The 56,774-nt window shown below is 73.6% G+C and carries 50 protein-coding genes (1 of these 50 running past the window's edge); 20 read left to right on the top strand and 30 right to left on the bottom strand.

All coding sequences use genetic code 11. From position 1 onward, the window contains the following. Positions 1 to 689: the 3' portion of a helix-turn-helix domain-containing protein gene (locus QC029_RS17515; RefSeq protein WP_279556616.1), read on the top strand. Its footprint begins 100 nt before the window's first position; 689 of the gene's 789 nt are visible here — the last part of the coding sequence; its start codon lies off the left edge, out of view; it ends in the stop codon at positions 687 to 689. A gap of 168 nt (positions 690 to 857) precedes the next feature. Here QC029_RS17515 and pyk read toward each other — a convergent pair whose 3' ends face one another. Beyond that, positions 858 to 2,291: a pyruvate kinase gene (pyk, locus tag QC029_RS17510; RefSeq protein ID WP_279556615.1), complete on the bottom strand. Its 1,434-nt coding sequence runs from the start codon at positions 2,289 to 2,291 to the stop codon at positions 858 to 860. 351 nt (positions 2,292 to 2,642) lie between these two features. Between pyk and QC029_RS17505 the strand changes: the two genes are divergently transcribed. Further along, positions 2,643 to 4,448 (top strand): 5'-nucleotidase C-terminal domain-containing protein, encoded by a 1,806-nt coding sequence (locus tag QC029_RS17505; RefSeq protein WP_279556614.1) that lies wholly within the window; start codon positions 2,643 to 2,645, stop codon positions 4,446 to 4,448. A gap of 334 nt (positions 4,449 to 4,782) precedes the next feature. Here QC029_RS17505 and pepN read toward each other — a convergent pair whose 3' ends face one another. Both pepN and QC029_RS17495 read right to left on the bottom strand, forming a co-directional pair. Then, positions 4,783 to 7,326 (bottom strand): aminopeptidase N, encoded by a 2,544-nt coding sequence (gene pepN / locus QC029_RS17500; RefSeq protein ID WP_279556613.1) that lies wholly within the window; start codon positions 7,324 to 7,326, stop codon positions 4,783 to 4,785. Between the two features lie 80 nt (positions 7,327 to 7,406). Then, complete coding sequence (locus QC029_RS17495; RefSeq protein ID WP_279556612.1) at positions 7,407 to 7,712, bottom strand: chorismate mutase; 306 nt, start codon at positions 7,710 to 7,712, stop codon at positions 7,407 to 7,409. 119 nt (positions 7,713 to 7,831) lie between these two features. On the opposite strand from QC029_RS17495, the gene QC029_RS17490 reads away from it, so the two are divergent. Both QC029_RS17490 and QC029_RS17485 read left to right on the top strand, forming a co-directional pair. Continuing rightward, complete coding sequence (locus tag QC029_RS17490) at positions 7,832 to 8,788, top strand: hypothetical protein (protein WP_279556611.1); 957 nt, start codon at positions 7,832 to 7,834, stop codon at positions 8,786 to 8,788. Positions 8,789 to 8,812: 24 nt separating this feature from the next. Beyond that, complete coding sequence (locus QC029_RS17485) at positions 8,813 to 9,283, top strand: PPOX class F420-dependent oxidoreductase (protein WP_279556610.1); 471 nt, start codon at positions 8,813 to 8,815, stop codon at positions 9,281 to 9,283. A gap of 117 nt (positions 9,284 to 9,400) precedes the next feature. On the opposite strand, the gene QC029_RS17480 is transcribed toward QC029_RS17485, so the two are convergent. The 5 genes from QC029_RS17480 to QC029_RS17460 form a co-directional block, all read right to left on the bottom strand. Further along, positions 9,401 to 10,864 (bottom strand): glutamate synthase subunit beta, encoded by a 1,464-nt coding sequence (locus tag QC029_RS17480; RefSeq protein WP_279556609.1) that lies wholly within the window; start codon positions 10,862 to 10,864, stop codon positions 9,401 to 9,403. Further along, positions 10,857 to 15,425 carry a glutamate synthase large subunit gene (gltB, locus tag QC029_RS17475; RefSeq protein ID WP_279556608.1) on the bottom strand — a complete coding sequence of 1,523 codons (4,569 nt, stop codon included), beginning with the start codon at positions 15,423 to 15,425 and terminating at the stop codon, positions 10,857 to 10,859. Before gltB ends, QC029_RS17480 begins: the two co-directional genes overlap by 8 nt. A gap of 336 nt (positions 15,426 to 15,761) precedes the next feature. Next, a complete protein-coding gene (locus QC029_RS17470; RefSeq protein ID WP_279556607.1) occupies positions 15,762 to 16,517 on the bottom strand; it encodes a VIT1/CCC1 transporter family protein in 756 nt (251 codons plus the stop codon). Positions 16,518 to 16,704: 187 nt separating this feature from the next. Then, the gene (gene lgt, locus QC029_RS17465; protein WP_279556606.1) at positions 16,705 to 17,691 is read right to left on the bottom strand and encodes a prolipoprotein diacylglyceryl transferase; all 987 of its coding nucleotides are present in this window, start codon (positions 17,689 to 17,691) and stop codon (positions 16,705 to 16,707) included. 124 nt (positions 17,692 to 17,815) lie between these two features. Then, a complete protein-coding gene (locus tag QC029_RS17460; RefSeq protein WP_279556605.1) occupies positions 17,816 to 18,601 on the bottom strand; it encodes a thioredoxin domain-containing protein in 786 nt (261 codons plus the stop codon). Between the two features lie 254 nt (positions 18,602 to 18,855). Here QC029_RS17460 and QC029_RS17455 point away from each other — a divergent pair, with 254 nt between their 5' ends. The 6 genes from QC029_RS17455 to QC029_RS17430 all read left to right on the top strand — a co-directional run bounded on the left by QC029_RS17455 (position 18,856) and on the right by QC029_RS17430 (position 25,014). Further along, positions 18,856 to 19,239: a DUF485 domain-containing protein gene (locus tag QC029_RS17455; RefSeq protein WP_279556604.1), complete on the top strand. Its 384-nt coding sequence runs from the start codon at positions 18,856 to 18,858 to the stop codon at positions 19,237 to 19,239. Beyond that, positions 19,239 to 20,933 carry a cation acetate symporter gene (locus QC029_RS17450; protein ID WP_279556625.1) on the top strand — a complete coding sequence of 565 codons (1,695 nt, stop codon included), beginning with the start codon at positions 19,239 to 19,241 and terminating at the stop codon, positions 20,931 to 20,933. The genes QC029_RS17455 and QC029_RS17450 overlap by 1 nt, the downstream gene beginning before the upstream one ends. Positions 20,934 to 21,117: 184 nt before the next feature. Then, a complete protein-coding gene (locus QC029_RS17445) occupies positions 21,118 to 22,224 on the top strand; it encodes a histidine kinase (protein ID WP_279556603.1) in 1,107 nt (368 codons plus the stop codon). Further along, positions 22,221 to 23,009 carry a LytTR family DNA-binding domain-containing protein gene (locus QC029_RS17440; RefSeq protein ID WP_279556602.1) on the top strand — a complete coding sequence of 263 codons (789 nt, stop codon included), beginning with the start codon at positions 22,221 to 22,223 and terminating at the stop codon, positions 23,007 to 23,009. The genes QC029_RS17445 and QC029_RS17440 overlap by 4 nt, the downstream gene beginning before the upstream one ends. Before the next feature lie 41 nt (positions 23,010 to 23,050). Further along, positions 23,051 to 23,545, top strand: a complete 495-nt coding sequence (locus QC029_RS17435) for a hypothetical protein (protein ID WP_279556601.1) — start codon at positions 23,051 to 23,053, stop codon at positions 23,543 to 23,545. Next, positions 23,542 to 25,014 (top strand): cation acetate symporter, encoded by a 1,473-nt coding sequence (locus QC029_RS17430; RefSeq protein WP_279556600.1) that lies wholly within the window; start codon positions 23,542 to 23,544, stop codon positions 25,012 to 25,014. The genes QC029_RS17435 and QC029_RS17430 overlap by 4 nt, the downstream gene beginning before the upstream one ends. 112 nt (positions 25,015 to 25,126) lie before the next feature. On the opposite strand, the gene trpA is transcribed toward QC029_RS17430, so the two are convergent. The 8 genes from trpA to hisI all read right to left on the bottom strand — a co-directional run bounded on the left by trpA (position 25,127) and on the right by hisI (position 31,569). Beyond that, positions 25,127 to 25,945, bottom strand: a complete 819-nt coding sequence (gene trpA / locus QC029_RS17425) for a tryptophan synthase subunit alpha (RefSeq protein ID WP_279556599.1) — start codon at positions 25,943 to 25,945, stop codon at positions 25,127 to 25,129. Beyond that, entirely contained in the window at positions 25,945 to 27,204 is a 1,260-nt protein-coding gene (gene trpB / locus QC029_RS17420) for a tryptophan synthase subunit beta (protein ID WP_279556598.1), read from the bottom strand. The genes trpA and trpB overlap by 1 nt, the downstream gene beginning before the upstream one ends. Positions 27,205 to 27,431: 227 nt before the next feature. Beyond that, complete coding sequence (gene trpM, locus QC029_RS17415) at positions 27,432 to 27,584, bottom strand: tryptophan biosynthesis modulator TrpM (RefSeq protein ID WP_279556597.1); 153 nt, start codon at positions 27,582 to 27,584, stop codon at positions 27,432 to 27,434. A gap of 15 nt (positions 27,585 to 27,599) precedes the next feature. Next, positions 27,600 to 28,406 carry an indole-3-glycerol phosphate synthase TrpC gene (gene trpC, locus QC029_RS17410; protein ID WP_279556596.1) on the bottom strand — a complete coding sequence of 269 codons (807 nt, stop codon included), beginning with the start codon at positions 28,404 to 28,406 and terminating at the stop codon, positions 27,600 to 27,602. A 264-nt stretch (positions 28,407 to 28,670) separates the two neighbouring features. After that, positions 28,671 to 28,913 carry an HGxxPAAW family protein gene (locus QC029_RS17405; RefSeq protein WP_279556595.1) on the bottom strand — a complete coding sequence of 81 codons (243 nt, stop codon included), beginning with the start codon at positions 28,911 to 28,913 and terminating at the stop codon, positions 28,671 to 28,673. Between the two features lie 48 nt (positions 28,914 to 28,961). After that, complete coding sequence (locus QC029_RS17400) at positions 28,962 to 29,657, bottom strand: TIGR02234 family membrane protein (protein ID WP_279556594.1); 696 nt, start codon at positions 29,655 to 29,657, stop codon at positions 28,962 to 28,964. After that, a complete protein-coding gene (locus QC029_RS17395; RefSeq protein ID WP_279556593.1) occupies positions 29,654 to 31,189 on the bottom strand; it encodes an anthranilate synthase component I in 1,536 nt (511 codons plus the stop codon). Before QC029_RS17395 ends, QC029_RS17400 begins: the two co-directional genes overlap by 4 nt. After that, positions 31,186 to 31,569 carry a phosphoribosyl-AMP cyclohydrolase gene (hisI, locus tag QC029_RS17390; RefSeq protein WP_279556592.1) on the bottom strand — a complete coding sequence of 128 codons (384 nt, stop codon included), beginning with the start codon at positions 31,567 to 31,569 and terminating at the stop codon, positions 31,186 to 31,188. Before hisI ends, QC029_RS17395 begins: the two co-directional genes overlap by 4 nt. 216 nt (positions 31,570 to 31,785) lie before the next feature. Between hisI and QC029_RS17385 the strand changes: the two genes are divergently transcribed. Then, complete coding sequence (locus QC029_RS17385) at positions 31,786 to 32,643, top strand: hypothetical protein (RefSeq protein WP_279556591.1); 858 nt, start codon at positions 31,786 to 31,788, stop codon at positions 32,641 to 32,643. A 49-nt stretch (positions 32,644 to 32,692) separates the two neighbouring features. Next, positions 32,693 to 33,325, top strand: coding sequence for a TIGR03085 family metal-binding protein (locus tag QC029_RS17380; protein ID WP_279556590.1), 633 nt, complete (start codon positions 32,693 to 32,695; stop codon positions 33,323 to 33,325). Positions 33,326 to 33,394: 69 nt separating this feature from the next. Here the strand turns inward: QC029_RS17380 and QC029_RS17375 are convergent, their stop codons facing one another. Next, on the bottom strand, positions 33,395 to 34,066 hold the full coding sequence (locus QC029_RS17375; protein WP_279556589.1) for a response regulator transcription factor: 672 nt from the start codon (positions 34,064 to 34,066) through the stop codon (positions 33,395 to 33,397). Between the two features lie 1,162 nt (positions 34,067 to 35,228). Here QC029_RS17375 and QC029_RS17370 point away from each other — a divergent pair. After that, entirely contained in the window at positions 35,229 to 36,428 is a 1,200-nt protein-coding gene (locus QC029_RS17370) for an inositol-3-phosphate synthase (RefSeq protein WP_279556588.1), read from the top strand. 115 nt (positions 36,429 to 36,543) lie between these two features. Then, complete coding sequence (locus QC029_RS17365; RefSeq protein ID WP_279556587.1) at positions 36,544 to 37,386, top strand: MBL fold metallo-hydrolase; 843 nt, start codon at positions 36,544 to 36,546, stop codon at positions 37,384 to 37,386. On the opposite strand, the gene hisF is transcribed toward QC029_RS17365, so the two are convergent. The 8 genes from hisF to hisD all read right to left on the bottom strand — a co-directional run bounded on the left by hisF (position 37,346) and on the right by hisD (position 43,267). Next, on the bottom strand, positions 37,346 to 38,116 hold the full coding sequence (gene hisF, locus QC029_RS17360; RefSeq protein ID WP_279556586.1) for an imidazole glycerol phosphate synthase subunit HisF: 771 nt from the start codon (positions 38,114 to 38,116) through the stop codon (positions 37,346 to 37,348). The genes QC029_RS17365 and hisF overlap by 41 nt on opposite strands. After that, the gene (locus QC029_RS17355; RefSeq protein ID WP_279556585.1) at positions 38,117 to 38,560 is read right to left on the bottom strand and encodes a RidA family protein; all 444 of its coding nucleotides are present in this window, start codon (positions 38,558 to 38,560) and stop codon (positions 38,117 to 38,119) included. Continuing rightward, complete coding sequence (gene priA / locus QC029_RS17350) at positions 38,557 to 39,288, bottom strand: bifunctional 1-(5-phosphoribosyl)-5-((5-phosphoribosylamino)methylideneamino)imidazole-4-carboxamide isomerase/phosphoribosylanthranilate isomerase PriA (protein ID WP_279556584.1); 732 nt, start codon at positions 39,286 to 39,288, stop codon at positions 38,557 to 38,559. The genes QC029_RS17355 and priA overlap by 4 nt, the downstream gene beginning before the upstream one ends. 42 nt (positions 39,289 to 39,330) lie before the next feature. Next, on the bottom strand, positions 39,331 to 39,978 hold the full coding sequence (gene hisH, locus QC029_RS17345; protein WP_279556583.1) for an imidazole glycerol phosphate synthase subunit HisH: 648 nt from the start codon (positions 39,976 to 39,978) through the stop codon (positions 39,331 to 39,333). Further along, positions 39,969 to 40,133, bottom strand: a complete 165-nt coding sequence (locus QC029_RS17340; RefSeq protein ID WP_279556582.1) for a hypothetical protein — start codon at positions 40,131 to 40,133, stop codon at positions 39,969 to 39,971. Before QC029_RS17340 ends, hisH begins: the two co-directional genes overlap by 10 nt. Positions 40,134 to 40,221: 88 nt before the next feature. Continuing rightward, positions 40,222 to 40,812 (bottom strand): imidazoleglycerol-phosphate dehydratase HisB, encoded by a 591-nt coding sequence (hisB, locus tag QC029_RS17335; RefSeq protein ID WP_279556581.1) that lies wholly within the window; start codon positions 40,810 to 40,812, stop codon positions 40,222 to 40,224. Continuing rightward, positions 40,809 to 41,924, bottom strand: a complete 1,116-nt coding sequence (locus QC029_RS17330) for a histidinol-phosphate transaminase (protein ID WP_279556624.1) — start codon at positions 41,922 to 41,924, stop codon at positions 40,809 to 40,811. Before QC029_RS17330 ends, hisB begins: the two co-directional genes overlap by 4 nt. A gap of 8 nt (positions 41,925 to 41,932) precedes the next feature. Next, the gene (hisD, locus tag QC029_RS17325; RefSeq protein ID WP_279556580.1) at positions 41,933 to 43,267 is read right to left on the bottom strand and encodes a histidinol dehydrogenase; all 1,335 of its coding nucleotides are present in this window, start codon (positions 43,265 to 43,267) and stop codon (positions 41,933 to 41,935) included. Between the two features lie 174 nt (positions 43,268 to 43,441). Here hisD and QC029_RS17320 point away from each other — a divergent pair, with 174 nt between their 5' ends. From QC029_RS17320 to ybaK, 3 genes are all read left to right on the top strand, one after another. Continuing rightward, a complete protein-coding gene (locus QC029_RS17320; protein WP_279556579.1) occupies positions 43,442 to 45,061 on the top strand; it encodes an oxidoreductase in 1,620 nt (539 codons plus the stop codon). Between the two features lie 85 nt (positions 45,062 to 45,146). Further along, positions 45,147 to 45,932 (top strand): LON peptidase substrate-binding domain-containing protein, encoded by a 786-nt coding sequence (locus tag QC029_RS17315; RefSeq protein WP_279556578.1) that lies wholly within the window; start codon positions 45,147 to 45,149, stop codon positions 45,930 to 45,932. A gap of 86 nt (positions 45,933 to 46,018) precedes the next feature. After that, positions 46,019 to 46,528, top strand: a complete 510-nt coding sequence (gene ybaK, locus QC029_RS17310; protein ID WP_279556577.1) for a Cys-tRNA(Pro) deacylase — start codon at positions 46,019 to 46,021, stop codon at positions 46,526 to 46,528. 16 nt (positions 46,529 to 46,544) lie between these two features. Here the strand turns inward: ybaK and QC029_RS17305 are convergent, their stop codons facing one another. The 4 genes from QC029_RS17305 to QC029_RS17290 form a co-directional block, all read right to left on the bottom strand. Beyond that, the gene (locus tag QC029_RS17305; RefSeq protein ID WP_279556576.1) at positions 46,545 to 47,240 is read right to left on the bottom strand and encodes a hypothetical protein; all 696 of its coding nucleotides are present in this window, start codon (positions 47,238 to 47,240) and stop codon (positions 46,545 to 46,547) included. A 134-nt stretch (positions 47,241 to 47,374) separates the two neighbouring features. Further along, positions 47,375 to 48,199, bottom strand: coding sequence for an ABC transporter permease (locus QC029_RS17300; RefSeq protein ID WP_279556623.1), 825 nt, complete (start codon positions 48,197 to 48,199; stop codon positions 47,375 to 47,377). An 8-nt stretch (positions 48,200 to 48,207) separates the two neighbouring features. Continuing rightward, positions 48,208 to 49,209, bottom strand: coding sequence for an ABC transporter ATP-binding protein (locus QC029_RS17295; protein ID WP_279556622.1), 1,002 nt, complete (start codon positions 49,207 to 49,209; stop codon positions 48,208 to 48,210). Positions 49,210 to 49,275: 66 nt separating this feature from the next. Next, complete coding sequence (locus QC029_RS17290) at positions 49,276 to 50,658, bottom strand: NYN domain-containing protein (protein ID WP_279556575.1); 1,383 nt, start codon at positions 50,656 to 50,658, stop codon at positions 49,276 to 49,278. A gap of 312 nt (positions 50,659 to 50,970) precedes the next feature. On the opposite strand from QC029_RS17290, the gene QC029_RS17285 reads away from it, so the two are divergent. Next, on the top strand, positions 50,971 to 51,144 hold the full coding sequence (locus QC029_RS17285; protein WP_279556574.1) for a hypothetical protein: 174 nt from the start codon (positions 50,971 to 50,973) through the stop codon (positions 51,142 to 51,144). Between the two features lie 119 nt (positions 51,145 to 51,263). On the opposite strand, the gene dnaE is transcribed toward QC029_RS17285, so the two are convergent. Beyond that, positions 51,264 to 54,806 carry a DNA polymerase III subunit alpha gene (gene dnaE, locus QC029_RS17280; protein ID WP_279556573.1) on the bottom strand — a complete coding sequence of 1,181 codons (3,543 nt, stop codon included), beginning with the start codon at positions 54,804 to 54,806 and terminating at the stop codon, positions 51,264 to 51,266. A 365-nt stretch (positions 54,807 to 55,171) separates the two neighbouring features. Here dnaE and QC029_RS17275 point away from each other — a divergent pair, with 365 nt between their 5' ends. Further along, on the top strand, positions 55,172 to 55,864 hold the full coding sequence (locus tag QC029_RS17275; protein WP_279556572.1) for a hypothetical protein: 693 nt from the start codon (positions 55,172 to 55,174) through the stop codon (positions 55,862 to 55,864). A 50-nt stretch (positions 55,865 to 55,914) separates the two neighbouring features. Then, a complete protein-coding gene (locus QC029_RS17270) occupies positions 55,915 to 56,706 on the top strand; it encodes a thioredoxin domain-containing protein (protein WP_279556571.1) in 792 nt (263 codons plus the stop codon). Positions 56,707 to 56,774: the final 68 nt, after the last annotated feature.

The raw sequence follows: 56,774 nt of genomic DNA, 5'->3' as shown, positions 1-56,774 counted from the left end.
GGACCGTCGGCTACTGGCTCCACACGGAGCGAGCCAAGCGAGGAAAGCTACCGGGAAGATCCTTCCCTCTCTGCCCCCGCTGCGACGGCCGGGGCCTCGACGAAAGTGCTTACGCCTATCTCCTCGGCCTCTATCTGGGAGACGGCCACATCATCCAACACTCCGCGCACCGCGTACCGAACCTCATGATCGCCTGCTCGAACGACTGGCCCGGACTGATGGACGCCTGTGAAGCCGCTATGCGGGCGGTGTTCCCCGACAACTCCGTGTGCCGTGTCCGCAGAGCCGGCTGTCACAACGTGAAGATCTACTCGCGGCATCTGTGGTGCCTGTTCCCCCAACACGGCCGGGGCAAGAAGTACGAACGGCCGATCGCGCTCGAGCCCTGGCAGCAGAGGATCGTCAACGAACACCCCTGGGAGCTGATCCGGGGCCTTCTCCATGCCGACGGATGCAGGATCACCAACTGGACGGCCAAGGTCGTGAGGGGAGAACGCAAACGCTACGAATATCCGCGGTACTTCTTCGCCAACAAGTCTCAGGACATCGTGCGCATCTACGTCGAGGCCCTGGAGAGGGTCGGGGTCGAGTGGAAGGCGACGCACCGCCGTACGGGCGTGTGCAACGTCTCCGTCGCCCGCCGGGCCTCCGTGGCGCTGATGGACGCGCACATCGGCCCCAAGTACTGAGCCGACGGATCGCCGGCGGGTTGCGGGCGGGCGACGGACGGACGACGGACGGGGAAGCCCCGGCCGCCGCTGGCGCGAGGCGGCGGCCGGGACTTCCGGCTCGCGAGCGGCCGGGTCGGCCGGGAAGGCGCCGGGGAAACGGGTGGACGGGCAGACGGGTGGACGGGATCAGCGGGCGGGGCGGCCCTCGCCGATGCGGTGGACGCGGACCATGTTGGTGGTGCCGGGGACGCCGGGCGGCGAGCCCGCGGTGATGATCACCTTGTCGCCCTCCTCGCAGCGGCCGATCCTCAGGAGCTGCTCGTCCACCTGCTCCACCATCTCGTCGGTGCTCTGCACGGTGGGCCCGAGGAAGGTCTCCACGCCCCAGGTGAGGTTGAGCTGGGCGCGGGTGGCGGGGTCGGGGGTGAAGGCGAGGACGGGGATCGGCGAGCGGTAGCGGGACAGGCGGCGCACGGTGTCGCCGGACTGGGTGAAGGCGACGAGGAACTTGGCGCCGAGGAAGTCGCCCATCTCGGCCGCGGCACGGGCCACGGCGCCGCCCTGGGTGCGGGGCTTGCCGTCCTCGCTGAGCGGGCGCAGGCCCTGGGAGAGCATGTCCTCCTCGGCCGCGGCGACGATGCGGCCCATGGTCTTGACCGTCTCGACCGGGTACTTGCCGACGCTGGTCTCGCCGGAGAGCATCACGGCGTCGGTGCCGTCCATGACGGCGTTGGCCACGTCGGAGGCCTCGGCGCGGGTGGGCCGGGAGGACTCGATCATCGAGTCGAGCATCTGGGTGGCGACGATGACCGGCTTGGCGTTGCGCCGGGCGAGGGTGACGGCGCGCTTCTGCACCATCGGGACGGACTCCAGGGGCATTTCGACGCCGAGGTCGCCGCGGGCGACCATGAGGCCGTCGAAGGCGGCGACGATCTCGTGGAGGTTCTCCACCGCCTGGGGCTTCTCGATCTTGGCGATGACGGGGAGGTGGCGGCCCTCCTCCTTCATGACGCGGTGGACGTCGGCGATGTCGCGTGCGCTGCGGACGAAGGAGAGGGCTATGACGTCCACGCCGGTGCGCAGCGCCCACCGCAGGTCGTCGACGTCCTTGTCGGAGAGGGCAGGCACGGAGACGGCGACGCCGGGGAGGTTGAGGCCCTTGTGGTCGGAGACCATGCCGCCCTCGGTGACCTCGGTGCGGATGCGGGGGCCGTCGACGGCGGTGACCCTGAGGGCGACGCGGCCGTCGTCGACGAGGACGAGTTCTCCGGGCGTGACGTCGTCGGCGAGCCCCTCGTAGGTGGTGCCGCACTGCTCGCGGTCGCCCTCGACGTCCTCGGTGGTGATGGTGAACTCGTCGCCGCGTTCAAGGAGTACGGGGCCCTCCCGGAACCGTCCGAGCCGGATCTTCGGGCCTTGAAGATCGGCGAGGACGCCGACGCTGCGGCCGGTCGCTTCGGACGCCTGGCGCACGCGGCGGTAGCGCTCCTCGTGTTCGGCGTGGCCGCCGTGGCTGAGGTTGAGGCGGGCGACGTCCATTCCGGCTTCCACGAGCGTTTTGATCTGCTCGTACGAGTCGGTGGCGGGTCCCAGTGTGCAGACGATTTTCGCGCGGCGCATGGCGTCGAGCCTATGACTTACCCGCAGGTAGAGAAGTGCGGGAGGAGCACTGTTCAACGGCCGTTATACAAGGGGTTGTCGACAACTTCCGTCATGGGCGGGCGGTTGCTCGGATGAGCGTTTCCGGCTGTTCCCGCGGTGTGCGCGAAAGGCTTTTCCGAGGGGGTTCCGGGCCGTCCGCGCAGGGGCCGGGCCGGCGGCCTCCCCGGTGGGGGCGGCCGTGTGGGACGTGGGTGGCGCGTGTTGACAGGAGCGGCCGGCGGGGCGGATTCTACGCGCGTCGCTGCCGCGGGGCGGCCGTGCGCACGCGCCGCCGCACGCGGGGCCCCCGATCCGAGGAGAACGATCACCATGCCGCTCGACCGCAGACGCTTCCTGGGCCGTACCGCCGCGACGGGGGCGGGCGCCGCCCTGGCGGGGGCGGTCGCGGCGCCCGCCGGTGCGCGGGAGGACGGCCGCGGCCGGGGGAGGGCGCCGAAGCGGTACTCCTTCTCCGTGCTGGGGACGACGGACCTGCACGGCAACGTCTTCAACTGGGACTACTTCACCGACGCGGAGTACGACGACAAGGGCCGCAACGACATCGGGCTCGCCAAGATCTCGACGCTGGTGAACCGCGTGCGGGAGGAGAAGGGCCGCGGCAACACCCTGCTGATCGACGCGGGCGACACCATCCAGGGCACGCAGCTGTCGTACTACTACGCCAAGGTCGATCCGATCACCGGTGAGAACGGCCCGGTGCATCCGATGGCGCAGGCGATGAACGCCATCGGCTACGACGCGGCGGCGCTGGGCAACCACGAGTTCAACTACGGGATTCCGCTGCTGCGGAAGTTCGAGGAGCAGTGCGACTTCCCGCTGCTGGGCGCGAACGCGCTGGACGCGGTCACCGGCCGGCCGGCCTTCCCGCCGTACTGGATGGGGAGGCTGCGCACGCCGTACGGCCGGGACGTGAGGGTGGCGGTGCTGGGTCTGACCAACCCGGGGATCGCCGTCTGGGACAAGGCGCACGTGCAGGGGAGGATGACGTTCCCCGGTCTGGAGGAGCAGGCGGCCCACTGGGTGCCGCGGCTGCGGTCGATGGGCGCGGACGTGGTGGTCGTCTCGGCGCACTCGGGCACCAGTGGCACGTCCTCCTACGGCGACCAGCTCCCGCACGTGGAGAACGCGGCGGCGCTGGTGGCCGAGCGGGTGCCGGGGATCGACGCGATCCTGGTGGGCCACGCGCACGCCGAGATCGCCGAGCACCGGGTGGTGAACGCGTCGACGGGCCGCGCGGTGGTGCTGTCGGAGCCGCTGAAGTGGGGCCAGCGGCTGACGGTCTTCGACTTCGAGCTGGTGTGGGGCCGGGGCCGCTGGCAGGTGGAGTCGGTCTCGGCGAAGGTCCTGAACTCCAACGCGGTGGAGGAGGATCCGGCGATCACGGGGCTGCTGGGGGACGAGCACGCGAGGGTGGTGTCCTACGTCAACCAGGTGATCGGTACGTCGGCGCGGGCGATGTCGGCGGCCGAGGCGCCGTACCGGGACACCCCGATCATCGACTTCGTCAATTTCGTGCAGGCCGAGACGGTGCGCGAGGCCCTGGCGGGCACGGAGCACGCGGGGCTGCCGGTGCTGTCGCAGGCGGCGTGCTTTTCCCGGTCGGCGGCGATCCCGGCGGGCGAGGTGACGATCCGGGACGTGGCGGGGCTGTACGTCTTCGAGAACACGCTGGAGGCCCGCCTGGTGACGGGTGCGCAGCTGAGGGACTACCTGGAGTTCTCGGCGCGCTACTACGCGCGGGTCCCGGTGGGGGCCGGGGTCGATCCGGCGAAGCTGACGAACGCGGGCGGCATCCCGGACTACAACTACGACGTGGTCGGCGGCGTGTCGTACGACGTGGACGTCTCCAGGGCGCCGGGGTCGCGGATCGTGGATCTGGCCTTCGAGGGGCGCGCGGTGGCGGACGGGGACCGGTTCGTGCTGGCGGTCAACAACTACCGGGCGAACGGGGGCGGGAACTTCCCGCACATCGCGTCGGCGCGCCAGGTGTGGGCCGACTCGGAGGAGATCCGGAACACGATCGTCTCGTGGGTGCGGGCGAACGGGGAGATCGACCCGGCGCGGTTCGCGTCGGCCGGCTGGCGGCTGGTGCGTGAGGGGGTTCCGGTCTTCTGAGGGCCCCGGAACGGCCCGCCGCGGCCCGGCGCGTTCTGACGCGGCCCGCCGCGCTCTGACGCGGGGTGTCTTCCCCGTGAAGTGCCCCTCGGTACGGGCCTCCTGGTACGGGCCTCCTGGTGTGAGGGGGTGCGTGCCCGTCCCCGGGACCGGTGTGTGCGCACCCCTGCCGGGTTGTTGACGCCCGGCTGCGGGCAGCGGTTGCCGGCCGTGCGGGAGGGTGTGTGTCGTCGGCCGCGGGGTGGGCCGCTCCGGTGGCCGGGGCCCCGGGCCGGGGCCCGTCCTTCCCGAGGACGGGCCCCGGCGCCCGCCCGGGTCGGCTGCCGGCCGCCTGTCAGTGCGCCCGGCGCACGCGCAGGGCGCGGGCGAGGTCGTCGAGTTCGTCGGCGAGCGGGCGGCGCAGGGCGGGGGTGAGGGAGGCGTCGGCCAGGCACCGCTCCCCCAGGGCCAGGGTGGCGGGGTCGGTGAAGGGGCGGGGGAAGCCGTTCTGCCCCAGGGTGTGGGCGATGGCGGAGCCGCGCCGGGCGGCGAGGGCGGGGGCCTGCTCGAAGTAGCGGGGGACGTAGCCGCTCAGCAGGTCGTGCTGCTCGCCGTGCCAGAAGCCCTGGAAGGTGGCCTTGAACAGGTAGTTGGAGAGGGTGTCGGCCTCGTCGAACAGGGCCTGCCAGGCGGCGTCCTTGGCGGCGGCGTCGGGCAGGGCGGCGCGGCAGCGTGCGGCTCCCTCGGCGCCGGTGGCGCTGGGGTCGGCGTCGAGGGCGGCTCCGATGTCGGAGGAGCCCACGGCGCCGAGGACGGCGAGGCGGTGCAGCAGCCGCCAGCGCAGTTCGTGGTCGAGGGGGCGTCCGCCGGGGAGGGTACCGGTGGTCCACCAGTGGTGGAGTTCGCCGGGGGTGGTGGCGCTGTCGATGGCGGCGCGTACGGCGGTCAGGTGCACTCCCCCGTCGCGTCCGCCGCCGGCCGGCTCGCGTTCCAGCAGGGCGCGGGCGAGGCCGGTGAGCGTCTCCAGGGCGGCGGTGCGCTGCCCGGGCGGCAGGTAGCGGTCGGCGATCTCGTGGCGGGCGAAGTCCAGGACGCCGGCGACGACGGCGTTGTCGGTCTCGTGCGGCAGGTGGGCGCGCGCGGTGTCCAGGTAGTCGGCGGGCGGCAGTTCGCCGTCGCGGACCATGTCGCGGGCGGCGTTCCAGACGGTGGCGCGGGTGAGCGGGTCGGGCAGGTGGGCCAGGGCGCGCCGCACCGTGCGCCAGGAGTCGCCGTCGAGGCGGACCTTGGCGTAGGTCAGGTCGCGGTCGTTGAGGAGGACCAGGTCGGGGCGGGGGCCGTCGGCGGTGAGGGTGTGGCCGCCGTCGGCGGGGATGTCGGCCTGGAGGGGTTCGCGCGGCGTCAGGCGGACGCCGCCGTCCGGGCCGTCCGGCTCGTCCAGGTCGTACAGCCCGACGGCGATGCGGTGGGGGCGGCTGCCCGTGTGGGTGATCTCCAGCCGCCAGCGGCCGCCGTCCCCGCCGCTCGCGGCACCGGACGTGACGCGGGGGGCGAGGGTGTCGACGCCGCTGGTGCTCAGCCAGCGTCCGGCCCAGGCGTGGACGTCGCGGCCGGAGGCGCGGGCGAGGGAGTCGAGGAAGTCGGCGAGGGTGGCGTTGCCGAAGCGGTGGCGGGCGAAGTGGTCGTTGATGCCGGCGAGGAAGGCCCTCTCGCCGAGCCAGGTGACCAGCTGGCGCAGCGCCGAGGCGCCCTTGGCGTAGGAGATGCCGTCGAAGTTGAGCAGGGCGGTCTCGGTGTCGGGCACCGCCTCGGGTGCGGGGGCGACGGGGTGGGTGGAGGGGCGCTGGTCGGCGTCGTAGCCCCAGGACTTGCGGTCGACGGCGAAGTCGGTCCAGGTGCCGGTGAAGCGGGTGGCCTCGGCCAGGACCTGGTAGCCCATGTACTCGGCGAAGGACTCGTTGAGCCAGATGTCGTCCCACCAGCGCAGGGTGACCAGGTCGCCGAACCACATGTGGGCCATCTCGTGGGCGATGGTCACGGCCCGGGTCAGGAGCTGGGTGTCGGTGACGGCGGAGCGGTGGATGTACTCGTCCCGGAGCGTGACCAGGCCGGGGTTCTCCATGGCCCCGGCGTTGAACTCGGGGACGAATGCCTGGTCGTAGGAGTCGAAGGGGTAGGGCTCGTCGAAGATCTCGTGGTAGCGGTCGAAGCAGGCGCGGGTGGTGTCCAGCAGTTCCTGCGCGTCGTCGTCGAGGTGGGAGCCGAGGGACTGGCGTACGTGCAGGCCGAAGGGGATGCCGGCGTGCTCGGTGCGCACCGAGTGCCAGGGGCCGGCGGCCAGCGCCACGAAGTAGGTGCTCAGCGGCGGGGTGGGGGCGCACTCCCAGCGGCCGGGCTCTCCCTCGACGCGGCGGGCGGTGCCGTTGCCGAGGACGGTCCACTCCTCGGGGGCGGTGGCGGTGACGGTGAAGACGGCCTTGAGGTCGGGCTGGTCGAAGGCGGCGAAGACGCGGGGCGCCTCGGTCTGGAAGCACATGGTGTAGAGGTAGGTGCGGCCGTCGGCGGGGTCGGTGAAGCGGTGCATGCCCTCACCGGTGCGCGAGTAGGGCATGTCGGCCTCGACGCGCAGTTCGTGCTCGCCCGCGGCCAGCCCGGTCAGGGGCAGACGCCCGTCGGTGAGGGCGGCGGGGTCGAGGTCGTGTCCGTCGAGGACGGCCCGGTGGAGGGTGCGGGGCCGTACCTCGGCGAAGGTGTCGCCGGCTTCGCGGGTGGTGAAGCGGACGGTGGTGGTGGAGCCGAACACCTCCTCGCCCCGGGTCAGGTCGAGGTCGATGGCGTAGTGCTGGACGTCGATGAGCCGGGCTCGGCTCCGCGCCTCTTCGCGGGTCAGTGCGGGCATGGCGCTCATGCTGCCGCATCGGCCGGCCGGCACGCACCGGGCATTCCCGCTCCCGGCCCCGCCGGGGCGGCGCGGCGGTGTCAGGAGCGGGCGATGGTCTCGTGGTGGCGGATGACCTCGGCGATGATGAAGTTCAGCAGCTTCTCGGCGAAGGCCGGGTCGAGTCTGGCGCTCTCGGCGAGCCTGCGCAGCCGGGCGATCTGCTGGGCCTCGCGGGCGGGGTCGGCGGGGGGCAGGCGGTGCTCGGCCTTGAGGCGGCCGACCTGCTGGGTGCACTTGAAGCGCTCGGCGAGCATGTGGACGACGGCCGCGTCGATGTTGTCGATGCTCTCGCGCAGCCGGGCCAGCTCGGCCCGCACCGAGGGGTCGATCTCACTGTTCGTCATGCTCACCGACTCTATGCGGTCGCGCGGGGGCCCTCGTCGCCCGGCCCCCCGGCGGCGGACCCGGCCGTACAGTGGCGGGAGGGTGTTCTCGCGACCCACGGGAGGCGGTGGGCGGGCGCATGGCGGTACGCGGCGGGGCGGGCGGCGGGTCCGGTGGCGCGCGGAGTCCGGTCGAGCGCGGTTTCCCCCACCTGGCGACGGTGCGGTCGGCGATCACCGCGCTGTACCGGCGGCTGTCGTACGAGACGGTGCGCACCTTCGACACCAGTGTCGCGGCCGGTGACGTGGCCTTCGCCGACGCCGACGAGCTGTACGCGGGCGTGCAGCGGGTGGCGCGGGTGCTGGTGCGGCACCTGCGGCTGCCGGACGCGCGGCTGGTGGTGGGCTTCCGGGACATGGAGCACGCGGCGAACGTGGAGCTGGCGGCGGGGCCGGAGTACTTCGTGGAGCTGAACTCGCGGTTCCGGAGCCACCGCCGGGACATCGGCGCGGCGCTGGCGCACGAGGTGACGCACGTCTACCTGCACCGGCTGGGGCTGTCCTTCCCCGGGGTGCGGGACAACGAGATCCTCACCGACACGGTGACGGCGTACCTGGGGGCGGGCTGGCTGCTGCTGGACGCCTTCCGGGAGGACGCGCTGACCTCGCAGAAGCTGGGTTACCTGACGCCGGAGGAGTTCGGCTACGTGCTGGCGAAGCGGGCGGAGCTGTTCGGCGAGGACCCGGCGCCGTGGTTCACCAGCCCGCAGGCGTACGACGCGTACGTGCGGGGCCGGGAGGCGGCCCGCCGGGACGCGGTGCGGCCGCCGCTGGTGGCCGGGGGGTGGGCGGGGCGGCGGCGGTACGCCCGGGACCGGCGGTACGCGCAGGCGCATCCGGAGCGGACGCCGTATCCGCCCGGGGACGGGGCGGGCGGCGGGTCGGGCGGCGGGGCGGACTACCGCTTCGACTCCTCCTCGCCGCTGCGGGTGTCGTTCCCCTGCCCGACGTGCCACCAGCGCGTCCGGCTGGAGGTGCGCGGGCGGGTGCGGGCGCGGTGCGGGCTGTGCCGCAGCGTGCTGGAGTGCGACACCTGAGCGGGGCGGCATAGGCTCGGGGCCATGAGCCCTTCCATCGCCACCAGCACTCCCGTCGGCCTCGGCGAACTGCTGGACTTCGTGCGCCCCCGCCACCGGGCCGTGCTGCTCACCCGCCGCTCCGACGGCTCCCCGCAGGGGTCGCCGGTCTCGTGCGGGGTGGACGGCCGGGGGCGCGTGATGGTCTCGACGTACCCCGAGCGCGCCAAGACGCGCAACGCCCGCCGCGACCCGTCGGTCAGCGTGATCGTGCTGTCGGACGACTGGAACGGTCCGTGGGTGCAGATCGACGGGACCGCCGAGGTGCTGGACGTTCCCGAGGCGGTGGAGCCGCTGGTGGAGTACTACCGGGCGATCTCGGGCGAGCACCCGGACTGGGACGAGTACCGCGAGGCGATGGTGCGGCAGGGCAAGTCGCTGCTGCGGATCACGCCGGTGCGCTGGGGCCCGGTCGCGACGGGCGGTTTTCCGGCGCGGCCGGCGCAGGGTTCCTGAGGCCGGGCGTGCCGCGGCGCCGGCCCCCGGTCGGGGAGGGGGCCGGCGCCGCGGTCCTTCGGCCGTACGGTGCGGTGGGCGCGGTGGCCGCCCGCACCGTACGGACGGCGGGGTGCCTCAGACCGCCAGCGCGCGGTCGGTCGGCTTGACCGGGGCCGGCAGGGAGCTGGCTCCGGTCAGGTAGCGGTCCACGGCGCGGGCCGCGGAGCGGCCCTCGGCGATGGCCCACACGATCAGGGACTGGCCGCGGCCGGCGTCGCCGGCGACGAAGACGCCGTCGACGTTGGTGGCGAAGTCCGCGTCGCGGGCGACGTTGCCGCGCGCGTCCAGCTCCAGGCCGAACTGCTCGACCAGGCCGTTGGTCCGGTCGATGCCGGTGAAGCCCATGGCCAGGGTGACGAGCTGGGCCGGGATCCTCTTCTCGGTGCCCGGCCTGGGTTCCGGCTTCCCGTCCCTGAAGTCGACCTCGACCAGGTGCAGGTACTGCACGTTGCCGTCCTCGTCGCCCTCGAAGTGGGTGGTGGAGACGGAGTAGACCCTCTCGCCGCCCTCCTCGTGCGCGGAGGTGACCTTGTAGAGCATGGGGAAGGTGGGCCAGGGCTGGCTCACCGGGTCGCGCTCGTCGTTCGGCCGGGGCATGATCTCCAGCTGGGTGACGGAGGCCGCGCCCTGGCGGTGGGCGGTGCCGACGCAGTCGGCGCCGGTGTCGCCGCCGCCGATGACGACGACGTGCTTGCCCTCGGCCGTGATCGGCGGGGCGACGTAGTCGCCCTCCTGGACCTTGTTGGCCAGGGGCAGGTACTCCATCGCCTGGTGGATGCCGTTCAGCTCGCGGCCGGGCACGGGCAGGTCGCGGGCGGTGGTGGAGCCGGCGGCGACGACGACCGCGTCGTAGCGCTTGCGCAGGTCGGTGGCGGTCAGGTCGCGGCCGATCTCGACGCCGGTGCGGAACTTGGTGCCCTCCGCGCGCATCTGCTCGATGCGGCGGTTGATGTGCCGCTTCTCCATCTTGAACTCGGGGATGCCGTAGCGCAGCAGCCCGCCGATGCGGTCGGCGCGCTCGTAGACGGCGACCGTGTGCCCGGCGCGGGTGAGCTGCTGGGCGGCGGCCAGGCCCGCGGGGCCGGAGCCGATGACGGCGACGGTCTTGCCCGACAGCCGCTCGGGCGGCTGCGGGGTGACGTCACCGGTCTCCCACGCCTTGTCGATGATGGTGACCTCGACGTTCTTGATGGTCACCGGCGGCTGGTTGATGCCCAGCACGCAGGCGGCCTCGCAGGGGGCCGGGCACAGCCGTCCGGTGAACTCCGGGAAGTTGTTGGTCGCGTGCAGCCGCTCGCTGGCGGCCTGCCAGTCCCCGCGCCAGGCGTAGTCGTTCCACTCGGGGATGAGGTTGCCCAGGGGGCAGCCGTTGTGGCAGAACGGGATGCCGCAGTCCATGCACCGGCCGGCCTGCTTGCCGATGATCGGCAGCAGGGAGCCGGGGACGTAGACCTCGTTCCAGTCCTTGACGCGCTCGGGTACGGGGCGGGTCTCGGCGACCTCGCGGTCGGTGGTCAGGAAGCCCTTGGGATCAGCCATTGGTCGCCGCCTCCATCATCTTCTCGTGGGTCTCGGACTCCGACAGTCCGGCTCGCTCGGCGGCGTCCTTGGCGGCGAGCACTGCCTTGTAGGTACGGGGCATGATCTTGCTGAAGCGGCCGGCGGCGGCTTCCCAGCCGTCCAGCAGCGCCCGGGCGACGGTGGATCCGGTCTCCTCGTGGTGGCGGCGCACCACGTCGTGCAGCCACTGCCGGTCGGCGTCGTCCAGGGGCTCGACGGCTCCGGCGACGTCGGGGTTGACGTTGTCGGGGTCGAGGTCGATCACGTACGCGGTGCCGCCGGACATGCCGGCGCCGAAGTTGCGTCCGGTCGGGCCCAGGACGACGGCCGCGCCGCCGGTCATGTACTCGCAGCCGTGGTCGCCCACGCCCTCGGAGACCACCAGCGCGCCGGAGTTGCGGACGCAGAAGCGCTCGCCGACGCTGCCGCGCAGGAACATCTCGCCGCCGGTGGCGCCGTAGGCGAGGGTGTTGCCGGCGATGGTGGAGTACTCGGCCAGGTGGGAGGCGCCGCGGTCCGGGCGGACGACGACGCGTCCGCCGGAGAGGCCCTTGCCGACGTAGTCGTTGGCGTCGCCCTCCAGGCGCAGGGTGACGCCGCGCGGCAGGAAGGCGCCGAAGGACTGGCCGGCGGAGCCGGTGAAGGTGATGTCGATGGTGTCGTCGGGCAGGCCCGCGCCGCCGAACTTCTTGGTCACCTCGTGGCCGAGCATCGTGCCGACCGTCCGGTTGATGTTGCGGATGGCCACCTGGGCGCGCACCGGCTGGGCGTCCTCGGCGGTGTCGGCCGACAGGGCGTCGGCGGCCAGCCTGATCAGCTGGTTGTCCAGGGCCTTCTCCAGGCCGTGGTCCTGGGCGACCACCCGGTGGCGGGCGGCGCCCTCGGGCAGCTCGGGGACGTACAGCAGCGGGGCCAGGTCCAGGCCCTGGGCCTTCCAGTGGTCCACCGCGCGGCTGACGTCGAGGACCTCGGCGTGGCCGATGGCCTCGTCCAGGGTGCGGAAGCCCAGTTCGGCGAGGAGTTCGCGGACCTCCTCGGCGATGAACTCGAAGAAGTTCACCACGAACTCGGCCTTGCCGTTGAAGCGCTCGCGCAGCACCGGGTTCTGGGTGGCGATGCCGACCGGGCAGGTGTCCAGGTGGCACACGCGCATCATCACGCAGCCGGAGACGACCAGCGGTGCGGTGGCGAAGCCGTATTCCTCGGCGCCCAGCAGCGCGGCGATGACCACGTCGCGGCCGGTCTTGAGCTGGCCGTCGGTCTGCACGACGATGCGGTCGCGCAGGCCGTTGAGCAGCAGGGTCTGCTGCGTCTCGGCCAGGCCCAGCTCCCAGGGGCCGCCCGCGTGCTTGAGCGAGGTGAGCGGGGAGGCGCCGGTGCCGCCGTCGTGGCCGGAGATGAGCACGACGTCGGCGTGGGCCTTGGAGACGCCCGCCGCGACCGTGCCGACGCCGACCTCGGAGACCAGCTTCACGTGGATGCGGGCGCGGGGGTTGGCGTTCTTCAGGTCGTGGATGAGCTGGGCGAGGTCCTCGATGGAGTAGATGTCGTGGTGCGGGGGCGGGGAGATGAGCCCCACGCCCGGCGTGGAGTGCCGGGTCCTGGCCACCCACGGGTAGACCTTGTGGCCGGGCAGCTGGCCGCCCTCGCCGGGCTTGGCGCCCTGGGCCATCTTGATCTGGATGTCGTCGGAGTTGACCAGGTACTCGCTGGTGACGCCGAAGCGGCCGGAGGCGACCTGCTTGATGGAGGAGCGCCGGGCCGGGTCGTACAGCCGCTCGGGGTCCTCGCCGCCCTCGCCGGTGTTGGACTTCGCCCCCAGCCGGTTCATGGCGATGGCGAGGGTCTCGTGCGCCTCCTGGGAGATGGAGCCGTAGGACATGGCGCCGGTGGAGAACCGCTTGACGATCTCCGAGACGGGCTCGACCTCGTCGAGGGGGACCGGGGGCCGGTCGGACTTGAGGCCGAACAGGCCGCGCAGGGTCATCAGGCGCTCGGACTGCTCGTCCACGCGCCGGGTGTACTGCTTGAAGACGTCGTAGCGGCGGGTGCGGGTGGAGTGCTGGAGGCGGAAGACCGTCTCCGGGTCGAACAGGTGCGGCTCGCCCTCGCGGCGCCACTGGTACTCGCCGCCGATCTCCAGGTCGCGGTGGGCCGGGGCGATGCCGGAGACCGGGTACGCCTTGGCGTGGCGGGCGGCGACCTCCTTGGCGATGACGTCTAGGCCCGCGCCGCCGATCTTGGTGGCGGTGCCGTGGAAGTAGGTGTCGACGAACTCCTCGTCCAGGCCGACGGCCTCGAAGACCTGGGCGCCGCGGTAGGAGGCGACGGTGGAGATGCCCATCTTGGACATGACCTTCAGCACGCCCTTGCCGAGGGCCTTGATCAGGTTCCTGATGGCGGTCTCGGGGTCCGTGTCGGCGGGCAGGAAGGTGCCGGCGCGGACCAGGTCCTCGACCGTCTCCATGGCCAGGTAGGGGTTGACCGCGGCGGCGCCGTAGCCGATGAGCAGGGCGACGTGGTGGACCTCGCGGACGTCGCCGGCCTCGACCAGCAGGCCCACCTGGGTGCGCTGCTTGGTGCGGATGAGGTGGTGGTGGACGGCGGAGGTGAGCAGCAGCGACGGGATCGGCGCGTGCTCGGCGTCGGAGTGGCGGTCGGAGAGGACGATCAGGCGGGCGCCGCCGGCGATGGCGGTGTCGGCCTCGGCGCAGATCTCGTCGATCCGGTCGGCCAGGGCCGCGCCCCCGCCGCCGACGCGGTAGAGGCCGGAGAGGGTGACGGCCTTCATGCCGGGCATGTCGCCGTCGGCGTTGATGTGGACGAGCTTGGCCAGCTCGTCGTTGTCGATCACCGGGAAGGGCAGGGTGACGCTGCGGCAGGAGGCCGCGGTGGGCTCCAGCAGGTTGCCCTGGGGGCCGAGGGTGGAGATCAGCGAGGTGACGAGTTCCTCGCGGATGGCGTCCAGCGGCGGGTTGGTGACCTGCGCGAAGAGCTGGGTGAAGTAGTCGAAGATCAGCCGGGGGCGCTCGGAGAGCGCGGCGATGGGCGAGTCGGTGCCCATCGAGCCGATCGGCTCGGCGCCGGTGCGGGCCATCGGGGCGAGCAGGACGCGCAGCTCCTCCTCGGTGTAGCCGAAGGTCTGCTGGCGGCGGGTGACCGAGGCGTGGGTGTGGACGATGTGCTCGCGCTCGGGCAGGTCCTCCAGCTCGATGGTCCCGGCCTCGAGCCACTCCTGGTAGGGGTGCTCGGCGGCGAGGGCGGCCTTGATCTCGTCGTCCTCGATGATGCGGTGCTCGGCGGTGTCCACCAGGAACATGCGGCCGGGCTGGAGGCGGCCCTTGCGGACGACCCGGTCCTGGTCGATGTCGAGGACGCCGACCTCGGAGGAGAGGACGACCAGGCCGTCGTCGGTGACCCAGTAGCGTCCCGGGCGCAGGCCGTTGCGGTCGAGGACGGCGCCGACCTGGATGCCGTCGGTGAAGGTGACGCAGGCCGGTCCGTCCCAGGGCTCCATCATCGTGGAGTGGTACTGGTAGAAGGCGCGGCGGGCCGGGTCCATGGAGGGGTGGTTCTCCCACGCCTCGGGGACCATCATCAGCACCGCGTGCGGCAGCGAGCGGCCGCCGAGGTGGAGCAGCTCCAGGACCTCGTCGAAGGAGGCGGAGTCGGAGGCGTCCGGGGTGCAGACGGGGAAGATCCGCGCGAGGTCCTTGGTGTTCCGGTCGCCGAAGAGGTCGGAGACCAGCTGGGACTCGCGGGCGCGCATCCAGTTGCGGTTGCCGCGGACGGTGTTGATCTCGCCGTTGTGGGCGACGAAGCGGTAGGGGTGGGCCAGCGGCCAGGAGGGGAAGGTGTTGGTGGAGAACCGCGAGTGGACCAGGGCGATGGCGCTGGCGAAGCGGCGGTCGGACAGGTCGGGGAAGAAGGGTTCGAGCTGCCCGGTGGTCAGCATGCCCTTGTAGACGATCGTCCGCGCGGACAGCGACGGGAAGTAGGTCCCGGCCTCGCGCTCGGCGCGCTTGCGCAGCACGAACGCCTTGCGGTCCAGGGCGAGGCCGCTGTTGACGCCGTCGGCGACGAACAGCTGGCGGAAGGCGGGCATGGTGGCGCGCGCGCCGTTGCCCAGCAGCTGCGGGGCGACGGGGACCTCGCGCCAGCCCAGGACGTTCAGGCCCTCCTCGGCGGCGATCGCCTCGATGCGCGAGACGGCCTCGGCGCCCTCGGCCTCGGCGACGGGGAGGAAGGCGGTGCCCACGGCGTAGGAGCCCGCCTCGGGCAGGGCGAAGTCGGCCTCCTCCCGCAGGAAGGCGTCCGGGACCTGGACCAGGATGCCCGCGCCGTCGCCGGAGTCCGCCTCGGCGCCGGTGGCGCCGCGGTGCTCCAGGTTTCGCAGGACGGTCAGCGCCTGCTCGACCAGCGTGTGGCTCGCCTCACCGGTGAGGGTGGCCACGAAGCCGACGCCGCAGGCGTCGTGCTCATCGCGCGGGTCGTACATTCCCTGCTTGGCAGGGTAGGCCGTCAGGGGCGCAGCACGCATCGGCTCTCCCGTCGTCGTCGTGGCGATCAACCATGCCGAGGGACGACGTTGGCCCTCTGCGGAACAAATTTTCGTGCAGGTTACATGATGAGGTTTTTTCCGAGAGGCGGACACCTCGGTCCATCATGCGGACTCTGCGACGGGGTTCGAATCGGGCGGACGGGGTGAACCGCCGTAGGATCCGGGCGGCGCCGGCGACACTGCCAGAAGCGCTCGTTGTTCATTCCCAACGGTGACACGGCTGAAACCGCCGGGTAACACCGAAGCGGCCCGTTCCCGGGTTGAACGGCTCACACCCGGGCTTCGGCCGGCCCGCTCCGGGCCCGCGCGGCGGGCTCAGCCCACGGCCACCCCGAACAGGGTACCGAGCCCGTACGTCACCGCGGCCGCCGCGCCGCCCAGGAGGAGCTGTCGCAGTCCGCTGAACCACCACGGACGCACGGTGATGGTGGAGACCAGCACACCGCACAGGAACAGCCCCAGCAGCGCCACCAGCACGGTGGGCCACAGCGCGGCGGCCCCCAGCAGGTAGGGCAGCACGGGGATCAGCGCGCCCACCGCGAAGGCGGCGAAGGAGGAGACCGCGGCGACGGCGGGCGACGGCAGCTCGGCCGGGTCCACGCCCAGCTCCTCGCGGGCGTGGATCTCCAGGGCCTGCTCGGGGTCCCTGGACATCTGCTCGGCGACCTGTGCCGCCAGTCCGGGTTCCACGCCCCGGCCCGCGTACAGCGCGGCCAGCTCCCGCTGCTCGCCCTCGGGGTCGCGGCGCAGTTCGCGGCGCTCGACGTCCAGCTCGGCCAGGACCAGCTCGCGCTGGGAGGCCACCGAGGTGTACTCGCCGGCCGCCATGGAGAACGCGCCGGCCGCCAGCCCGGCCAGGCCGCTGATGACGATCACGCTGCGGTCCACGTCGCCGCCCGCGACGCCCGTCATCAGGGCGAGGTTGGACACCAGTCCGTCCATCGCTCCGAAGACGGCCGGGCGCAGCCAGCCGCCGGTCACGTCGCGGTGGGTGTGGTTGTCGCGGTGCGCGGAGTTCGGGGCCCCGGGCTTCAGTGTGATCTCGCTCCCGTCTCCGGCCGTGGACGACATCCGCCTGCGCCTCCTGTTCCCCGGGCCTGTGCCCGACGGTTCCGACCGTACGTCCATCCGGGGGAGCGGTTCCAGCAAGGAAGGCCGAACTTACCTTGCTGACCTGGGATTTCCCGGGCGGTACGGAGAAAGGCCCCGGCCGCGCCGAGGAGGCGCGGCCGGGGCCGTCACGACGTGCCGCCGGTGTTCAGCCCGCGGTGGAGGCCGACGCCCCGTCGTCGCGGGCGGGCCCGCCTCCGCCGGCGGGTCCGGGGGCCTCGGAGGACTCGGCGCGCCCCTCGCCGGCCGCCGGGCCGTCCCCGTCCTCGGCGGGCTCGTCCGCCGAGGCGTCGCCGTCTGCGCCGTCTGCGCCGCCGGGCTTCTCCGCCACCGGTTCCACCGTCTCCTCGCGGCCCGGGCGGAGTCTGGCCGAGATCACGATGGAGGCCACGGCCGCCAGGAAGACGGCGATCGAGGTCCAGTTGTTCAGGCGCAGGCCCCAGATCTCGTGGGCCTCGTCGATGCGCAGGTACTCGATCCAGAAGCGCCCCGCCGTGTACGCCGCGACGTACAGGGCGAACGCGCGGCCGTGGCCGAGGGTGAAGCGGCGGTCGGCCCAGATCACCAGGAGGGCGACGCCCACGCACCACAGCGACTCGTACAGGAAGGTGGGGTGGAAGGTCCCGGTGTCGATGCCGTTGTCGATCTCCACGGCCCACGGCAGGTCCGTGGGGCGCCCGTACAGCTCCTGGTTGAACCAGTTGCCCCAGCGGCCGATGGCCTGGGCGAGCGCGATGCCGGGCGCGATGGCGTCCGCGTAGGCGGGCAGCGGGATGCCCCGCCTGCGGCAGCCGATCCAGGCGCCCACCGCGCCGAGGGCGATCGCCCCCCAGATGCCGAGTCCGCCCTCCCAGATCTTGAAGGCGTCGACCCAGTCCCGGCCCTCGCCGAAGTAGAGCTGGTAGTCGGTGACGACGTGGTAGAGACGGCCGCCGACCAGGCCGAACGGCACCGCCCACACGGCGATGTCGGCGACCGTGCCGGGCTGTCCGCCACGGGCGACCCAGCGCTTCCCGCCGAGCCAGACCGCGACGAAGACGCCGAGGATGATGCAGAACGCGTAGCCCCGCAGCGGGATCGGCCCGAGGACGATCTCGCCCGACGACGGGCTGGGGATGAAGGCAAGGGTTTCCATGGCTCCACGAACGCTACCGTGCCGGGCGCGGGAGGCGCCGCTCGGCCCGGCAACGGGTGCGTAACGCGCGTGCGGAAGGCGTGGAAGGCCCTCCCGCCCGCCGTACGGCCGTCCCGGTGCCGGCTCACGCCCTGCGCGCCGCCTCCTCCGCCTTCTCCCGGACCTTCTCCTCCAGCAGCCGCGGGGTCAGCGGGGCGCCCGGGTCGCCGTAGAGGTCCTCGCCGTCGAGCAGGACCGTCGGCGTGGAGTCGAAGCCCGAGGCGAGGAAGGCCCGGTTGGAGCGTTCGACCCAGTCGTCGTGGGTGCCCTCGCGCACGCAGCGGGTGAAGCCGGGGCCGCTGAGCCCCTTCACCTCCTTCGCCAGGCCGATGAGCCGGTCCTTGTCGCCGAAGGCGTCGTCCGGCTCCTCCGGCTGGTTGGCGTAGAGGACGTCGTGGTACTCCCGGAACCTCCCCTCGTCGCGCGCGCAGGCGGCGGCGTTGGCCGCGTACGCCGAGCCGCGGCCGCCCACGTTGCCGTCGATGATGGAGACCAGGTGGTACTCCACCTTCATCTTCCCGCTGTCCTGGAGGCGGTGGACGGTGTCGCGGAAGGCGTTCTCGAAGTGGGCGCAGCCCGGGCAGCGGAAGTCCTCGTAGACGGTGAGCGTGACCGGCGCCCGGGCGGACCCGTCGACGACCGGCTCGGCCGCGGCGGCCTTGCCGTCGTCCGCGCCGCCGCCGTCCCGGCCGCCGTCCCCGCCGAGCACGGCCACGACGCCGGCCAGCGCGACGACGCCGAGCACGGCCGCGGCGGCGACCGCCGTCTTCAGCGCCCGCAGGCGCCTGCCCACCGCCTTCTCCCGGTCCCGGCGCTCGCGCAGCCTCTCGCGCGCGCTGCGCCCTTCCTCACGATTCCTCTGGTTCGTCACGTCCCGGTCCAACGAACCGGGACCGCGCCCCCGTGCGCGCACCGCCGCCGTTTCCCCCGAAGGTGTGACCGCTCGGCGCGGAACACCGACCGCTCGGCGCACGACGGCCTACCGTTCGGCGCACGCATCCGGCGTTCGCCGCACACGGCGAACAGCGTCTTCACCCCGGGTGTGACGCACCTTACGTTCCCCGCATTCCTTTTCCGCTCCCGTACGTCGTGTCGTATCGCGTCGTGTCGATGAAGGAGGCGGCAGTGTCCGCAGACCGTCTACAACAAACCCTGGACCCCGCCGGGGACGCGGAGGACCGCATGGTCGCCATGCACAGCGATCCCCGCTTCGACCAGCTCAGGCGGAGCCTGATGAGGTTCGTGCTCCCGGTGAGCATCGGCTTCCTCACCTGGTACCTGCTGTACGTGCTGATGTCGGCCTACGCCCGCGGCGTGATGTCCACGGTGCTCTTCGGCGACGTCAACGTGGCCCTCGTGTTCGGAATCCTCCAGTTCGTCAGCACCTTCGGCATCGCGATCATGTACGCGCGGTACGCCGACAGGAAGGTCGACCCGCTCGCGGACGACCTGAGGGCGGAACTGACCGGTGCGAACACCTCCGCCGGCCGGACGGGAGGACGGGCGTGATCAACGGATCCACCGCGCTCCTGGCCGCGGAAGAGGTCAGCTCCAGCAGCCGCACCCTGACCGTGCTGGTCTTCATCGTCATGATCGCCGTGACGCTCGGCGTCACGGTGTGGGCCGGGCGCCAGACGAAGTCGGCGGCCGACTTCCACTCCGGTGGCCGCGAGTTCACCGGTATGCAGAACGGCTTCGCCATCGGCAGCGACTACATGTCCGCCGCGTCGTTCCTGGGCATCGCGGGCATGATCGCGCTCTTCGGCTACGACGGCTTCCTGTACTCCATCGGCTTCCTCGTCGCATGGCTGGTGGCCCTGCTGCTGGTCGCCGAGCTGCTGAGGAACTCCGGCCGGTTCACGATGGCCGACGTGCTGTCGTACCGGATGCAGCAGCGTCCGGTGCGCACCGCGGCGGCGGTGTCCACCATCACCGTGTCGATCTTCTACCTGCTGGCCCAGATGGTGGGCGCCGGCGCGGTCGTCGCGCTCCTGCTGGGCATCCGGCCGGGCGAGACGTACCTGGGCATGGACGCGGACACCGCCAAGATCGTGGGCATCGTCGTCGTCGGCGTCCTGATGACCCTGTACGTGACCTTCGGCGGCATGAAGGGCACCACCTGGGTGCAGATCATCAAGGCCGGCATGCTGATGGGCGGCACCATCCTGCTGGCGGCCCTGGTCATGGCCATCTACGGCTTCGACTTCGGCGAGCTGATGAGCGACGCCGCCAACGCCAGCGGCGCCGGGCAGTCCTTCCTCGAACCCGGTCTGCGCTACGGCGTCGAGGTGCCCGGCGACGCCCTGCAGACGATGTGGAACAAGCTGGACCTGATCAGCCTGGGTCTGGCCCTGGTGCTGGGCACCGCGGGCCTGCCGCACATCCTGATCCGCTTCTACACCGTCCCCGACTCCAAGGCCGCCCGGAAGTCCGTCAACTGGGGCATCGGCCTGATCGGCTCGTTCTACCTGATGACCCTGATCCTGGGCTTCGGCGCCGCGGCCCTGGTGGGCAAGGAGGCCATCACCGCCCAGGACGCCGCGGGCAACACCGCGGCGCCGCAGCTCGCCCGGGAGGTCGGGGAGCACTTCGGCGGCGAGTTCTTCGGCTCGGTGATGCTGGCGGTCATCGCGGCCGTCGCCTTCGCGGCGATCCTGTCCACGGTGGCCGGCCTGGTCATCGCCTCCTCCTCGTCCCTGGCGCACGACTTCTACAACAGCGTGGTACGCAGGGGCCGTGCGTCCGAGCACGAGGAGATCAAGGTCGCCCGTCTGTCGGCCTTCGGCATCGGCGCCGCGTCGATCATCCTGGCGATCTTCGCCCAGAGCCTCAACGTGGCCTTCCTGGTCGGTCTGGCCTTCGCCATCGCCGCCTCGGCCAACCTGCCGACCCTGCTGCTGAGCCTGTTCTGGAAGCGGTTCAACACCCAGGGCGCGGTCGCGGGCATCTACGGCGGCCTGATCAGCGCGGTCGGTCTGGTGATCTTCTCGCCGGTGTTCTCCGGCGCCGAGAAGGCGCTGATCCCGGGCATCGACATCGCCTGGTTCCCGCTGACCAACCCGGGCCTGGTGTCCATCCCGCTCGGCCTGGTGTGCGCGATCGTCGGCACGCTGATGTCGGGCGAGAGCAACCCGCGGCGCTTCGCCGAGCTCCAGGTGCGGGCCCTGACCGGGGCCGGCGCCGAGGGCGCGGCCAAGCACTGAGCCGCACCGCGGACCGGGCCCGCCGACCTCCCGGGCGGGCCCGCCGGGCCCCCGGTGGCGGGTGCTTCTCTCCGGCGTGACCCCCCACGTTCGGCGCCGGACCCGTCACCGGGCCCCTGGGGAGTCCTTCGAACCGCGTTCGAGGGACTCCCCAGGTCCTTTTGTCGCGTTATACGGTCACTGCGTGGCCAGGAGATCGTGGATCGGCACCCGGTGGGGGCGAGCGGGCCGGGGAGGCCCGGCCGGTTCCGGCCTGCCCGGGACCGTCGGCGTCCTGCGGGAGGTCCGGCTGATCGGCGCGGACCTCCAGGACGGGCTGCACGGCAGCCGGGCCCTGGCGGCGGCCCGCCGCATCCGGCGGCTGGTGGGCGCCGACGCCGTCGTCCTGGCCGACCTCGACGGGCCGGTCGCCCGGCACGGCGAGCCGCCGGAGGGCACCGACCTGGACGCGGTGCTCGCCCAGGTGTACGAGCACGGCACCGTCTTCCGCAAGCCGCCGCTGTGCGCGGCCCCGCTGCTGGTGGCGGACGAGCTGACGGGCTGCCTGGTGGTCTGCGGCTCCGCCGGCGACCGGGCGCTGGACGAGGGCGAGGTGGCCGAGGTCGCCGAGCTGGTGTCGCAGGCGCTGGACCACACCGCGCTGCGCAGCGCCCGCGCCCGGATCGCGGCGGCGGACCTGCGCACCCTGCGGGCCCAGATCTCCCCGCACTTCCTCCACAACGCGCTGGCCGTCATCGCCGCGCACATCCGCACCGACCCCGGCCGGGCCCGCGGCCTGCTCACCGACTTCGCCGACTACCTGCGCTACAGCTTCTCCACGGCCGGCGACTACGTGACGGTCGCCGACGAGCTCCAGGCCACCCAGACGTACCTGGAGCTGCAGCGCGCCCGGTTCGACGACCGCATGGAGATCACCGTCCGGATGGCTCCGGAGATTCTTCCCGTCGCCATCCCCTTCCTCGTCGTCCAGCCCATAGTGGAAAATGCCGTGCGCCACGGACTGGAGAAGAAGGCCGGGCCCGGACACATCAGCGTCTCGGGGTTCGGCGAGGGTCCGCTGTGCGTCATCGAGATCGAGGACGACGGCGCGGGCATGGAGCCGGACCTCGCACGGGCGATCCTCGCCGGAGTCGGCCCCCCCGCGAAGAACGTCGGTCTGGCCAACGTGGACCGGCGGCTTCGCACCGTGTACGGCCCGGAGTACGGCCTCGTCATCGAGACCGCGCCCGGCAACGGCACCAAGGTGACGATCAGGGTGCCGCGATTCATGCGAGGAGTGGTTACGGAATGAGCAGCGCGCCGCGGGCTCTTCAGGTCCTCGTCGTCGAGGACGAGGCGTCCACCCGCGAGGAACTCGCCGATCTCCTCGCGGACGTCCCCGAGGTCGGCGAGGTGTACGCCGCCGAGAGCGGCACCCGGGCGGTGCAGCTGCTGGGCGCGACCGCCTTCGACGCCGTCTTCCTGGACATCTCCATGCCCGGGCTGGACGGCATGGACGTGGCCCGGGTCATCAGCCAGCTCTCGGCGCCGCCCTCCATCGTCTTCGTCACCGCCTCGGAGTCCCACGCCATCGAGGCGTTCGGCATCGGGGCGGTGGACTACCTGCTCAAGCCCGTCCGGCCCGAGCGGCTGGCCGAGTCGGTGGCCCGGGTGGGCGCCACGCGCCGGGCCGCGTCGTCCGGCGGCGCGGGCGGGGACGGGCCGCGCGACGAGCTGGCGGTCGTCCAGATCGACCACGGCCGCCGGACGGTGTTCGTGCGGCGCGACGACGTGCAGTTCGTGGAGGCGCACGGCGACTACATACGGCTGCACACCGCGCAGGGCACGCACCTGATCCGGCTGTCGCTGTCGTACCTGGAGGAGATCTGGGCCCCGGCGGGATTCGTACGGGTGCACCGCGGCTACCTGGTGGCCGTCGGCTGGGTCCACGACCTGCGGGTCACCAGTTCGTCGGGGCTGGTGGCGTGCACCCCGGCCGGTGACGTGCCGGTCAGCCGCCGCCACGCCCGGAGTCTGAAGGAGCAGCTGCTGGAGGCGGCGCGCAGCGGCCTGCTGGGCAGGGCGGCGACCCGGTGAGGTCCAGGTGAGGAGCCGGTGAGGCCCCGGTGAAGAGCCCGATGAAGGGTCCGATCAAGAGCCCGGTGCGCAGCGGCCAGGCGGGCGGCGCGCGCCGGGTGAAGGTCACCAGCCCGCAGACCCGCATCGCCCTGGCCCGCGGCCACCGCCGCCATCCGCAGCTGCTGCCGCTGCCCGCGCCGGCCGACGCCGAGGCCGCCCGCGCCGTGTTCGCCGCGCAGCGCCGCACCGCCCTGCGGACCGTGGCCCTGCTGGGGGTGGTGCTCTTCGGCTCCAGCGGGACGATCGCGGCGCTGCCCGTGCTGGACCGGCTCTCCGTCGCGGGCGTACCGGTGTCGTGGCTGGTGCTGGCGGTGGCCACCTACCCGGTGCTGCTGGTGCTCGCCCTGTGCCACGTGCGCCGCGCCGAGCGTGTGGAGGACTCCGCGGGCACAGCCGCGGGCCCAGAAGCGGGCACAGCCGCAGACACAGCTGCGGCCCCAGAAGCGGGCGCGGGGGCCGGCGCGGAGGACCCGGGGACGGGGGGCGGCCCGTGACCGCCGTCACCGCGATCGGCCTGGTCCTGACCGCCAGCCTGGTCATCGGCCTGTACGGGGTCCACGCGGCCCGCACCAGCCCGGACTTCCTCGTCGCCTCCCGCCGCATCGCCCCCGGCTGGAACGCCATGGCGATCGCCGGGGAGTACGTCTCGGCCGCCTCGGTGCTCGGGCTGGCCGGGCTGATGCTCAAGGACGGCATCGGGGCGATGTGGTACGCCGTCGGCTTCACCGCCGGGTACGTGGCGGTGGTCGCGCTGGTGGCCGGGCCCATGCGGCGCTCGGGGGCGTTCACGGTGCCCGACTTCGCCGAGTACCGGCTGGGATCGCCCACGATCCGCAAGCTGTGCGGGGTGATCGTGCTGGTGATCATGTGGCTCTACCTGGTGCCGCAGTTCAAGGGCGCCGGAGTGGTCCTGAACCTGGTCAGCGGCACGCCGTACTGGGTGGGCGTGGTGCTGGCCGGCCTGGTGGTGAGCGCGTCGATCGCGGTGGGCGGCATGCGGTCGGCCACCTACGTCCAGGCCTTCCACTACCTGGTCAAGCTGGCCTTCATCTCCGTACCGGCGATCTACCTGGTCGTGCACGTCGGCGCGGAGACCCGGGCCGAGGCGCTGCGCCCGGTCCACGCGCGGGACCTCGCCGCCGAGGGGTGGGGCCGTCCGCTGATCGACATCCAGGGGGCGGGGCTGCCGCTGCTGTCCACCTGGTCGGTGCTGCTGGCGACGACGCTGGGCGCCATCGGGCTGCCCCACGTGATCATGCGCTTCCACACCAGCCCCACGGCCCGGGCCGCCCGCCGGGTGGCCGTGCTGGTGATCGGGCTGCTGGGCCTGTTCTACCTGTTCCCGGCGGTCTACGGGCTGCTCGGGCGGGTGCTGACGCCGCACCTGGTGCACAGCAACGCCACCGACACCGTCTCCGTCGTCCTGCCGGGGACGGCCGTGCCGGGGACGCTGGGGAGCGTTCTGACGGCCCTGGTGGCGACCGGCGCGTTCGCCGCGTTCCTGTCCACCTCCTCCGGGCTGCTGCTGGCCCTGGCCGGCGGGCTCTCCCACGACCTGTTCGGCGGCGGGGTGACCAGACTGCGGCTGGCGGTGGCGGTGGGGGCGTTCGTGGCGGTGCTGCTGTCGCTGCCCGCCGCGCACCTGGACATCAACGTGGTGGTCGGCTGGGCGTTCGCGGTGGCGGCGTCCACCTTCTGCCCGCTGCTGGTGCTGGGCATCTGGTGGACCCGGCTGACGGTCGCGGGCGCGGCGGCCGGGCTGGCCGCCGGGGTGGTCACGGCGACGGGGGCGGCGGTGCTGTCCGCCACCACACGGCCGTCGTCGGCCTGGCTGACCGTGCTGCTGGCCCAGCCCGCCGCCTGGACCGTTCCGCTGGCGTTCCTCACGATGATCGCGGTCTCGCTGCGCGGCACGCCGGCCGACTGGTCCGAGCGGGCCGTGTTGCGGCTGCACGCTCCCTGACGGCACGGGCCGGGCGCGCGGGTCCGCGCGGGCCTGGGGCGCGCGGCCGTCCACCGCACGCCCCAGGCCCGCGTCACACATCACACGTCACGCATCACGCATCACACGATGGTCAGCCGCGCCGGCGTACGCCCTCGGCCAGTTCGCCCGCGAGCTCGCGGACCGCGGCCAGTCCGCCCTCCGGGTCGCCCTCGTGGTCCAGCAGCCGCTTGACGAAGGCCGAGCCGACGATCACGCCGTCCGCGAAGGCGGCCACCTCGGCGGCCTGCTGCGCGTTCGAGACGCCCAGCCCGACGCAGACCGGCAGCTCGGTGGTGGCGCGGGTGCGGCGCACCAGCTCCTCCGCCTCCCGCCCCACCGACTCGCGGGTGCCGGTGACGCCCATCAGGGAGGCGGCGTAGACGAAGCCGCTGCCCGCCGCCGTGATCCTCGCCAGCCGCTCGTCGCGGCTGCTGGGCGCGACCACGAAGACGGTCGCCAGACCGTGCTGCTCGGCGGCCTTGCGCCACGCGTCGGACTCCTCGACCGGCAGGTCGGGCAGGATGCAGCCGGCGCCGCCCGCCTCGGCCAGCCCGGCGGCGAAGCGCTCGGCGCCGTAGCGGTCGACGGGGTTCCAGTACGTCATGCACAGCACCGGCGCGCCGGTGGCCGCGTGCGTCTCGCGCACGGTCCGCAGCACGTCGGCGATGCGCACCCCGCCGCGCAGGGCGATGTCGTCGGCGGTCTGGATGACCGGCCCGTCCAGCACCGGGTCGCTGTGCGGCAGCCCGACCTCGACGATGTCGCAGCCGCCCTCCAGCAGGGCGGTGCAGGCGGCGATGCCGCCGTCCACGGTGGGGAAGCCGGCGGGGAGGTAGCCCACCAGCGCGGCCCGTCCCTCGTCCTTCGCCGTCGCCAGAACGCGTCCCAGCAGTTCCGCCTGGCCCGCCATCACTTCGCTCCCTCGGTGCCGGCGCCGCCGGGGGCGCCGTCGTACAGCCCGAAGTACCGGGCGGCGGTGTCCATGTCCTTGTCGCCGCGGCCGGAGAGGTTCACCAGCAGCAGCGCGTCCGGGCCCAGCTCGCGGCCCACCTCCAGGGCGCCGGCCAGCGCGTGCGCGCTCTCGATGGCCGGGATGATGCCCTCGGTCTCCGACAGCAGGCGCAGCGCCCGCATCGCCTCGTCGTCGGTCACCGGGCGGTACTCGCCGCGGCCGGTGTCCTTGAGGTAGGAGTGCTCGGGGCCGATGCCGGGGTAGTCCAGTCCGGCGGAGATGGAGTACGGCTCGGTGATCTGGCCCTCGTCGTCCTGCAGGACGTAGGAGCGCGACCCGTGCAGGATGCCCGGCTCGCCGGCCGTCAGGGTGGCCGCGTGCTCGCCGGAGGCCACGCCGTGCCCGGCGGCCTCCAGGCCGATCAGGCGCACGGAGGCGTCGGGGAGGAAGGCGTGGAAGAGGCCGATGGCGTTGGAGCCGCCGCCGACGCAGGCCAGCGCGGCGTCCGGCAGCCGCCCGGTGCGCTCCAGGATCTGCCGCCGGGCCTCGACGCCGATGACGCGGTGGAAGTCGCGCACCAGCGCCGGGAAGGGGTGGGGTCCGGCGACGGTGCCGAAGAGGTAGTGGGTGCGGTCGACGTTGGCGACCCAGTCGCGGAACGCCTCGTTGATGGCGTCCTTCAGCGTCCGGCTGCCGGAGGTGACGGGGACGACCTCGGCGCCCAGCATCCGCATCCGGGCGACGTTGAGCGCCTGGCGCTGGGTGTCGATCTCGCCCATGTAGATGGTGCACTCCAGGCCGAACAGGGCGCAGGCGGTCGCGGTGGCGACGCCGTGCTGGCCCGCGCCGGTCTCGGCGATGACGCGGGTCTTGCCCATGCGCCTGGTCAGCAGCGCCTGCCCCAGCACGTTGTTGATCTTGTGCGAGCCGGTGTGGTTGAGGTCCTCGCGCTTGAGGAAGACCCGGGCTCCGCCCGCGTGCTCGGCGAACCGCCGCACCTCGGTCAGCGCGCTGGGCCGGCCGGTGTAGTTGACGAGCAGGTCCTCCAGCTCGGCGGCGAAGGCGGGGTCGGCCTTGGCCTTCTCGTACTCGGCCGCCACCTCGTCCACGGCGGCGACGAGCGCCTCCGGGATGAACTTGCCGCCGAAGGCGCCGAAGTAGCCCTCGGCGGTCGGCACCCGGCCCTCGGGGTCGGGAACGAAGAAGTCGGTAGACATCCGACGTGCTCCTAGTCGGGGCGCATGCCCCAGAAGGGGTGGTCAGAGGGGAGACGGTGCGCCGCACCGGCCCCGGAGGGCGGGTGCGGAGGCGGTCGTGGCCGGCGCACCGCCGCGCGGCGGGCGGTGCGGCCCGCGGCCCCCGCGTGCGCGGGGGCCGTCCGGGGCCGGTGCCCGGCGGCGGCCGACGGCCGCCCGGGCCGCCGGCCGGGGAAGGGGCGCGCGGTTCAGCGCCCGGCCCGGGCGGGCCATCGCCTGCCGTTGATCTGACCCGGCTCGCAGCCGATGTGGTAGCGCACGCGCCGCCCCAGCACCCGGCGTGCGGGCGCGCGGCAGCCGCGGGGGCGGCAGCCGGGGGCCAGGCGGGCGGAGAGGGCCATCGTGGTCGTTCCGCCTCAGTTGCCGTGCCGCAGGGCGGGGTGGGCGCCGGCGGCGACCAGGTCGGCGACGGCGGACTTCGGGTCCTTGCCGGTGACCAGCGACTCGCCGACGAGCACCGCGTCGGCGCCCTCGTTGGCGTACGCGATCAGGTCGTGCGGGCCGCGCACGCCCGACTCGGCCACCCTGACGATGCCCTCGGGGATCTCGGGGGCGACCCGGGCGAAGGTGCCCCGGTCGACCTCCAGGGTCTTGAGGTTGCGCGCGTTCACGCCGATGATCTTGGCCCCGGCGTCCACCGCGCGCTCGACCTCCTCCTCGTCGTGCACCTCGACCAGCGGGGTCAGCCCGATGGACTCGGCCCGCTCCACCAGCGACACCAGCGCGTCCTGGTCGAGGGCGGCGACGATCAGCAGGACCAGGTCCGCGCCGTGGGCCCGGGCCTCCCACAGCTGGTAGGAGGTGACGATGAAGTCCTTGCGCAGGACGGGGACGTCCACCCGGCCGCGCACGGCCTCCAGGTCGGCCAGCGAGCCGCCGAACCGCCGCTCCTCGGTCAGCACCGAGATGACCGCGGCACCGCCCGCCTCGTAGTCGGCGGCGAGCCCGGCCGGGTCGGCGATGGCGGCCAGCGCGCCCTTGGACGGGCTGGAGCGCTTGACCTCGCAGATGACCTTGACGCTGTCGCTCTTGAGGGCGGCGACGCCGTCGCGCGCCCGCGGCGCCCTGGCCGCGCGCTCCTTGAGTTCGTCGAGGCCGACGCGCGCCTGCCGCTCGGCGAGGTCGGCGCGGACCCCGTCGATGATCTCGTCGAGCACACTCACGCGAGCGGCTCCCTTCCTGGCTGGCTTCTGGCTGGCTGGCTTCCTGGCCGGCTCGGGTCCCTGCGCCGGGCGCGGGGCTCGTCCGGACACGCGGTCACGCACTGCGATGGTATCCGGCCCGGGGCGCGGGACCCGCATCCGGGCGGCCCGGTCCCATATACCGGGCGGTATCGCCGCGCCGGCCCCGGGGCGGGCCGGGTACGGAAAAAGCGCGGTGCCGTTCCGCCGGCACCGCGCCCGGGTGAGCCGCCCGAGGCGGCCCGGCTACGCCTCCACCCGGTCCTTGGTCTGGTCGAGGCGGCGGCCCTGCGACTCCTCCGGCTGGCCCATGCCCATGGAGCGCATGACCAGCCCGACGACGCCGCCGAGGAGGGTGATGGCCACACCGACCCAGAACCCCACCGGCTCGGCCATCACCGTGAAGGCCGAGGCGACGCAGAAGCCGATGAACGCGATGGTGACGCCGGTCCAGGCGGCAGGGGTGTGTCCGTGGTTGTTGCCCGCCATTGAGTGCTCCTCGTAGGTCCGATCTGGGCTCGCTCACCGGCCATTGTGTCAGGGCCGGTTTCCGCCGCTCCCGGTGGTGGGGTCCTCTCCCCGGTCCAGGGCCCTCCACAGCTCCTCGGGGCGGTCCGGGTCGGGGGCCGTGCGCCGGGCGGCGCCCGCCCGGGCACCGCCCGCGCGCTCGTGGCGGCCCGACATCGCGGGCCAGCGGCGCCCGTGGCGCAGGGCCAGCAGCCCGGCGGCCAGCAGCAGCACGCCGCCGAGGGCCGCGACGTAGGGCCACACGCCGAAGGAGACGGCCTCGACCGTGCCCCGGGTCAGACCGCTGGCCCGGGCGGCCTCGGCCTCCAGCGCGCTCCGGTCGCCCGCGCCCAGCAGGGCGGCGACGGCGGTGCCCGCGCCGCACAGGGCCAGCAGGGCGGCGACCAGCGTCCGGCCGGCGCGGCGCACGGCGAAGACGGCGACCAGCGCGGCGAGGCCGACCAGCGCCAGGGCGCTGGGCAGCCCGGTCACCTCGCTGCCCTCGGCCCGGACCGGCACCTCGCCCTGCGCCAGGACGGCGGTGCCCTCGCTCCAGACCTGCCCGGCGGCCACGAGCACCGCGGCGGCGCCCAGTGCGCCGGCGGTCAGCGCGACGCCGAGAGCGCGCCGGGCCCCCCTGCCGGAGGCGGAGGCGGGGCCGGAGGCGGACGCGGCGGCGGAGGCGGCGGGTTCGGGGGAGGAAGGGGGCGGAGGCGGGGAAATCACTCTCCCACGCTACCGCCGAGCCGTCCGGCGGTGTGCACCGCCCTGAGCACCGCCGCCGCCTTGTTCCGGCACTCGGTGTCCTCGGCCGCCGGGTCGGAGTCGGCGACGACCCCGGCGCCCGCCTGGACGTAGGCCGTCCCGTCGCGCAGCAGGGCGGTGCGGATGGCGATGGCGGTGTCGGCGTCGCCCGCGAAGTCCAGATAGCCCACGCAGCCGCCGTACAGGCCGCGCCGGGTCGGCTCCAGCTCCTCGATGATCTGCATCGCGCGCGGCTTGGGGGCGCCGGAGAGCGTGCCGGCCGGGAAGCAGGCGGTGAGCGCGTCGAAGGCGGTTCGGCCCTCGGCCAGGCGCCCGGTGACCGTGGAGACGATGTGCATCACGTGGCTGTAGCGCTCGATGGACATGAAGTCCACGACCTCGACGCTGCCCGGCTCGCAGACCCGGCCCAGGTCGTTGCGGCCCAGGTCGACGAGCATCAGGTGCTCGGCGCGCTCCTTGGGGTCGGCCAGCAGCTCCTCGGCGAGGGCGGCGTCGGCCTGCGGGGTCGCGCCGCGCGGGCGGGTGCCGGCGATGGGGTGCATCATGGCGCGCCCGTCCTCGACCCTCACCAGGGCCTCGGGGCTGGAGCCGACGACGTCGAAGCCGTCCAGACGCAGCAGGTACATGTACGGGCTGGGGTTGGTGGCGCGCAGCACGCGGTAGACGTCGAGGGCGCTCGCCGGGCAGGGCGTCTGGAAGCGCTGGGAGGGCACCACCTGGAAGGCCTCGCCCGCGCGGATGCGCTCCTTGACGTCCTCCACCGCCTCCCGGTAGGCCGCCCCGCCCCACAGCGCGGTGTACTCGGGCAGCCGCGGCGGCGGGAGCGGGGCGGCTCCGGCGGGCGCGGGGCGGGCGAGGTCGGCGGCCATGGCGTCCAGGCGGCGCACGGCGTCGGCGTACGCCTCGTCCACGCCGGTGTCGAGGTCGTTGTGGTTGATGGCGTTGGCGATCAGCAGCACCGTGCCGTCGCGGTGGTCGAGGACCGCGAGGTCGGAGGTGAGCATCATGGTCAGCTCGGGCAGCCCCAGGTCGTCGCGGGTGCTGTCGCCGATGCGCTCCAGGCGGCGTACGACGTCGTAGGCGAGGTAGCCGACCATGCCCCCGGTGAAGGGCGGCAGGTCCGCGTCCCGGTGCAGGTCGCGGGGGGTGTGCAGGGCCTCGACGGTGGCGCGCAGGGCGGCCAGCGGATCGCCGCCGGTGGGGACGCCGACCGGCGGGGCGCCCAGCCAGTGGGCCTGCCCGTCGCGGACGGTGAGCGTGGCGGAGGTGCGCACGCCGACGAAGGAGTAGCGCGACCAGGTGCGGCCGTTCTCGGCGGACTCCAGTAGGAAGGTGCCGGGGCGCTCGGCGGCGAGCTTGCGGTACAGGGCGATGGGGGTGTCGCCGTCGGCGAGCAGGCGGCGGGTGACCGGGACGACGCGGCGGTCCTTGGCGAGCGTGCGGAAGGCGTCCAGGTCGGGGGAGGTGCCGGGGGCGGCGGCCGGAACGGTCATGCCGGGCTCCCCTCCCCCCGCGCCGCGGCGCCGCCCAGCGGCAGCTCGGCGGCGTCGAAGCAGGTCCGGTCCCCGGTGTGGCAGGCGGCGCCCACCTGGTCGACCTTCACCAGCACGGTGTCGCCGTCGCAGTCGAGGGCCACGGACTTCACGAGCTGGACGTGCCCGGAGGTGTCGCCCTTGACCCAGTACTCGCCGCGGCTGCGGCTCCAGTACGTGCAGCGGCCGGTGGTGAGGGTGCGGTGCAGCGCCTCGTCGTCCATCCAGCCGAGCATCAGCACCTCACCGGTGTCGTACTGCTGGGCGATGGCGGGCACCAGGCCGTCGGCGTTGCGCTTGAGGCGGGCGGCCACGGCGGGGTCGAGTGGGGATCGGGGCATGGGGTCATTGTGCCGCCGCCGCGCCGCGGACCGCGACAGCCGCCCGCGGGCCGGGACGGGCGGTGCGCACGGCGGCTGCGGGAAGGCCGCCGTGCGGCTGCGGCTGCGGCTCTGGCGGCCAAGGGGCGCGGCACCGCACCGGCGCCCACCCCGCTGTGGCAGGGTTGTGACGCACCCGGGATTTGGCATGTCCGTGCGGTACGGCATCCTTTCGCCATGAGTTATCCACCGCCGCCCAACGGCGCGCACAACTCCGGCCCAGGCGGCGGTTTCGGTCCGCCGCAGGGCTTCGGTCCGCCCGAGCAGCCCGGTCCGCCCGCGGGCGGTTACGGCCACCCCGGTCCGTCCGGGGGCTACGGCTACCCGGGCCCGCCCGGCGCCCCCGGCCAGTCCGGCGGCTACGGCTACCCCGGGGCGCCCGGCGGCCCCGGCGCGCCCGGTCCCTACCCTCCCCCGCCGGGCGGAGGCGGCGGGGGCAACGGTGGGAAGGTCGCCGCGATCATCATCGCCGCGGTGCTCGTCGCCGGGCTGATCGTCGGCGGTGTGCTCATCGCCGCCGACGGTGACGGCGAGGGCGGCGACGACCGGGCGAGGCCGAGCGGCACGCCCACCACCCCGGCCGCCACGGAGCCCTCCCCGGACCTCAGCGACGAGCCGACGGACCCGGCGAGCCCGGACGTCCCCACGCCGGACGTGACGGCGTCGCCCAGCGACCTCGTCCCGTACGTGGTGCTCGACCCGGGCACCTGCTTCGACCACCCGTCGCTGAGCAGCGGCGTCACCGAGGTCGAGGAGCGGTCCTGCGACGGCGCCCACGACGGCGAGGTGATCGCCAACGAGACGCTCAGCGGCACCTTCGCCACCGAGGCGGAGCTGCAGGAGAAGGTCATGTCGCTGTGCAAGGCGGACGCCGAGAAGCGGCTGGCCCGGATGCCCAGCGGCAAGACGTACTACTACTACGCGATCTATCCGGCGCTCCCGACGTACAACCGCGGCGAGGACCAGATCTCCTGCTCCCTGACGCTCAGCAACCAGCTGGACGGCCCGGATCTGGACGCGCCTCTTCCCGGCTGACCGGGTGCGGCGCGTGGCGTGGGTCGGCGCACGGCCGTAGGGTGGCCGTATGTCGACCCACGCCCGGCGCGAACGCCTTCTGCTCGCCGACCTGTTGGAGAGTTCCGGACCCGAGGCGCCCACCCTGTGCGAGGGCTGGCGCACCAGGGAGCTGGCGGCCCACGTCGTGGTGCGCGAGCGCCGCGCGGACGCGGCCGGCGGGATACTCGTCAAGGCGTTGCAGCCCCGACTGGAGCGCGTCCAGCAGGAGTTCGCGGCCAAGCCGTACGAGGAGCTGATCCAGCTCATCCGCACCGGGCCGCCGCGGATGTCCCCCTTCGCGCTCAAGCAGGTCGACGAGGCGGCCAACACCGTGGAGTTCTTCGTCCACGCCGAGGACGTGCGGCGGGCCCGGCCGGACTGGACGCCGCGCGAGATCGACCCGGTCTTCGCCGACGCCCTGTGGCGGCGGCTGGAGACCACCGCCCGCGCCTACGGCCGCCGGTGCCCGGTCGGCCTGGTGCTGCGCCGCACCAACGGGCAGGTGGCGGTGGCCCGCAAGGGCGCCCCCGTGGTCACCGCCACGGGCGAGCCGGGCGAGCTGCTGCTCTTCGCCTCCGGCCGGCAGGACGCGGCGCGCGTGGAGCTGGAGGGCGACGAGAAGGCCGTGGAGCGGGTGCGCGGGGCGAAGCTCGGCCTGTGACGCGTCACGCCCCGCGGGCGGTCCTCCCCCCCTTCCGCTCTCCCCGCCGCCCTTCCGGCCCCGCCGCCCTCAGCCGCCCAGTCCCGCCTCGCGGGCCCGGGCGGCCGCGGCCATGCGGTCGGTGACCTGGAGCTTGGCGAAGATGTGGGAGATGTGGTTGCGGACGGTCTTGTCCGACAGGACCAGCTCCCGGGCGATCCGCCGGTTGCCGTAGCCGCGGGCGAGCAGGTCGAGCACCTGGCGTTCCCGGTTGGTGAGTTGGGGGAAGGCCGCCCGGCCGGGCATGTCGTGGACGGCGGAGAAGTAGTCGCCCAGCCGGTCCGCGACGAACGGGCTGAACACCGCTCCCCCGTCGGCCACCGTGCGCACGGCCCTCAGCAGCTCCTCGCGGGGCGCCCCCTTGACCACGTAGCCGCGTGCCCCGGCGCGGAGCGCCGATATCACCGCGTCGTCCTCCTCCAGCGCCGACAGCATCAGCACCCTCGGCGTCCGCGGGGCGTCGGCCCGGTCCGGTGGCGTGGAGGTGATCCTCCGGGTGGCCTCGGTGCCCGAGCAGTCGGGCAGGCCGAGGTCCATCAGGACGACGTCCGCCGCCACCTCTCCCCCGCCCAGGGCCCGGATGGCCTCCTCCCCGGTGGCGGCCTCGCCCACCACGTCCATGTCGTCCACGCTCTCCACCGTGTGGCGGGCCCCGGCCCGGAACATCGGGTGGTCGTCGACGAGGAAGACCCGGATCGTCATCGGCTCCCCCACGGCGGCACGGCCCCGACGAGGGCGCCCCGCACGGTGTCCGGACGGGATGGTACGACGCGGCTGCCGCCCGGTTCCCCGGCCCGCCGGCCGATGGAGGCCGGTTGCGGGGCGGCGGCGGACGCCGAAGCGTGCCGCAGCGCGTCGGCCACGCCCCCGGACGCGGCGCGGTAGACCGCCGGCTCCGGTGCGGCCGTCGGCTCCGGGGGTCTCGGAACGCCGACGACGCGGCGGACCCGGCCGACGAGCCGTCCCGTCCCGCTCGCCGCCCCGGTCGGCGGGCGGCGGCGCTCCTCTTCCCTGGCGGAAATCGGGTGTTTCCGCCGCCGGTGCGGCCCGTCGTCGATTTCGCGCCTTCCCGGCCGGACGCCTCTGCTCTCATTGAGCCCCTGCGACGGCTTCATTGTTTTTGCCTTGAACGATTTCGGCCTCAAACCCCGGTTCAGTGACTCGTCCCCCGGCTTCACTTCCCGGCGCCTGAGCCGTCCGGTCCTACGACCCCCGGGCGTCGCCATGAAAGGTTCCCCCAATTCATCTGAGTCTCGAACATTAATACAGCCGAGACCCTTTCCAGAGAGCGGATTCGGCCACCCCTCGGCACCGCTGATCAGGCATTTTTCCGGGCCGTCACAAACGGTTTCCATGCGACAGCGGGACGTGACGGGCGCTCGGCCCGGGGACGGAAGTGGCGTGAAACGATAGTTACCCGTAAGGCATCCGGACGGGTGCCGCCCCCCGCTCCCCCGGCCCGGACCGCACCGTACGGCCCCTCGACCGGGACCTCTTGGGACCGCGCTCCCACGAAACCGGGACAACCGACCTCCTACGTTGAGGACGCCGGCCCGTCCGGCGGCCGGAGGACCGACGGGTTCCGGCACCCTCCCCGGCGTCCCCGCCTCCGGCCCCTGCCCACCCCGAAGGGAAATTCCATGGTGCGCGAGGCCATAAGACGGCAGATTTCACGAACGCCCGCGGCGACCGGGGATCCGGCGGCGGCCGGTGCCGCGGCACCGCGCCCCGCGTCCCTCCCCGGAAAGACCGGCGGGCGCGCCACGGTTCACCCGCCCTTCGCGGAGATGCCCCCCGGGGGCTTTGCCGTACGTGGCAACCGCAACGCCCGCCGCCTCCGGGCCGGCCGCGGGGAGGGGTCGCTGTGACGGTGTGGGACACGCGCGGCGGGCGGGGCACCACCGGCGTCTGGCTGGTGGGCGCGCGCGGCTCGGTGGCGGTCACCACGATCGCGGGCACGGCGGCGCTGTGCGCGGGCCTGGTGCGGCCCACGGGGTGCGTCACCGCCCAGCGCGAGCTCTCCCGCCTCGACCTGCCCCGCTTCGACGACCTGGTCTTCGGCGGACACGACATCGGGGAGACCCCCCTGGTGGAGCGGGCGGAGCGGCTCGCCGGGGAGGGCGTCATGCCGCCGGGCCTGCCCCGGCTGGTGCGCGACGGACTGCTCGCCGCTGAGGAGGAGGTCCGGCCCGGGGCGACCGGGGCCGGGGACGGCCCCGGCGGCCGGGGGCCCCGGGACGGCCGGGAGACCCAGGAGGAGGCGATCCGGAGGCTGGCCGGCGACATCTCCTCGTTCCGGCTGCGGCTGGGTCTGGACCGCGTCGTCGTGGTCAACGTTGCCTCCCCGGGCCCGGGCGTGCCGCGCCACCCGGCGCACGCCTCGCTGCCCGCGCTGCGGCGGGCCCTGGCGGCCGGGGAGGACGTCCTGTCCGACGCCTCCCTGTACGCCTGCGCCGCGCTGCGGGCGGACTGCCCCTACGTCGACCTCACCTCCCCGGCCGGCCTGCGGCCCCCGGCCCTGCGGGAGCTGGCGGCCGAGCGGGAGCTGCCGTACGCGGGCGGCGACGGCAGGACCGGCGGGGCACTGCTGAAGTCGGTGCTGGCGCCGATGTTCGCCCAGCGGGCGCTGTCCGTGAGCTCCTGGTCCGACGGCCGTACGGACGGGCGCGGCGGTGGCGGTGACAGTGACGGGGGCAGCGGCAGTCACGGGGGCAGTGACGGCGGCGGTGACGGTGGCGAGGGCAGCGGACGGCGGGCCGCCCGGGACCAGGTGTCCTTCGAGGGCTTCCTGGGCGTCCCGATGGCGCTGCGCTTCACCTGGCAGGGCTGCGAGCCGGCGCTGGCCGCCCCCCTGGTGCTCGACCTCGCCCGGCTCATGGCGCTGGCCGACCGGGCGGGCGTCCGGGGGCCGGTGCCGGAGCTGGCGTTCTTCTTCCAGGAGCCCCTCCGGGAACCCCCGCGGGAGCCGGTCCCCGGCGGCGCTCCCGGCGGGGAGGGGCGCTCCCCGGCAGAGCAGTACGCGACGCTGGTGGCCTGGGCGCACGGCCTGCGCGTGCCCGTGTGAGCCCGGCGCCGCGCCGTCCGCGCCGCATCCGTACCGTGCCCCTCCGTTTGCGCCGTCGGCGGACGGCGCGGTGCGGCGGTGGTACGGCGGCGGCCGGCGTGCTTGGGTTCGCGGCATGGAGACCACCCAGGTGCTGCCCGGGCTGCACATGTTCGCCTTCGCCGTCGGACAGGCGTACCTGTGGCACGAGCCCGGTTCGCTGACACTGGTCGACACCGGCACCGCCGGTTCCGGAGCCGCCGTCGCCGCGGCCGTCCGCGAGCTGGGGCACGACCCCGGGGACATCGGCCGCATCGTCCTGACCCACTTCCACGAGGACCACGCCGGCGGCGCCGCCGAACTCGCGGAGCTGACCGGCGCGACCGTCATGGCGCACCGGCTGGACGCGCCGGTCGTCCGGGGCGAGGCGCCGGGCCCGCCGCCGGACTTCACCGGCGCGCCCGGCTGGGAGCGCGAGCTGTTCGACGGCCTGCCCGCCCTGCCCCCGGCTCCGCCGTGCCGCGTCGACCGCGAGCTGGAGGACGGCGACGTGGTCGACTTCGGCGGCGGAGCCCGGGTGGTGGCCGCTCCCGGGCACACCGACGGCAGCATCGCGCTCCACCTGCCCGCGCACGGCGTGCTGTTCACGGGCGACACCGTGGCGAACGTCGGGGGCGACACCATGCTGGGGGTGTTCAACCTCGACCGGTCCCGCGCGCTGGAGTCGTTCCGCCGCCTGGCCGCCCTGGAGACGGAGACCGCCTGCTTCGGGCACGGCGATCCGATCACCGGCGGCGCAGGCGCGGCCCTGCGGAGAGCGGCGGAGGCCGCAAGGGCCGCGGAAGCCGCGGAAGCCGCGGAAGCCGCGGAGACCGCGAACCGGGCACGGACCGGGCACCGACCGGACGGGCCCGACGGCGGAACGACTCCGGCGCGCGTCAGCGCACCGGGTGGCCCGCCGTGCGCAGGACGTCCTTGACCTGGCCGATGCGCAGGTCGCCGAAGTGGAAGATGCTCGCGGCGAGCACCGCGTCCGCGCCCGCCTCCACCGCCGGGGGGAAGTCGGCGAGCTTCCCCGCGCCGCCGGAGGCGATGACGGGGATGGTGACGTGCTTGCGGACGGCGCCGATCAGGGGGATGTCGTAGCCGTCCTTGGTGCCGTCGGCGTCCATGGAGTTCAGCAGGATCTCCCCGGCGCCCAGTCCGGCCGCCCGGTGCGCCCACTCCACCGCGTCGATGCCGGTGCCGCGCCGGCCGCCGTGCGTGGTGACCTCGAAGCCGGACGGCGTCACCGTCCCCTCCGGGCAGCGGCGGGCGTCCACCGACAGCACCAGCACCTGGCTGCCGAAGCGTTCGGCGATCTCCCGGATCAGCTCCGGGCGGGCGATGGCGGCGGTGTTGACGCCCACCTTGTCGGCGCCCGCGCGCAGCAGCCTGTCCACGTCCTCGGCGGTGCGCACGCCGCCGCCCACGGTCAGCGGGATGAAGACCTGCTCGGCGGTGCGGCGCACCACGTCGTAGGTGGTCTCGCGGTCACCGGAGGAGGCGGTGATGTCGAGGAAGGTCAGCTCGTCGGCGCCCTCCGCGTCGTACACCTTGGCCATCTCGACCGGGTCGCCGGCGTCGCGCAGGTTCTGGAAGTTGACCCCCTTGACGACCCGGCCGCCGTCCACGTCCAGGCAGGGGATGACTCGTACGGCCAGGGACACTTACAGGTGCTCCTTCGGGGTGCGGAAGGCTTCGATCTCCACCTCGACCAGTACGCGCGAGTCGACGAAGCCGGAGACGACCACGAGCGTCGCGACGGGACGGACGGAGCCGAAGACCTCGCGGTGGGCGCGGCCCACGTCCTCCACGTCGCGCGCGTGGGTTATGTACATGCGGGTGCGGACGACGGACCGGGCGTCCAGGCCGAAGGGCTCCAGGGCCTCCAGGGCGCGGCCGAAGGCCGTCCTCGCCTGGACGTACGGGTCGCCCTCGCCCTGGATCGCGCCGTCGACCAGGGGCATCGTGCCCGCGACGAGGACCCGGTCGCCGACCTCGACGGCCCGCGCGAAGCCGATGGAGTCCTCCCAGGGGCTGTCGCCCCGGACACGCCGGACCTGCCGGGCGTGCCCGTCCCGCTCCCGTCCCACCGCCGCGGACTCCGTCATCGGGACACTGCCTCCAGCGCCTCTTCCAGGGCGAAGGCCTTGGCGTAGAGGGCCTTGCCCACGATGGCGCCCTCGACGCCCTCGGGCACCAGGGTCGCGATCGCGCGCAGGTCGTCGAGGGAGGAGACGCCGCCGGAGGCGACGACCGGGCGGTCGGTGGCGGCGCAGACGTTCCTCAGCAGTTCCAGGTTGGGGCCCTGGAGGGTGCCGTCCTTGGCGATGTCGGTGACGACGTAGCGGGCGCAGCCCTCGGAGTTCAGGCGCTCCAGCGTCTCGTAGAGGTCGCCGCCGTCGCGGGTCCAGCCGCGGCCGCGCAGGGTGGTGCCGCGCACGTCGAGTCCGACGGCGATCCTGTCGCCGTGGTCGGCGATCACCTTGGCGACCCACTCGGGGCTCTCCAGGGCCGCGGTGCCCAGGTTCACCCGCGTGCAGCCGGTGGCCAGCGCGGCGGCCAGCGACGCGTCGTCGCGGATGCCGCCGGAGAGCTCCACCTTGATGTCCATGGTGCGGACGACCTCGGCGATCCGCTCGCGGTTGTCGCCGGTGCCGAACGCGGCGTCGAGGTCCACCAGGTGCAGCCACTCCGCTCCCGCCCGCTGCCAGGCCAGGGCGGCGTCCAGCGGGTCGCCGTAGGAGGTCTCGGTGCCGGACTCGCCGTGGACGAGGCGGACGGCCTGCCCGTCGCGGACGTCGACGGCGGGGAGGAGTTCGAGGCGGTGGGTGCTCATCAGGTGGCGGTCCTCGGGTCCTGGGGTCGGTGGTGTCGGGGGCTAGAGGGTGCTGATCCAGTTGGTCAGGAGCTGCGCGCCGGCGTCGCCGGACTTCTCGGGGTGGAACTGGGTGGCCCACAGCGGGCCGTTCTCCACCGCGGCGACGAAGCGCTCGCCGTGGGTGGCCCAGGTGACCTTCGGGGCCGCCATGACGGGGTTGGCGGTCTCCAGCTCCCAGTCGTGCACGGCGTAGGAGTGCACGAAGTAGTAGCGGGCGTCGGCGGGCAGGTCCGCGAACAGCAGCGAGTCCCCGGGCGCCTCGACGGTGTTCCAGCCCATGTGCGGCACGACGTCCGCCGTGAGCGGGCCGACCGTGCCGGGCCACTCGTCCAGGCCCTCGGCCTCGACGCCGTGCTCGATGCCCCGGCCGAACAGGATCTGCATGCCGACGCAGATGCCCATCACCGGGCGTCCGCCGGCGAGCCGGCGCTCGACGACCCAGTCGCCGCGGGCCTGCCGCAGACCCGCCATGCAGGCGGCGAAGGCGCCGACGCCGGGCACGAGCAGGCCGTCGGCGTTCATCGCGGCGTCGTAGTCGCGGGTGATCTCCACCTCCGCGCCGGCGCGGGCCAGGGCGCGCTCGGCCGAGCGCACGTTGCCGAAGCCGTAGTCGAAGACGACGACCTTCTTCCTCTCCGTCACGACCACACCTCCAAACGCAGGATTCCGGCGATCAGGGACAGGGCGGCTCCGACGCCGAGCAGGGTCGTGACGCCCCTGGGCATGCCCTGCTTCCAGAAGGAGACGGCGCCGCCGAGCAGGAAGAGCCCCACGAAGATCAGCAGTGTGGAGACGCCGTTCACGGCTTCGCCCCGTTCGTCTCCCCGCCCGCGCGGCGCGGGGGCGCGGCCGCCGCGGCCGGCTGCGGCGGCGAGGCCGCGCGTGCGGCGCTCACAGCGCGCCCTTGGTGGACGGGATGCCCGTCTGGCGCGGGTCGATCTCGCTGGCCTGGCGCAGGGCGCGGGCGAGCGCCTTGAACTGGCACTCCACGATGTGGTGCGCGTTGCGCCCGTAGGGGACGTGGACGTGCAGCGCGATCTGGGCCTGGGCCACGAAGGACTCCAGGATGTGCCGCGTCATCGTCGTGTCGTAGGAGCCGATCATCGGCGCCATGTTCTCGGGCTCGGTGTGCACCAGGTAGGGGCGGCCCGACAGGTCCACGGTCACCTGGGCGAGGGACTCGTCCAGCGGCACCGAGGCGTTGGCGAAGCGGACGATGCCGCGCTTGTCGCCGAGGGCCTGCCGGAAGGCGGCGCCCAGGGCCAGCGAGCTGTCCTCGATGGTGTGGTGGCTGTCGATGTGCAGGTCGCCCTCGGTCTTGACCGTGAGGTCGAACAGGCCGTGGCGGCCGAGCTGGTCGAGCATGTGGTCGTAGAAGCCGACCCCGGTCGACACGTCGACCTTTCCGGTTCCGTCGAGGTCGATCTCGACGAGGACGGACGTCTCCTTGGTGGTGCGCTCCACGCGGCCCACACGGCTCATCGGTTGTTCTCCTTCAGTACTGCGCGTACCGCGTCGAGGAACGCGTCGTTCTCGGCCGGGGTGCCCGCGGTGACCCGCAGCCGGCCCGGTACGCCGTTGTCCCGGACCAGTACGCCCCGCTCCAGCAGGGCCTGCCACACCGCGTGGGCGCCGCCGGGGCCGTCGAAGTCGCCGAACTGCACGAAGTTGGCGTCGGACTCGGTGACCTCGCAGCCCATCGCCCGCAGCTCGGTCACCAGGCGGTCCCGCTCGTCCTTGAGCTGCTGGACGTAACCGAGCAGCGTGTCGGTGTGTTCCAGCGCGGCGAGCGCGGTGGCCTGGGTGACGGCGGACAGGTGGTACGGCAGGCGCACCAGCTGGACGGCGTCGACGACGGCCGGGTCGGCGGCGAGGTAGCCCAGCCGCAGCCCGGCGGCGCCGAACGCCTTGGACATCGTCCGCGAGACCACCAGGTTGGGGCGGCCGGCGATCAGCGGCAGCAGCGAGGGCCGGTGGCTGAACTCGCCGTACGCCTCGTCGACGATCACCATGGAGGACCGGGCCGCCTGCGCCGCCTCGTACAGGGCCAGCACGGTGTCGGCGTCGACGGCCGTGCCGGTGGGGTTGTTGGGCGAGCAGACGAAGACCACGTGCGGCCTGCGCTCGGCGATGACCGCCCGGGCCGCCTCGACGTCGATGGTGAAGTCGTCGTTGCGCGGCCCGGAGATCCAGCCGGTGCCGGTGCCGCGGGCGATCAGGGCGTGCATCGAGTACGAGGGCTCGAAGCCGATCGCGGTGCGGCCCGGGCCGCCGAAGGCCTGGAGGAGCTGCTGGAGCACCTCGTTGGAGCCGTTGGCGGCCCAGACGTTCTCCGCGGCGACCCGGTGCCCGGCGGTGCGGCTGAGGTAGCGGGCCAGCCCGGTGCGGAGTTCGACCGCGTCGCGGTCGGGGTAGCGGTTGAGCTCGCGGGCGGCCTCGGTGACGCGCTCGGCGATGCGGGCCACCAGCTCCTCGGGCAGCGGGTAGGGGTTCTCGTTGGTGTTCAGGCGTACGGGCACGTCCAGCTGCGGCGCCCCGTACGGGGACTTGCCGCGCAGTTCGTCCCGGATGGGCAGGTCGTCGATGCCGGTCACGGTCGTACTCACTTGGCCTGCGGCACCTTCCAGTCGAACCTCGCCTTGAGGGCCGCCCCGTGCGCGGGCAGGTCCTCGGCCTCCGCCAGGGTGACCACGTGGTGGGCCACGTCGGCCAGCGCGTCGCGGGTGTAGTCCACGACGTGGATGCCGCGCAGGAACGACTGCACGGACAGGCCGGAGGAGTGGCAGGCGCAGCCGCCGGTGGGCAGGACGTGGTTGGAGCCGGCGCAGTAGTCGCCGAGGGAGACCGGGGCCCAGGGGCCGACGAAGACCGCGCCCGCGTTGCGGACCCGGGCGGCGACCTCGGAGGCGTTCTCGGTCTGGATCTCCAGGTGCTCGGCGGCGTAGGCGTCCACCACCGCCAGGCCCTGGTCCAGGTCGTCCACGAGGACGGTGGCGGACTGCCGCCCGGCCAGCGCCTCGGTGATGCGCTCCCGGTGCCTGGTGGCGGCCACCTGCGAGGTCAGCTCGGAGTCGACCGCGTCGGCCAGCGCCTCGGAGGGGGTGACCAGGACGGCGGCGGCCAGGGTGTCGTGCTCGGCCTGGCTGATCAGGTCGGCGGCGACGTGGCGGGGGTCGGCGGTGTCGTCGGCGAGGATCGCGATCTCGGTGGGGCCGGCCTCGGAGTCGATGCCGATGCGGCCCTTGAGCAGGCGCTTGGCGGCGGCGACCCAGATGTTGCCGGGACCGGTGACCAGCTGGACGGGCGCGCACTCGTCGGTGCCGTAGGCGAACATGGCCACGGCCTGGGCGCCGCCGGCGGCGTACACCTCGTCGACGCCCAGCAGGGCGCAGGCGGCCAGGATGGTGGGGTGCGGCAGTCCGGCCGCCCAGTGCCCGGGGACGCCCTTCTGCGGGGGCGAGGCGACGGCCAGCGAGCCGACCCCGGCCTCCTGCGCGGGTACGACGTTCATCACCACGGAGGACGGGTAGACCGCCCGTCCGCCCGGCACGTACAGGCCCACGCGCTCGACCGGGACCCACCGCTCGGTGACGGTGCCGCCGGGGACGACGCGGACGGTGGAGTCGGTGCGCCGCTGGTCGCGGTGGACGATCCGGGCACGGCGGACGGACTCCTCCAGTGCCGCCCGCACCGCCGGGTCGAGGTCGGCCAGGGCCTTCTCCAGGGCCTCGGCCGGGACCCGTACGCGCTCCAGCCGCACGCCGTCGAAGCGCTCGTTGTACTCGATCACGGCCGCCGTGCCGCGATGGTGCACCGCGTCGCAGATCGGCCGCACCTTCTCCAGGGCGGCCTCGACGTCGAGTTCGGCTCGGGGCAGCAGCTCCCGCTCGACACCGGTGGCGGCGAGGTCGCGTCCGCGCAGGTCGAGTCGGGTCATGGATACGGATCGAAGCACGTGTCCCAGTGTCTCAGACGCGATCCGGTGCCCGTGTTCCGTATCAGTGCGTGATACGCGGTACGGGTGTGCCGCCGGAGGGCATCTAGATGTCAGTGCTGACCGATAGCGTCGTCATCGTCACGCAGTGCCATCTGTGACTTGGGGGAACAAGTCGTGAGTGAGGCTCTGAACAACGGGGATCCGCCTCCCGGGCTCCGGTTGACCACCGCGGAGTGGGGTCTGTGGCAGGCCTTCCGCAACGGCAGCGAGCACGACCTGCGCTCGGGCGAGGCGGAGCTGGACGACCCGAACGCCGACCACGAGTGGGGGCCGCACCGGACGGTGCGGGCCCGCGTCGTCGCCCTGCTCCTGCTGCACGGACCGCCGCCGCTGCTCGGGCGTGTCGCGTCCCTGCAGCTGACCGGCGCGTACATAACGGGGCGGCTGGACCTGTCCGGCGGGACGGTCGAGCCGTACTTCGAGTTCCGGCAGTGCCGCTTCGAGCAGGAGGTGCTGCTGCACGAGTGCCGGCTGGTCACGGCCCGCATGATCGACTGCCACGTCCCCCGCCTGGAGGCCGCCCGGATGAGCACCGAGGGCGATCTCCACCTGCCGCGCTGCACCATCCCCGAGGGGGTGCGGCTGACCGACGCCACCATCGGCACGGACCTGATGCTCAACGAGATGACGGTCGGCAGCGGGAGCCGGCCGCGGTCGTTCTCCGCCGACGGACTCCAGGTCGCGCAGGACCTCCAGGCCAGCCTGATGCTGGCCTACGGGGAGGTGAGCCTGCGCGGCGCGGAGATAGGCGGCTCGCTGTTCATGTACGGCAGCGTCCTGCGCAACAACGGCGGGCAGTACGCGCTGTACGCGCCGCAGATGACCGTGGAGCACTTCGCGCACTTCGCCCCCTCCGGCCCGCGCCAGCTCCCGGTCGTCCACGGCACCACCCCGCCGGACGGCACCTCATGGCCGCCGCCCGACGAGCACAGCCACATGGTGCGGCGCGTCAAGCGCTTCGAGTGCACGGGCGGGATGAAGCTGGACGACGGGAGGTTCGGGGACTCGCTGGTGCTGGACGACGCCCGCTTCAACCTCCAGCGCGACCAGGAGCTGTCGCTGCGCCGCATCCAGACCCCGGAGCTGTGCTTCACCCCCGAGCGGCCCGGACACGGCCGGGTGGTGCTCGCCGGGGCGACGGTGGACAACCTGGTGGACAGGGTGGAGAGCTGGCCGGTGGACGAGGGGCTGTGGATGGCCGGCTTCACCTACCAGAACCTGATCCCCCGCGGCCCGTTCACCCTCGCCCAGCGGCTGCGGTGGCTGGAGACGGCGACGCCGGAGTACGCGCCGGAGCCGTACGAGCAGCTGGCGGCGGTGATGCGCAACAGCGGGGAGGACGCGGACGCGCGCGCCGTCCTGCTGGCCAAGCAGCGCCGCCGCCGCGAGACGCTGCCGCTGGCCGCCAAGCTCTGGGGGTACCTGCAGGACTGGACGGTCGCCTACGGCTACCGGCCGGGGCAGGCCGCCCTGTGGATGGCGGTGCTGTGGGCCTCGGGCGCGGTGCTGTTCGCCCGGCACCCGCCGGCTCCCCTCAAGCCCGGGGAGTCGCCGCACTGGAACGCCCCGCTGTACGTCCTGGACCTGCTGCTGCCGGTGATCGACCTGGGCCAGGACAGCCACTGGAAGCCCGCGGGGGCCTACCAGTGGACGGCCGCGGCGCTGATCATGCTCGGCTGGGTGCTGGCCACCACGGTCGCCGCCGGGGCCACCCGGCTGCTGAGACGGCAGTGAGGCCCGGCGGGCGGACGGGCGGCGGGGGCGGGGACGGGCGACGGGGACGGGGTGTCCGCCGCGGGGAGGCCGTAGGCTGCGGACTGTGACCACCAACCGCCTACCGATCTTCCCCCTCAACACCGTGCTGTTCCCGGGCCTGGTACTGCCGCTGAACGTCTTCGAGCAGCGGTACCGCGCCCTGATGCGCGACCTGCTGGAGATCCCCGAGGACGCCCCGCGCCGCTTCGGGGTGGTCGCCATCAGGGACGGCCGCGAGGTCGCCCCCACCGCGGCCGGGATGCCGGACCCCACCGCGCAGGCCTCGGCGGGTCCGGCCGCGGGCTTCGGCCCCGACCCGATGCGCGCCTTCCACACGGTGGGCTGCGTCGCCGACGCCACGTCCATCCGCGAGCGCTCCGGCGACGACGAGGACGGCGGGGACGGCGGCGGGGAAGCCGGGAGCGGGGGCGGCTACGAGGTGCTCGCCACCGGCACCACCCGCTTCCGGCTGCTGTCCGTCGACGCCTCGGGCCCGTACCTGGTCGGCGAGGTCGAGGAGCTGGCGGAGGACGGCGGCGAGGGGGCGGGCGCGCTCGCCGCCGGGGTGCTGCGGGCGTTCCGCGCCTACCAGAAGCAGCTCGCCGGCGCGCGGGAGCGGACCCTGGCCGGCGGCCAGGAGCTGCCGGACGAGCCGTCGGTGGTGTCGTACCTGGTGGCCGCCGCCACCGTTCTGGACACCCCGGCCAAGCAGCGGCTCCTGCAGGCCCCGGACACCGCCACGCGGCTGGCCGAGGAGCTGAGAATCCTGAGGCGCGAGACGGCGCTGATCGGTAGGCTCCCGTCGGTTCCGGCGGCGGACCTCACCCGCGTGCCGACCAGCCCGAACTGACGCGGCGCGGGCACCGGCGCGACGGCGGCGGCGCCGCGGCGACCGCACGGCACCAGCGCAGCAGCACCGACCGACCGACACGAGGCATGGCGAACGTGGCCAAGAAGAAGCAGAAGTCAGGCTCCGGCGGCACCCCGGCGACCGTGGCCGCCACGAGGGCGGGCGTGGACTTCGCCCTCCACTCCTACGAGCACGACCCGGCCGCCCCCTCCTACGGCGAGGAGGCCGCCGAGGCGCTCGGGCTCGACCCGGGGCAGGTGTTCAAGACGCTGGTCGCGGACGTCGACGGCACGCTGACCGTCGCGGTCGTCCCCGTCTCCGGCTCGCTGGACCTCAAGGCGCTGGCGGCCGCGGTCGGCGGCAAGCGGGCCGCGATGGCGGACCCGGCGGCGGCCGAGCGCACCACGGGCTACGTACGCGGCGGGATCTCCCCGCTGGGCCAGCGCAGGGCGCTGCCGACGGTGGTGGACGCCTCGGTCGAGGAGCACGCGACGATCTGCGTCTCGGCCGGACGCCGGGGCCTGGAGATCGAGCTGGCCCCCGCCGACCTGGTGAAGCTCACCGGCGCGGTGACGGCGCCGATCGCCCGCCCCTAGCCGCCGGGGGCCGGCGCTACGCCCGCGAACGGTCTCCCACGTCTCCCGCGTCTCCCGCGTCTCCCGGCGGCGGTCCCCACGCAGGGTGGAGCGGGTGTCCGGGCTCGGGGTCCCGCGGGCCGAACAGGGACGTGAGCGCCAGGTGGACCGCCAGCGCGGCCAGCGGCCACGCCAGCAGGGCGCCCTTGGCGTGGAGCTCCAGCGGGGCGTCGAACACCCTGCCCTCGCCCACCACCCGGGCGTGGGCGGCCACGTCCTGCTCCGGGCCGAGCCAGACGCCCAGCCGCCAGGCCAGCAGCGAGCCGGCCAGCGCGCCCACCGCCAGGCCGATCACCACGCCGACGCCGCCGCGCCGCCGCGCCAGGAAGACGGCGGCGCCGCTCAGCGCGCCGGCGCCCAGGGCCAGCAGGACGAACGTGCCGTCGGCTCCGACCGTCTCCTCGCCCTCGGAGTCCTTGAGGTAGACGGCCGTGCCGTCGGAGACCAGCGGAACCCTGGGGGCGAGCCACAGCCACAGCAGTCCGAGCCCCACCCCGAGGACCGCCACGGCCGCCGCCACCAGCACGGACTCGAGGAACTCCCGCCCGACCGCGGCGTCGGCCGGCCCGTCTGCCCCGGGGTCCTTGCCGTGCGGGACGTTCCCCCACGGGTCGTAGGGCGGGGCCGACCGGGACGGGCCGTGGTTGGGGGAGGGAGGCGTCGGTGCGGTCACCCTGCCATCGTGCCAGGTCCGGCTTCCGGCCCGCCGGGCGGTACCGCACACAGCGATCACCCGGCCGCCGCGGCGCGGACCGGGACGGGGGCGGGGAGCAGCGGTGACCAGCGGGGACGGGGGCCGGCGCGGGGTCAGCGCACCGCGGCGCGGCGGTACGCCCAGGTCGCGGCGGCCAGCGCCGCGGCGCCGACCGCGGCGCACACCCCGAGGTCGAGGGCGACCTCGCCCCAGTGCGGCCGGGGCCCGAGCGCGGCGGCCAGCGCCTCCACGCCGTACGTCGAGGGCAGCAGGTCCCGCAGCAGGCGCACCGGCTCCGGCAGGCCCCCGGCCGGGAGCACGCCCAGCAGCAGCGCGGCGGACATGCCCAACTGCCCGCAGAGGGTGGCGAGTTCCTGGCGGGGCGCGAGCAGGCCCATGGCCGCGCCGAGCCCGGCGAGCGCCGCGCCCGCCAGCGGCACCACCGCCGCCAGGACCCACAGCCCGCCCAGCGGAAGCCCGTAGAGCAGGCAGCCGGTCACGGCGGTGACCGCCGTGCCGGGCACCGTGAAGGAGGCGTACGCGCCCGCCGTCCCCAGCACCACGGCGGCGGGCGGCACCGGCAGGGTGGCGTAGTGGTCGAGGCCGCCGGTGGCGCGCAGCTGGCCGAAGTACTGGGCGAGGAGGTTGAGCGCGACGAAGGCGACCACCAGCACGCTGGAGCCGGCCACCACCGCCCGCGCCTCCTCGCCGGAACCGCCGTCGACGACCCCGCGCATCAGGACCATGATCCCGACCGACTGGAAGGTCGCCACGAACAGCAGCGGGATGCGGGCCACCCGCGCCCGGGAGAGCTGCGCCCGGTAGACGGCCCCCAGGGCGGGCCACAGGCCCGCTCCCGGGGCGAGCGGGGCGGCGGCCGTGCCGCCCGCCCCCGGTGTTCCGGGGGTTCGCGCGGTCTCCCGCCGGGTCCTCGCCAGGGCCGTGCTCACGCCTTCACCAGACCTTCCGTGTGTCCTCCCAGTGCCAGGTAGACGTCCTCCAGGCTCGGCGTGGCGAGGGTGAAGTCGTCCAGTGCGGCGAACGCCGGGCCGCCGGTGACGGCGGCGACCGCCGCGCGCGCCTCCTCGGGGGGCAGCCGCAGCGTCCAGCGGCGGCCCGTCTCCGCGGCGTCCGGGCGCAGGGCGGCGACCTCGGGGACCTCCAGCGGAGGGCGGTCGCGCCACACCAGCTCCAGCCGTACGTCCTCGCCGACCATGGCCTTCAGCCCGGCGGGGGTGTCGCAGGCGATCGCCCGGCCGCGGTCCATCACCGCGACCCGGTCCAGGACCAGCTCGGCCTCGATGACGTTGTGGGTGACCAGGACCACCGTGGCCCCGTGCTCGGCCCGCCGCCGGTCGACCGCCGCCCACACCGCGCGCCGCGCGACGGGGTCCATGCCGGTGGTCGGCTCGTCCAGCACCAGCAGGGGCCGCTCCCCCACCAGCGCCGCCGCCACGCAGGCCAGCCGGCGCTGACCGCCGGAGAGCCGCTTCAGGGGGCGCCCGGCGAGGGGACCGAGCCCCAGCTCCTCCAGGACCGCGCCGCTCTCGCGCCGCGCGGCCGCGGCGTCCAGGCCGCGCAGCCGCCCGGTGGTCTCGGCGGCGAGCGCCACGGTCAGCTCGTCCAGCGCGGTGGACTCCTGGCCGAGGTAGGCCAGCAGCCGCGCGGCCCGCCGCGGATGGCGGACCAGGTCGTGGCCGAGGACGTCGACGCGGCCGGAGTCGGGCCGCAGCAGCCCGGTGAGCTGCCGCACCAGGGTGGACTTCCCGGCGCCGTTCGGGCCGAGCAGGCCGAAGACCTCGCCGTGCCGGACGGTCAGGCTGACGCCGTCGCTGGCCCGGACGGCCGAGGTGGCGGGGGCTCCGCGCCGCCCGCGCCGGGCGGGGTAGGTCTTGACCAGGTCGCGGACGCGTACGGCGGCTCCCGCCGGCGCCTCCACGCTGTCCACCGCGTCGTCCACCGCCTGCCGAGTGCCCGTGCTCACGAGCTACGAGGGTACGCGCCCGGCGTGGGGTCACTCCCCGGCGGGTGTGCGTTCGCCCGCCGTGCGGGCGTCGACCTCGCGCCAGAAGCCCGCGCGGATCGCGTAGCGGTCGTGCTCGTCGATCTGGTCGTCCTTGTGCGCGAGCAGGCCGAAACGGGCGGCGTAGCGCAGCAGCTCGCCGTCGATGCGGTGCGGGATGCGGGGGTACTCGCCCGACAGCGTCCGCAGGTGGGCGGCGGTGGCGAGGCGTTCGATCCAGCGGCGGGCGAAGACCTGGCCGACCTCGAAGGGGTCGCCGCTGACCGTGGTGATGTCCTCCTCGCGGTCGGCCCAGCGCTGCTCGGCGGTGGTGAGCTGGGCGAGCATCGGCAGGGCGGCGGCCTCGGGGGACTCGGCGGTGGTGCTGCCGCGGTCGATCCAGCCCTTGTCGGAGGACCAGCGCAGGGTCGCGTTCGCGGGGGCGGGGGCGTTGTGGGGGTGCGCGGCGGGACGGCCGAGCCCGGCCAGGTCCTTGGGAGTGGGCACGCCCCTGCCGTGGCCGGGCTCGGTGGAACGTTCTTCCTCGTCCACGAGCCCGTCGGCGAGTCCTCCTTCGGCCGACTCCCCGTCGAGCTTCCCGGAGACGCCGGAGACGCCGGAGAGGGGCACCGCGGCGCCGTTCCTGCCGGCGGCGGGGACGGGCGCGGTGCTGCCGGCCGTGTCCGCCGGCGGGGCGCCCGCGCCCTCGGCGGCCGGAGGGGGCGCGCCCTCCCCCGAGGCGGGGGCGGAGGCGGGGGCGGATGCGGAGGCGGGGGCCGGCTCGGGCAGCGGGGCGGAGAGGATCGCGGCGATCTCGGGCTGCTGGGGCGGGCAGAACCCGGTGAGGTCCCTGGCCCGTACGGCGCGGGTGATCCAGGTGCGGTCCAGGACGCGCCGCTCGTCGGCCTCGGCCACCAGGTCCTCGGACTGGTTGTAGTCGCCGTCGGCGGCCTGGACGGCCCACAGGTGGACGGCGACGCCGTGCTCCTTGGCGGACATCAGCCCGGGCAGCAGATCGCCGTCCCCGGTGACCAGCACGATGTCGGAGCAGGCGCGGTTGCGGGCCAGCTCGGTCAGTTCGGCGTGCATGGCGGCGTCCACGCCCTTCTGCGCCCACCGCCCCTCGCTGCGGGTGAGGGCGCCGAGGCGCACCGTCACGCGCGGCATCACGCGCAGCCGCCGGTGCTCGGGCTGGGGCACCCGGTCGGGGGCGCCGTCGAACCAGTAGATGCGCAGCAGCCGGCAGCCGGTGTCCTGTTCGGCGCGCTCGCGCAGGCCCTGGATGAGCACGGAGTGGTCCACGGTGATCCGGGAGCGCGCGGGCTCCCCGGCCAGGAGGCTCGCGGCGGCGCCCAGAAGGTATCCGGCGTCCACCAGGACGACGCAGCGGTCCACGCTCCACCCACTCTCGGTACGACCGGCACGAGCGGCACGGCCACCGTGGCCGGCGACGTGTCGCACGGCCGCGGCGCGTTCCCCTCGGCCCTGCTCCTGCGAGCCTGCTCCGAGTCTGCCCGACCGTACGGGGCTTATGGGTTCCGGCTCGATCTTCGGCGTGGCGGGGTGCCGGTGTCCACCGTACGGGAGCCGTGCCCGGCCAAGAAGGGCGGCTACGCAGGGCAACGGCCCGACATGCGCCCCGTGCGGAGGCGTGCGACGCTGAGCACGCACGGCCCATCGTTTCGAGGTTCCGCACAGGAGGAGATCATGGGCAAGCGCAAGAAGGACGGCCACGAGCGGCAGCACGGGCGCCCCGTCGCCGAGGAGACGCAGGAGCGGTCGAAGGCCACCGCCGAGCGGATGGCGCGGACGCAGCCGACGGCGCAGGGCACCCCGGCGGACGTCGCCCGCAGGCACCGCCGGCGCTTCGGTCACAACTGAGGTGTCCGCCGGGCGGCGCGCGGTGCCACGGCGGCCGCCGTACGGGCGCCCCGGTCCCCCGGGGCGCCCCGTCACGCGTACCGGTCCCGTACCGCCCGTAGCAGCCCGTACCGCCCGCGTCAGCCCGCCAGGCAGGAGGGGCCGAGCAGCGCCTTGAGGTCGCCGAAGAGCGCCGGGTCGGCGGTGACCCGGTGCCGGTCCAGGCGCAGCACCGTCGTCTTGCGGCTGCCCTGGAGCCTGACCCGCACCTCGGTGGAGCCGCGGTGGTGGGTGAGCACCTCGCCCAGCTTCTCCACCAGCGGCGGGGTGACCTTGACGGTGGGGATGGTGATGGTGACGGGCGCGTCGGCCGAGGCCTCCGACAGGTCGGGGACCATCAGCTCCATGGCGACCAGCCGGGGGACGTCCTCGCGCTTGTCCAGCCGCCCCTTGACGAAGACCACCGCGTCCTCCACGAGCTGGGTGGAGACGAGCTGGTAGGTGGCGGGGAAGAACATGCAGTCGATCGAGCCCGCCAGGTCCTCCACGGTGGCGATCGCCCAGGCGTTGCCCTGCTTGGTCATCTTCCGCTGGAGCCCGGAGATGATGCCGCCGATGGTGACGATCGAGCCGTCGGAGAAGTCGCCGCCGGTGAGCTGGGAGATCGCCGCGTCCGTCTTGTCGGACAGCACGTGCTCCAAGCCGAACAGCGGGTGGTCGGAGACGTACAGGCCGAGCATCTCCCGCTCCTGGGCGAGCAGGTAGCTCTTGTCCCACTCCTCGGCGGAGAACTCCACGTCCATGCCGAAGCCGGGGCCGCTGTCGGAGGAGTCGTCCCCCATGCCCCCGAAGAGGTCGAACTGCCCCTCGGCCTCCTTCCGCTTGACCTGCACCACGTTGTCGATCATGGTCTCGAAGTGCGCGGTCAGGCCCTTGCGGGTGTGGCCCAGCTCGTCGAAGGCCCCGGCCTTGATCAGGGACTCGACGGTGCGCTTGTTGCACACCACCGCGTCGACCTTGTCGAGGAAGTCGGGGAAGGAGGTGTACCTCCCCTTGGACCTGCGGCAGGCGACGATCGAGTCCACCACGTTCTGGCCGACGTTGCGCACGGCGGTGAGGCCGAAGACGATCGTGTCGTCGCCGCGCGGCGTGAAGTTGGCCTCGGACTCGTTCACGTCCGGCGGCAGCACCTTGATGCCCATGCGGCGGCACTCGTTGAGGTAGACCGCCGACTTGTCCTTGTCGTCGCGGACGGAGGTCAGCAGGGCGGCCATGTACTCGGCCGGGTAGTTCGCCTTGAGGTAGGCCGTCCAGTAGGAGACCAGTCCGTACGCGGCGGAGTGCGCCTTGTTGAACGCGTACCCGGCGAACGGGACCAGCACGTCCCACAGCGCCTGGATCGCCTCGTCGCTGTAGCCGTTCTTCCGGGCGCCGGCCTGGAAGATGGTGAAGTTCTTCGCCAGCTCCTCGGGCTTCTTCTTGCCCATCACGCGGCGCAGGATGTCGGCCTCGCCGAGCGAGTAGCCGGCGATGATCTGGGCGGCCTTCTGCACCTGCTCCTGGTAGACGATCAGGCCGTAGGTGACGTCGAGGACCTCCTTGAGGGGAGCCTCCAGGTCCGGGTGGATCGGGGTGATCTCCTGCTGCCCGTTCTTGCGCAGCGCGTAGTTGATGTGCGAGTTCATGCCCATGGGGCCGGGCCGGTACAGGGCCGAGACCGCGGAGATGTCCTCGAAGTTGTCGGGCTTCATCATGCGCAGCAGGGAGCGCATGGGCCCGCCGTCGAACTGGAAGACGCCCAGGGTGTCGCCGCGCTGGAGCAGCTCGAAGGTCTTGGGGTCGTCCAGCGAGAGGTCGAGCAGGGTGATGTCGACGCCCTTGTTGGCCTTCACGAGCTTGACGGCGTCGTCCATGATCGTGAGGTTGCGCAGGCCCAGGAAGTCCATCTTCAGCAGGCCGAGCGACTCGCACGTCGGGTAGTCCCACTGGGTGACCACCGCGCCGTCGTTCTTGGGGCTGAAGACCGGCACGTGGTCGACCAGCGGCTCGCTCGACATGATCACGCCCGCCGCGTGCACGCCCATCTGCCGCACCAGTCCCTCGATGCCGCGGGCGGCGTCGATGACCTTCTTCACGTCCGGCTCGTTCTCGTACATCCCCCTGATCTCGCCCGCCTCGTTGTAGCGGGGGTGCTTGGGGTCGGTGATGCCGGACAGCGGGATGCCCTTGCCCAGGACGTCGGCGGGCATCGCCTTGGTGATGCGGTCGCCCATCGCGTACGGGTAGCCCAGGACACGGGCGGAGTCCTTGATCGCGGCCTTCGCCTTGATGGTGCCGTACGTGCCGATCTGGGCGACCTTGTCGGCGCCGTACTTCTCGGTCACGTAGCGGATGACCTCACCGCGCCTGCGCTCGTCGAAGTCGATGTCGACATCGGGCATGGACACGCGCTCGGGGTTGAGGAACCGCTCGAAGATCAGGCCGTGCTCGATCGGGTCGAGGTCGGTGATGCCCATGGCGTACGCCACGATCGAGCCCGCCGCGGAGCCCCGGCCGGGTCCGACGGCGATGCCGTTGTTCTTGGCCCACATGATGAAGTCGGCGACGACGAGGAAGTAGCCGGGGAACCCCATCTGGACGATGACGTCCATCTCGTAGTCGGCCTGCCGCTGCCGGTCCTCGGGGATGCCGTTCGCATACCGGCGGGCCATGCCGCGCCGGACCTCCTCGCGGAACCACGACTCCTCGGTGTGGCCCTCGGGGACCGGGAAGCGGGGCATCAGGTCCTGCTTCTCGAACCAGCCGGCGGTGTCGATCTGCTCGGCGACCAGGAGGGTGTTGCGGCAGCCCTCCTGCCAGGCGTCGGAGGAGTCGATGGCGTACATCTCCTCCGTCGACTTCAGGTAGTAGCCCGCGCCGTCGAACCGGAAGCGGTCGGGGTCGGAGAGGTTCTTGCCGGTCTGGACGCACAGCAGCGCGTCGTGCGCGTCGGCCTCGGCGGCGTAGGTGTAGTGGCTGTCGTTGGTGACCAGCGGGGGGATGCCCAGCTTCTTCCCGATCTCCAGCAGCCCGTCGCGGACCCGGCGCTCGATCTCGATGCCGTGGTCCATCAGCTCCAGGAAGTAGCGGCCCTTGCCGAAGATGTCCTGGTAGTCGGAGGCCGCCTTGAGCGCCTCATCGAACTGGCCGAGCCGCAGCCTGGTCTGCACCTCGCCCGAGGGGCAGCCGGTGGAGGCGATCAGGCCCTCGGAGAACTCGGCGATCATCTCCCGGTCGGTGCGGGGCCACTTGACGAAGAAGCCCTCCATGTACGCGTCCGAGGAGAGCCGGAAGAGGTTGTGCAGGCCGGTCTTGTCCGCCGCCCAGATCGTCTTGTGGGTGTAACCGCCGGAGCCGGAGACGTCGTCGCGCTTCTGGTGCGGCTGGCCCCACTGGACGCGCCGCTTGTACCGCCGCGACTGCGGGGCGACGTACGCCTCGATCCCGATGATCGGCGTGACGCCCGCCCTGGAGGCGTGCTGGAAGAAGTCGTAGGCGCCGTGGAGGTTGCCGTGGTCGGTCATGGCGATGTGCGTCATGCCCATCTCCTGACAGGCCTCGAACATGTCCTTCAGCCGCGCCGCACCGTCCAGCAGGGAGTACTGCGTGTGTACGTGCAGGTGTGTGAACGGCGGTTTGGCCACGGCGGAGGACCTCCAATGAGCGGGCTTGCGGCAGTTCCGAACGGCTCCGAAGTCTACGGCCCGGCACCGACAGCGCTCCGCCGCCCGGCGGGACGGGAGCCGGTTCCGCGTGTCCCCGCGCCGGCCTGCGCCACACCTGCCGGAGGGGCGCCGGGGACGGCGGGCGGGGGGCGGGGACGGGGGATGGGACGAAACGGGGGAACCGGGAGGACCGGCCCCCGTCCGCCTCCTTCTCCGCGAAGCCCCACGGGCCACCGCAGTTCGCACCGGTCGCGCGCGTCACAGGCATCGGTCGTGTTGCGATCCTCACCCGGTGCCCGTCCTTGGGTCCCCTCCCGGCGGAGCCCGTGGCACACTCGGCTGCGATGAGCAGGACGGGTTTCTCCGGCACAGGCGTCCGGGCGGTGCGCGCCGCGGTCTTCACCGCGCTGTGCCTCGTCCTGTCCGCGGGCGCCCACGTGCTGCTCTCGGGGAGCCCCCTGCCGTACCCGCCGCTCGCCGCGGTCGGCGCGGTGGTGTTCGCCCTCGCCTTCGCGCTCGCCGGGCGGGAGCGGGGCTTCTGGTCGATCGCCGCCCTGCTGGTGCCGCTGGAGCTGGCCGCCGACACCGTCTTCACCACCGGCCAGCACGCCTGCTACGGGCAGGCCGGCGGCCCGGTGGCCGGGCCGCTGCGCGCGGTGGGCCTGGACCTGCTGTGCGCGGGCGGCGACTTCGGCACGCCGCTGGCGCGGATGACCGCCTCCGGCGCGTCCCCGCTCCCCGTCGCCGCCCACCCGGCCGCCCCCTGGCTGCTGCTGGCCGCGCACGTGGCCGTCGGCCTGACCGCCGCCGCCTGGCTGCGCCGGGGCGACGCGGCGCTCACCCGGCTGCTGCGCGCCGCCGCGGCGGCGGTCTTCCGGCCCCTGCTGCTGGCGGCCGGCGTCCGCCGCGCGGCCCCCGGGGCGCCCGGCCGGGCCGTCCGCCCCGCCCCGCGCGCCCGCGTCCGGCGCGCGCTCCCGCTGCTCACCCACTCCGTCGTACGACGCGGACCTCCGTGCCCCGCGGCCCTCGCCGCCTGAAGCACCACCGTCCCCGCACGTACGCACCGGAACACGGAGAACACACCCCCATGAGCAAGCGCAACAGCCAGGAAGCCAAGCGCGCCGCCCGCGAGCGGCTGAAGATCGAGCGCGAGAGGCAGGCGAAGAAGGACAAGCTGCGCCGTCAGGCGATCGTCGGCGGCTCGGTGGTCGCGATCCTCGCGATCGCGGGCGGCATCGGCTTCGGCGTCGCCAACATGGACGACGGCGGCAGCGGCAAGTCCTGGGCCGACGCGGCGGACAAGAAGCTGGTCAAGCCCGCCAACGCCTCCGGCGAGAACGGCACGGTCGTCCTCATCGGCGACAAGGACGCCGAGAAGACCGTCGACGTCTACGAGGACATGCGCTGCCCCGCGTGCGCCAGCTTCGAGCAGGCCCTCGGCGAGACGGTCAAGAAGGGCGCGAAGGACGGCAAGTACAAGCTGCAGATCCACCTCGGCAGCATCATCGACGGCAACTTCGGCGGCGACGGCTCCAAGAACGCCGCCAGCGCCCTCGGCGCCGCGCTCGACGTGAGCACCGAGGCGTTCAGCGAGTACCACTCCCTGCTGTACTCCGCCGAGCACCACCCGCCGGAGAACGAGGACAAGTTCGCCGACAACGACTACCTGCTGAAGGTCGCGGAGAACGTCGACGCGCTCAAGGACAACAAGGAGTTCGAGACGGCCGTCGAGAAGGGCACCTACGACAAGTGGGCGCTCGAGATGATCGACAGCTTCAACGACGCCGACATCAAGGGCACGCCGACCGTCCGGATCGACGGCAAGGACGTCGAGGTCAGCAAGCTGCCCGCCGAGCTCGAGAAGCTCGGCGTCAAGTAACGACGGCGGGCGCCGCGGGCGGGCTCCGCGGCGCCCGCGCAGCCGGCCCGGTGGCCGCGCCCCCGTGG

The organism is Streptomyces sp. DH37, assembly GCF_029813835.1.
Lineage (GTDB): Bacteria > Actinomycetota > Actinomycetes > Streptomycetales > Streptomycetaceae > Streptomyces.
The sequence above is the reverse complement of the archived record's forward strand: the minus strand, read 5'-3'. Positions and strand labels throughout refer to the sequence as shown.

Excerpts from the sequence above, each read along its gene's own strand:
- QC029_RS17380 (WP_279556590.1), top strand. The coding sequence starts at position 32,693 with ATGTCGACCCACGCCCGGCGCGAACGCCTTCTGCTCGCCGACCTGTTG.
- QC029_RS17405 (WP_279556595.1), bottom strand. The coding sequence starts at position 28,913 with ATGGCGGGCAACAACCACGGACACACCCCTGCCGCCTGGACCGGCGTC.
- QC029_RS17385 (WP_279556591.1), top strand. The coding sequence starts at position 31,786 with ATGAGTTATCCACCGCCGCCCAACGGCGCGCACAACTCCGGCCCAGGC.
- gltB (WP_279556608.1), bottom strand. The coding sequence starts at position 15,425 with ATGCGTGCTGCGCCCCTGACGGCCTACCCTGCCAAGCAGGGAATGTAC.
- QC029_RS17485 (WP_279556610.1), top strand. The coding sequence starts at position 8,813 with ATGAGCCCTTCCATCGCCACCAGCACTCCCGTCGGCCTCGGCGAACTG.
- trpA (WP_279556599.1), bottom strand. The coding sequence starts at position 25,945 with ATGGCGGGCCAGGCGGAACTGCTGGGACGCGTTCTGGCGACGGCGAAG.
- pepN (WP_279556613.1), bottom strand. The coding sequence starts at position 7,326 with ATGCCCGCACTGACCCGCGAAGAGGCGCGGAGCCGAGCCCGGCTCATC.
- QC029_RS17435 (WP_279556601.1), top strand. The coding sequence starts at position 23,051 with ATGAAGGGTCCGATCAAGAGCCCGGTGCGCAGCGGCCAGGCGGGCGGC.
- QC029_RS17495 (WP_279556612.1), bottom strand. The coding sequence starts at position 7,712 with ATGACGAACAGTGAGATCGACCCCTCGGTGCGGGCCGAGCTGGCCCGG.
- QC029_RS17395 (WP_279556593.1), bottom strand. The coding sequence starts at position 31,189 with ATGACCGTTCCGGCCGCCGCCCCCGGCACCTCCCCCGACCTGGACGCC.
- QC029_RS17490 (WP_279556611.1), top strand. The coding sequence starts at position 7,832 with ATGGCGGTACGCGGCGGGGCGGGCGGCGGGTCCGGTGGCGCGCGGAGT.
- QC029_RS17480 (WP_279556609.1), bottom strand. The coding sequence starts at position 10,864 with ATGGCTGATCCCAAGGGCTTCCTGACCACCGACCGCGAGGTCGCCGAG.
- QC029_RS17285 (WP_279556574.1), top strand. The coding sequence starts at position 50,971 with ATGGGCAAGCGCAAGAAGGACGGCCACGAGCGGCAGCACGGGCGCCCC.
- trpB (WP_279556598.1), bottom strand. The coding sequence starts at position 27,204 with ATGTCTACCGACTTCTTCGTTCCCGACCCCGAGGGCCGGGTGCCGACC.
- QC029_RS17375 (WP_279556589.1), bottom strand. The coding sequence starts at position 34,066 with ATGACGATCCGGGTCTTCCTCGTCGACGACCACCCGATGTTCCGGGCC.
- ybaK (WP_279556577.1), top strand. The coding sequence starts at position 46,019 with ATGGCGAACGTGGCCAAGAAGAAGCAGAAGTCAGGCTCCGGCGGCACC.
- hisB (WP_279556581.1), bottom strand. The coding sequence starts at position 40,812 with ATGAGCCGTGTGGGCCGCGTGGAGCGCACCACCAAGGAGACGTCCGTC.
- pyk (WP_279556615.1), bottom strand. The coding sequence starts at position 2,291 with ATGCGCCGCGCGAAAATCGTCTGCACACTGGGACCCGCCACCGACTCG.
- priA (WP_279556584.1), bottom strand. The coding sequence starts at position 39,288 with ATGAGCACCCACCGCCTCGAACTCCTCCCCGCCGTCGACGTCCGCGAC.
- QC029_RS17440 (WP_279556602.1), top strand. The coding sequence starts at position 22,221 with ATGAGCAGCGCGCCGCGGGCTCTTCAGGTCCTCGTCGTCGAGGACGAG.
- QC029_RS17470 (WP_279556607.1), bottom strand. The coding sequence starts at position 16,517 with ATGTCGTCCACGGCCGGAGACGGGAGCGAGATCACACTGAAGCCCGGG.
- trpM (WP_279556597.1), bottom strand. The coding sequence starts at position 27,584 with ATGGCCCTCTCCGCCCGCCTGGCCCCCGGCTGCCGCCCCCGCGGCTGC.
- QC029_RS17505 (WP_279556614.1), top strand. The coding sequence starts at position 2,643 with ATGCCGCTCGACCGCAGACGCTTCCTGGGCCGTACCGCCGCGACGGGG.
- hisD (WP_279556580.1), bottom strand. The coding sequence starts at position 43,267 with ATGACCCGACTCGACCTGCGCGGACGCGACCTCGCCGCCACCGGTGTC.
- QC029_RS17275 (WP_279556572.1), top strand. The coding sequence starts at position 55,172 with ATGAGCAGGACGGGTTTCTCCGGCACAGGCGTCCGGGCGGTGCGCGCC.
- QC029_RS17270 (WP_279556571.1), top strand. The coding sequence starts at position 55,915 with ATGAGCAAGCGCAACAGCCAGGAAGCCAAGCGCGCCGCCCGCGAGCGG.
- QC029_RS17355 (WP_279556585.1), bottom strand. The coding sequence starts at position 38,560 with ATGACGGAGTCCGCGGCGGTGGGACGGGAGCGGGACGGGCACGCCCGG.
- QC029_RS17365 (WP_279556587.1), top strand. The coding sequence starts at position 36,544 with ATGGAGACCACCCAGGTGCTGCCCGGGCTGCACATGTTCGCCTTCGCC.
- hisI (WP_279556592.1), bottom strand. The coding sequence starts at position 31,569 with ATGCCCCGATCCCCACTCGACCCCGCCGTGGCCGCCCGCCTCAAGCGC.
- lgt (WP_279556606.1), bottom strand. The coding sequence starts at position 17,691 with ATGGAAACCCTTGCCTTCATCCCCAGCCCGTCGTCGGGCGAGATCGTC.